The following is a 57671-nucleotide window of genomic DNA, read 5'->3' on the forward strand; positions in this document are numbered from 1 at the left end:
GACGTTTGACTGGGTAGCAGAAAACGACTATCAATATAGCTATCTCAGCTTTTACGGGCATGAATTTGCGAAAGATAAGTTTGATAAGTTCTGGGAGCGCCGGAAGCAATTAGGCCTCGATATGAACCCGTATAAAGTCGGTTTTGTTCAAATGATCTGTATTTCAGAAACCGATGAAAAAGCGAAGGAAGAATATGAAGAGCATATTAACTATTTCTTTGAAAAAAGCTTTCATGTATCGCCGGAATTCCTCGAGGCTCCGGGCTACCGGACAGAAAAAAGTGTCAGGGCGGGGATGCAAAGCCAGTATGGAACCGAAAGCGCCGGGGCGAAGCTGAGAGCAGGCTTGAACTGGGAACAGATGGTGGAAGGAGGCTATATTATTGCGGGCTCTCCTGAAAGCGTTATCAAGCAAATAAGAAAGGCGATTAAGAAGCTGCATGTCGGTCATTTTATCGCGCTCTTAAATCATGGATCGATGCCGCATGAGCTGGCATTGAAAAACATCCGCCTGATGGGAGAAGAAGTAATTCCGCATGTGCGCGACATTTGGGGCGATCAATATGAGGTGCAGAACTGGCCGGAAGTCACAGAAAAAGAAGCGGTAAAAAAAGGGTAGAGGGAGGAATCAATCATGGCTGTACCAGCAGTAGAAACGGTGAACGTAAGAGATAACATCAGCGCGAAGGTTTTAATTGCCGGCGAAGGGAAGCCTTTAGTTTATCTTCACGGCGCGGGCGGGCTGCAATGGGATGGTTATTTGGATAGGCTTGCCGAGCATTACAAAGTGTACGCGCCTTACCATATTGGAACAGGCGGCTCGCTCGGCAAAGATGAAATACGCGACTGGTGGGATTTAGTTCTGTATTATTATGAATTGTTTGATGCGCTCGGATTGGAACAAGTTGATATTATCGGTCATTCGTTCGGGGGGATGGTTGCGGCAGAGCTGGCTTCGACCAATCCGGAGCGCGTGACGAACCTTGTACTAGTGTGCGCGGCAGGATTATGGCTTGATGAAGCGCCGGTCAAGGATGTTTTTACGATGCTTAACACGCCGGATGTCTTGTTCCAGCATCTGTTTGCCAATCTCCATTCACCGGCAGCTCAGGCATTTGCCAATGCGGCGCCGGAGGATGAGCGAGAGCGGATTGACTTTATGGTCGCGCAAAATACAGCCGCCGCAGAAGCCGCAAAATTTATGTGGGGCATCCCGGACAAGGGGTTAAGCCGGCGGATTCACCGGGTGAAAGCGAACAGCTGCATCATTTGGGGCGCAAAGGATGCACTCGTCCCGGTTGATTATGCTTATGAATACCACAAAAAATTGCCGGGCTCACAAGTCGTGATTATGGAAAATTCCGGCCACTATCCTCAGGCTGAGGAGCTTGACGCAGTTGTCGACTCGACACTTCAATTTTTACAGGCGGCTCATGTGACAAAGTAGACGGCTGACTTGAGACTGGGAAAGTAGACAAAGTGAGCAGGAAACCTGTTTTCTGCTCACTTTTATCAGGACTGGCTGCTGCCTGCCAGTTCGATAAAACCGAAAACAGCAGGCCGTCTTTCCAGGCAGAGCAGAAGCGCGGAAACGCAATGACATATGTTCGTAATAATGAATGAAGGGAAGAGTGAAATGAAAAAAATTGTAGCTGGCATGCTTTTATTGATGCTTTTCCTACTGATGGCGTGCAGCGGCCAGTCTTCTGAATCGGTCTCAACGGAGGATAATGGGAATAGCCGTGCAAGCGATTCCTCCTCGCAGGAGGGGCAGCAGGCAGCGGAGGCAATCGAATTGACGATCGCCAGTGTTTGGCCGGGCCCGCACGGTCAGCATGTTCAGGTCGTTGAACCACTAATGGAGGAAATTGAAAAAGTGACAGAAGGACGGATTACGGCAACGCTCTATCCGGCAGGGGGACTGGGTGCACCAAGTGAAACATATGACATGACCGTTACCGGGATTGCGGATATCGGTTATGGACTGCACAATACGACGCCGGGGGTTTTTCACTTAGTCTCGGTTAACAGCCTTCCGTTCATTGGGGATAGCGCAATCAATGGAACCGAGATATCGAATGCCCTGCTGGAAACATTCTCAGAAGAATTTGAAGCAGAGCACGACGGAACGAAGATTGCTTATTTATGGATTGGCGATGGGGAGAACGTATTTACGGTTGATAAACCGATTCATAAGCCGGAGGATTTGCAAGGGCTGCGAATCAGTTTAACACCATCGCCGACTGGAAATGCATTTTTGGAAGCATTCGGAGCGATTCCGGTCACGCTGCCGATGGGCGAGGTATATGAAGCCATGCAGCGCGGAATTGTCGACGGGGCGCTTGCCAATGGATCGACGATTCCAAATTTTCAATTGGGTGACGTCGCCGGTCATATCACGAGGTTAAATCTCGTATTGCCGACATTCTTCTGCGTCATCAATGAAGATACGTGGAGTCAGATTTCCACGGACGATCAGGCGGCTCTTGAAGAATTATTTGCAGCATATGGCCTGAAGCATGCCGAAGCGTATGACTCGCTTGCTGAAGAAGGCTGGAGGATGGCAGAAGAAAAAGGCGTCGAAATTTTTGATATTCCAGAAGAAGAAAAGCATTTATGGGGAAATCCGCTTCAGCCTGTCGCAGATGAGTGGATTGAAAGCATTGAAGCAATGGGCCTGCCCGGGCGTGAGGTATATGAAGAAGTGCTCAGACTGAAGGAAACGCTTGATTAATCTGGAAAGCCGGGGTGAACGGAATGAGGAAATTTGTTACTTCCTTGGAAAAAGGAATGAGCAAAATCAATGAAATCGCCGGGTTCATAGCGGCAACTCTAATTGTTCTAATGATGATCCTGACATTCGCTAATGTCACAGGCCGGTATTTTATCAGGCCGATCGTAGGAACACACGAGTTAACCTATTTGTCGCTGGCGCTAATCGTCTTTCTGAGCCTCGGCTACGTTCAAAGCAAGAAGGAGCATATTGCGATTGGAATATTCGTTGATAAATGTTCGAAGCGGACTCAGGCGGTCCTCGATGCGATCAGCTATTTCGTCACCTTCTCATTGCTTTTTTTAATGGGCTGGCAAATGGTTGTCTTCGCCGGCCGGACGAGTACGACGTTAACGGGGGATTTGCATCTGCCGGTTTCCGCCTTCGTCTATCTTTGCGCGCTTGGTGCTTTCCTATATGCCATGACCGCCGTCGTTGATTTTTTGAAGTCATTGCTGAAGGTGGTGAATCCGGAACATGAGTCCTGAAATGCTGGGCGGGTTGAGTATCCTGTTGTTAATCACCCTAATTCTGCTTCGCGTTCAAGTCGCTGTAGCTTTACTATTAATCGGCTTTGTCGGCTACTCGTTACTCGTGAATGTCGACGCCGCTTTGGTTCAGCTTGGCAGTACCGCTTTTCAAACGGCGAGTAATTATAGTTTAAGTGTCATGCCTTTGTTTATTTTAATGGGGATGTTTTTATCCTACAGTGGTTTAGCGCGAGATCTGTTCCATTCAGTCGACCGCTGGATCGGCCATCTTCGCGGAGGAATGGGGATGGCGACGATTGGTGCCTGTGCGCTTTTTTCTTCAATTTCGGGCTCTGTCTCGGCGACTACGGCAACCATTGGCAAAGTCGCCTTACCAGAGATGGAACGCTATCATTATGATCAAAAAGTATCGACGGCCTGTGTCGCCGCCGGTGGGACGTTGGGGATTCTCATTCCACCAAGTGTGACGCTAATTTTATACGGTGTTTTGACAATGGAGCCGATTGGGCAATTGCTGATTGCCGGTATTGTCCCCGGCATTGCCATGGCGCTTTTATTTATGGTCACCGTCTATGTGCAGATTCGCAGAAATCCTGCCTTGGCTCCATTGAAAGCAGAGTCGACCCCTTTCCGTGAGAAAATTGGCTCTTTAAAAAAGGTCTGGCCGTTTTTACTCGTCTTTCTCGTCAGCATCGGTGGAATCTATTTTGGCTTTTTTACCCCTTCAGAGGCTGGTGGTGTCGGGGCAATTGGGGCGCTTCTGATCGCTCTTGCGACGAAAACGTTGAACTGGACGAATTTTTTACAGTCAATCATGGATACGGTGCGGATTACGGGGATGCTGTTTATGATTTTAATTGGCGCGGGTATGTTCGGGAAATTTTTGGCGATTTCAAAGCTGCCGATGCAATTATCAGCGTCAGTTGCCAATACTACCATTTCACCTTATTTAATTTTACTAATCATTTTGCTCGTTTATCTCATTCTTGGACTGTTTATGGAAGGCTTCGCGATCCTCGTCCTGACATTGCCAATTGTCTATCCGCTGATCATTGATTTAGGGTTTAATGGCGTCTGGTTTGGGATCATTATGATTTTGGTGCTGAATATGGGTCTTTTGACACCTCCTTTAGGGCTAAGTGTGTATGTCATCAGCGGAGTGGCGAAAAATATCCCGATTCAAACGATCTTTCGCGGCGTCGTTCCTATGCTTGTCACGATCATTATTTTCACGGCGATTTTGGTTGTTTTCCCGAGTATCGTTACATTTCTTCCCGACATGATGTACGAGTAACAAGCCTGAAAAGGGCGAAAGGAGGACTTACATGAAAGTCGTTGGCATCTCCGGCACGATCATTGGAACGAAAACGAGTGCCGTCGTCAGTCTCATCTTGGACGAAATCAAAAAAGTCGACTCCACTGTCGAGACAGAGCTGCTTGATTTGAAAAACTATCAGCTCCAATTTTGTGATGGGCGGGATCCGGCTGCCTATGAGGGGGATACGAAAAAAGTAATCGATATTATGAATGCTGCTGATGTCTTTTTATTCGGCACGCCGATTTTTAACGGATCCTTGTCCGGTCCGTTAAAAAATCTAATTGATGTAACGCCGGTAGCCGCGTTAAGGAACAAAGTGATCGGATTTATCGCAACAGGAGCAATTCCCCAGCATTATCTCGTTATCGAAAATCAACTGAAACCGATAGCCGGCTATTTTCGCGCCTTTGTAGCGCCAAGCTCTGTCTATGTGACACGCGACCATTTCAATGAACGGCAAGAACTGATCGATGAGGAAGTCCTCAGGCGAATGGAGCATTTGGCAAAAGAGCTGGTTCATATGGGCAAGGCGTTGAAGTTTTAAAGAAAGAGAGGCTGCAAGATAAAGCCTCTTTTTTAATGATATCTCTAAGCTGTTCAGCAAAACATTATGATAAACTGGCTATAGAGCTGGGAGGTAGAAACGGGTGAAATTGAACAGAAAAATAGGGATGGCGCTATGTGCGCTGGTTTTGCTTGCAGCCGTGTTTTTAGTCGGCACTCAATCCTATTTCAACAATAAGGAAATCAGTTTGGCAAGTGACCGCTGCTCTGAATTAGGCGGAGCTCCGAAGGTAGAAAGAAATCTTCTCTCCTTAAGCTATACTTTTTCGTGCGAGTAAACGAAAGGATGGCTTCTGAGGCTGGGACAAAAGGTTGTTTTTTTACCTTTTGCCCAGTCTCTAAGCAATGAGCGGAACCGACACGATCTTTTAAAGCCCGTTGTGAGTGGGTTTCTCACAACGGGCTTGTGGCGTGTGAAGCCATTGCCAGTAGGCCTAAAGATAGTTTTGTCTCAAGCTCAAATCGAGGGCTGGGCTAAAAGAAAAAACGTTTGGCCCAGCCCTTTTCTGCATTCTGCAAAAGTGGTCCCGTTCCATGCAGGTCTGGGAAAAGGGGAAAGACGTCCTTTTTTCCAGGCTCTTTTTTTATGCTTGGCGGTTCTTTCTCCGTCCGTTTGTAAGATTAAAGCGCTTTCCAGTAAGAAGTCAGTTAGAAATATATTTTATAGTTTTTCTATTCTACATGAATTGAATGGGGAGGCTGTCGCGATGGAATTTGAAACAAGAATTGGCAAGTCAACGAAAGAATCGATCGAAGTACATGGTTACGACCTGGCCGAGCAGTTAATCGGAAACATTACCCTTGCTGATATGGCGTTTTTAGGGGCGAAGCATCGAAAGCCGTCGGAGGAGGAATCACAAATGCTCAACGCATTGTTGATCGCGATTTGTGAGCACGGCTTTACCCCGAGTTCCATTTCGGCCCGACTTACGTATCTCGGCGCGCCCGAGGCTGTTCAGGCTGCCGTGGCGGCCGGCTTGCTTGGGGCCGGCACTGTTTATTTCGGGGCGATGGAATATGTCTCTGAAATGCTGCAAAACGCTTTCCGGCAGCATGGAGAGGAGAAGAGCATTGAAGAGCTTGCGGCGACGGTCATTAAGGAACGGAAGGAGCAGGGTTTGCAGCTGCCGGGGTTTGGTCACCACATCCATAAACCGGTCGATCCGCGTACACCGAAGCTGTTTGCGTTAGCGGAAGAGCTCGGCTTCCTCCGTAAGCATTCAAAGCTTTTGCTGGAGATGCACAAGCAGTTTTGTGAGGAGAAAGGGAAGCAAATTACGTTAAATGTCACCGGAGCGATCGGGGCGATCATGTCGGATATGGAGATTGATTACAGACTTGTGAAGTCATTTGCTGTCGCGGCGAGGGCTGTCGGGCTCGTCGGTCATATTGCCGAGGAGATTGAAAAAGGAAGGCAGGAATCCGTCGCTCAGCAGCTGTTTGAATATGTGGAGAACCATACCGATTACAGAAGTTGATAAGCAGGTTATTTTTGATGAACGGAGGGTGTGACAGATGATTAACAAAGTAATCGCTTCTGCTTCTGAGGCAGTTGCTGACGTAGATAACGCGAGCACGGTCTTGTTCGGCGGCTTCGGCGGCGCGGGGGTGCCGTATGAATTAATTTATGCGTTATACGACCAGGAGGCGAAAGACCTGACAGCCGTCAGCAACAATCCAGGCTATCACGAGGAAGGAATTGCGAAATTAATCGCTCATGACCGGATTGCGAAATTGCTCTGCTCTTTTCCGGTGCAAAAAGACAGCTATGTGTTTAAGGAAAAATATAAACAGGGAAAAATTGATTTGGAGCTGATTCCCCAAGGGACGATGGCCGAACGGATCCGGGCCGGGGGAGCGGGCATTGAAGCATTTTATACGCCCACAGGTGTCGGGACGGAAGTGGCAAAAGGCAAGGACAAAAAGGAATTCAACGGGATCACTTGTATTCTAGAAAAAGCAATCAAAGGGGATTTTGCTTTTATTCGCGCGAAAAAGGCGGATCGCTGGGGCAATCTCGTTTACAACAAATCAGGGCGTAACTTTAATCCGGTGATGGCGATGGCTGCCAAGGTCACGATTGCTGAAGTTGATGAAATAGTCGAAGTCGGTGAATTGGACCCGGAGGCAATCGTCACACCGGGGATTTTCGTCCAACGTGTCGTAAAAAGGAGCTGAGAAAAAATGGATCAACGACTGCTATCGAGAGAGCAAATTGCCAAACGGATCGCCCAGGAGCTGCGTAATGGCGATGTGATTAATTTAGGAATCGGCATTCCTGTCCTGGTCAGCAATTTCGTTTCCCCGGAAGCGGAATTTATCTATCACAGCGAACAAGGTGTACTGGGGATGGGATCGCTTGCTGACCCGGATGAAGCTGATCCCGATCTCGTCAATGCCGCAAAGGAGCCTGTCACACTTGTTCCGGGAGGGAGCTTCTCTCATTCGGCCGACTCTTTTGCGATGGTCAGAGGTCAGCACATTGATGTGGCGGTGCTCGGCGCGATGCAAGTGTCAGAACGAGGCGACCTTGCCAATTGGAAAGTAAAAGGCGTGCAATTAGGCGGGATAGGCGGAGCCATGGATATTGCGATCGGAGCGAAGGCACTTTATATCGCGATGACGCATACGAGCAAGGATGGTCAGGCGAAAATCGTCAAGGAACTTGATTATCCGGTGACCGCTTTACAATGTGTAAGCTGTATTTTTACAGATATGGCTGTGATTGAAGTGACGAAGGAAGGGCTGCTTTTAAAAGAAATCGCCCCGGGACTGACGGTCGAGGAAGTCCAGCAGGCCACCGGGCCGGCATTAATTGTCCCGAATGATATAAAGGAGATTCACGTGTGAGGCAGGCCGGGTTAAAGGGTTTTTTACCTTTTTCCCGGCCTTTTTGCTAATTTTTCTCCGTTCCTCTTTTTGTCAGAAAAAAAACGCTGTGAGTAAGAAAAAGAGCCTGCCTGTGTAAGTAACTGGTTAGAGCAGCGTTTTAAAGTGAAGACAGTGGTTCACCACATCAAATTAACAATGAACAAGGAGGAGAATTCTATGCTGCAAAATCTTATTAACGGGATTCACCATGTAACGGCCGGGGTGGCAGGCGCCCAGGAAGATGTCGACTTCTTTACGACGATTGTCGGGCAACGTTTGGCTAAGCAGACGGTCTTAATGGACGGTCCATTGCCTATTTATCATCTTTATTATACAAATGCTGATGCTGATATCGGCTCGGCGATGACGACTTTTCCGTATGGAAAGGCTGGAATTAAAGCAAGAAGAGGCTCAGGGCAGGTTAAGATCACATCGTATACCGTGCCTTCCAATTCACTCGAATTTTGGGTGGAGCATTTTCAAAAGCATCATGTCCGGCACGGTACCATTGAAGAACGCTTTGGCCAAAGACGCCTAACTTTTATGCATCCATGCGGGCTTGAGTTTGAATTTGTCGAGGATGATACGGATACAAGGAGAGGATATGTCACCGATGACGTATCGATTAACGAAGCGGTCAAAGGATTCCATAGTGTGACGATGTCGGTGCGGGAAGTAGAAGAACAGAACCGTTTTATTACTGAAGTGCTCGGCTTTCAATTTATCGGCCAGGAAAGGAATTATTATCAGTATGAATTAAAGGAGGGGGGAGCGAATAAAACGATTTATGTTGTGCACGAGCCGGATCTTCCTCAAGGAAGCTGGGGTCTCGGTGCCGGTACGATTCATCATGTTGCCTTTGCCGTTGATACGGACGATGAGCTAAATCAGGTGCGGGAAATTGTGACGGGCTTGGGCTTTACCGACATGTCCGAAATTAAAGACCGTTATTACTTCCATTCCGCATACGTCAGATCGCCTGGTGGCATTCTTTGTGAGTTCACGACAAGTGATATCGGCTTTACGATCGATGAACCGTTTGAAGAGCTTGGACAAAAGCTTCATCTTCCGCCGTGGAAGCTTAAGGATAGTGAAGAAATTATGAGCCAGCTTGAACCGATCACCAATCCGCAAAAGCCACTGGTGAAATAAGGCGCGTTAATGAATATTCATTTACAGCAGCCGGTCGTCAGGCGGGGGCCGGCGGTTTCTGAAGCACAAGCCGTTGTCTTCATGGTGCACGGGCGTGACCAAACGACTGAGTACGTCTTGAATCTAGTGGATCGCATCCAGCTTCCTGATGTTCATTATGTCGCCCCGCAAGCGGCTCAGAACAGCTGGTACCCGGTCGGCTTCATGAAAGAGATCGCTGAAAATGAGCCTTATTTAAGCTATGCTCTCGATTGCTATGAGCAGCGGATTTCAGAGCTGGTCGCCGAGGGCATACCGAAATCGAAGATCGTCCTGCTCGGGTTTTCGCAGGGAGCTTGTTTAACAGCTGAATTTGCGGTACGCCGTCCTGAACGGTATGGCGGGATTATCGTCTATACGGGTGGGGTGATCGGGCCTGATGGCACGAAATGGAATAGCCAAGGCTCCTTTCAGAATACTCCGGTTTTTCTGGGGTCAAGCGATGTCGATGAATGGGTACCGGAACAACGAATTCATGATACCGCGGCGATTTTTAACAAGCTCGGCGCTCAAACGAAAACGGTTATATATAAAGGGATGGGGCATGAGATCAATGACGACGAAATCGATTTTGCAAGAGAGCTGATTCGTAATGTGAAAGGATGAAGTGCGGGAGGTTCTGCCGAAAATCGTAATCAAAAAATAGAAAGCGCTTTCGGTTTTGCCGGAACTTCTCATTGCCCTTCCAGAAGAAACGCACATTGTGCCCATGCTTATTTTGGAAGGGTCTTTTGCATTCAATAGAAGGGGGGAGTCGGATGGCAGCTCGTGCGTATATTGTACGTGCACAGCGCACTGCGGTCGGCAAGCTAGGGGGTACCCTGAAAAGGATCGAACCCGATGACTTGCTTTTGCCTTTGCTTCAGGATATCAAAAAGCAGAAATCGCTACCCGAGAGCCTGATCGATGAGGTCATTGTCGGTCAGGCCAAACAAAGTCAGGATCAGGCAAACATAGCGAGAAAAGCGCTGTTAAAAGCTGATTTTCCAGAGTCGCTGCCGGGCTATACGGTTCATCGCCAATGTGGAAGCGGGATGCAGGCGATTCATAACGCCTTTTTTCAAATGAAAGCCGGCCTGGGGGAAGCCTTTATTGTAGCAGGGGTCGAAAGCATGAGTACAGCGCCTTATTATTTGCGCAATGCCCGGTTCGGGTTTTTCTCCGGAAATGCCGAGATTCTCGATCCGAATAAAGAGAGTCAGCCGGGGTCACAGCCGGAAGAAACCTATGGACGATTGACGATGGGGATAACCGCTGAGAATCTCGCGGAAGAATACTCGATCTCGAGAGCAGAGCAGGATGCCTTTGCCCATGCCAGTCAAACGAAAGCAAATGCGGCAATCATAAGCGGAAGGTTCAAAGACGAAATCGTCCCGATTTCGGTCCCGCAACGAAAAGGGGAGCCGCTGCTTTTCACCACGGATGAGCATCCTAGAAAAACCACGCTTGAAAAACTGGCTGCTCTGAAACCGGTGTTTAAACAAAATGGAACGGTGACAGCTGGAAATTCGTCAGGATTAAACGACGGTGCCTCGCTGCTGCTCGTCGTCTCTGAAAACATCATCAAGCACTATCAACTGAAGCCGCTCGTTGAGATCGTCGGTGTCGGGGTAGCGGGAGTGCAGCCTGAGCGGATGGGAATCGGTCCGGTACAGGCAACGGAAAAAGCATTACAAATGGCGAAGCTGAGACGTGAGGATCTTGGTTTAGTAGAGGTGAATGAAGCCTTTGCTGCACAAGCGCTTGCCGTCATGAAAGAACTTGATCTTCCTGAGGAAATTGTCAATGTCAATGGCGGGGCAATCGCGCTCGGACATCCGATTGGGAACAGCGGGGCGAGAATTTGTGTGACGCTGATTCATGAAATGATGAGGCGGGGAGTTGAATGGGGGCTAGCGACTTTATGTATTGCCGGTGGTCAGGGAATTGCCACGATTTTCAGACATGCCGCTCGATGAGCTCGCGTTGACCTTGATAAAGGAGAATCGGAATGGAAGCATTTTTATATGAAAGTCATGAATCCCGTGTCAAATTCGGTAGAGGGCTGATAAGAGAAGCTGGATTTGAGCTGGAGAAACTAGGCGGCAAAAGAGCACTGGTGATCACGACAGCGGGGCGTCGGGTACTCGCCAATAGCATGGCCGCATTACTTGGAGAACGGTGCGCCGCTATGTTTACGGAAGCGGTTCAGCATGTACCCGTAAAAACGGTAGATAATGCGATGAAAGTCGTGCGTCAATTTGATGTTGATAGCTTTGTGCCTGTTGGCGGAGGTTCCTCAATTGGCCTGGCGAAGGCGCTCGCTTTGAAAACTGGCTACCCGATCTTGGCGATCCCGACAACCTATGCCGGTTCAGAGATGACACCGATTTGGGGAATCACGGAAAACGGGCAGAAAAAAACGGGGAAAAGTTTGCTTGTCAGGCCGAAAACAGTCATTTATGACCCCGAAGTAACAGTGACCCTGCCGTCACGCCTGACAGCGACAAGTGGCATAAATGCTGTAGCCCATTGTGTAGAAGGACTATATGCTGAAAATGCCAATCCGGTCATTTCCCTGTTGGCGGAGGAAGGAATTCGCGTCCTTTGTTCAACGTTGCCGGCGCTTATCGAGAGCCCGAAAGATGTCACCCTGCGTACGGAAGCTCTGTACGGGACATGGCTCGGCAGCCTAGTGCTAGGTTCGGTAGGGATGGCGCTCCATCATAAGCTGTGCCATGTCCTTGGGGGGAGCTATAATCTTCAGCACGCGGAGACGCATGCTGTCATCCTGCCCTATGCGCTCTGGTACAACTCAGCTGCTATCCGGCCGGCGCTGGAAGCGATCGCCCGGGCGCTCAACTGCGAGCCTGATGATGTAGCCGCCTCTTTATACGATTTGACAAATGCCTTGGGTGTTCCTGTTTCATTAAAGGAAATCGGGATGAAGAAGGAGCAGCTTGACGAAGCTGCTGACATTGCTGTGAAACATCCCTACTACAATCCCCGTCCTCTTGAGGAAACCTCAATTCGTCATTTATTAGAGTACGCCTTTTATGGAGAAAGGCCGAAACCGAGCAAGCTGCTTTAACAAGCAATTTGGAAGGAGGGAAGCCGGGTGAGTGGACCTTTGAACGATCCATCTGGGCTTGTCCTGTTATATGATGATCTTACCAGTCAGCTTGGCTATTTGATGGGAGCGGCGACGGAAGTAAATAAGGAAAAGGTGAATTTTATGGCTCACCATGGAAAAGGGCTTGTCTATGTCTGCATTACAGAAAGTCATGCGAAGCGACTCGCCTTGCCCCTGATCGGCGGCGAGGATTCGTTACAGTCCGCTAAAGCCTTTGCTGTTTCTGTAGACTATACAACATCAACGACAGGGATTTCCGCGTTTGAACGAGCGGAGACGATTCGCGCATTTGCCAGGGCAGGGACGAAAGCAGAAGACTTCAAAAGACCGGGTCACATTTTTCCCTTAATCAGCAGCGATAAAGGCATCGTCACAGAGCGCAACATTTGCGAAGCGGCAGTCTCACTGGCGGATATGCTCACAAAGGAACCTGTTGCCTACCTTTGCGAAATTCTTGATGAAAAAGGAAAGATAGCCTCATTAGACCGGTTACGTGAAATGGCTGAACTCCATCACCTTCCTTTCGTCACGCTCAGTGAGGTGATTACATGGCAGCTTGAGAAAACAAATTGGCTCGATAGTGGGGAAAGAAAAGTGATGAAAGCGGCCAATCAGGAGATCGACGTTTATCAAATGACAAACCGCCTGAATGAAAGCAGCTTCACGGTCTATTTGCGGAAAACACGAGACAAACTGAAGCGGATTCATGTGTACGAACAATGCATATGGGGTGACTTGTTGAATGAAAACCAAAATTGCTCGTGTGAAAAACACTTTCCGTACTATTTTGATCAATTATTATATGGTACCTACAGCTGTCTCATTTATCAACGGGCAGATGAACGTCAACCGCTTAGCGCCGAAGAAAAGAGAGTGGTCATTAAGCAACTGCGTGAATGGATACAGCAAACAGACATGACGCAAAAGTCCGATCAGAAAATAAAAGAATTGACGTGACTACACTCGGGCAAACAAACTGGGGGAACGGGGAATGAAAGAAAACGACGATCTCATCATTCATTTACCTGACTTGTCCTTCGTACAGTGGTGTGAGAAAAGATATGGCCTCAATCGAGGCGTTTACAATACGATCGACGAATGGTTTTTTCTGAACGGAACAAAAGACATCCTGAAACGAAGGAAAAAGATTTTGCACTTTTTAGCCAATCACTCCAAAGAATGCCGGAATGGCAGGCGGATGAAGTTTGGTCATGGCCGGCTGACAGCATTGTTAACGGAATTCCTGGAAGTGAATCAGAGGAGTGGCAGACAAGAGGATATAAAGGAAAACGCGATTTCTTAGCCATCAAAAAATGGATGTGGAAACGATTATGAATTGGCAAACATAGAACAGCATGGGTGAAAGATGAAGATGGCTCCTCTTACTATATTTTAGAAACATTAAAGAAGGCTTTTGATCCAAACGGGATCATGAAGAAAGGGACGATTTTCCCGATTGAATAAAATGGTTAAAACAAGGATCGAGCTATGAAAATAGTAGCTCGATCCTTGTTTTAGATTCGCATATTTACCGAAGCTGCTGAAAAAGTACGATTTTCACTTTTTCAACAGCTTTTTCGTAATGAGCGTAGCCGTTGCCTGATTTTGAAAGCCTTGCTACGAGTGGGTTTCTCGTAGTAAGGCGCGCAACGCGCGGAGCCATTACTCTTCTTCGAGTTACGGAAAAAGAGGTTTTTCAGTGGCCTCTATTTACCTGCATTTCTTACTTCCGTCCGCAGCATTTTTTGTATTTTTTTCCGCTTCCGCATGGGCAGGGGGCATTTCTCCGTACTTTTCGGTAGCTTTGCATGTCGATGACATTGTGCTCTTCCGGGGTGGAGAGGCGGTTCACTTCATTCTGGGTGTAGCCTTTGAATTTCCACTGGCGGGTATTCATAAACACGTCCATCAGATGATTCGTAAACAGTTCGCCAATCGGGGCGGTAGGGAGTTCGAATTCCTCTTTGGCAGATGTAATTAATTCATCCCAACTTATATCGTTTTTGATTCTCGTGTCAAAATCAAGCGCTTCCTCATGAAGATCTTCGTTTGAGAGATGGTAGCCCTCTTGCAGAAATGCGAGAAGCTTTTTCATCGCTGGTGTATATTCGACAAATTGATCGTCGGCTGCCTGCAAAAATTGTTCCTTCGTAAATGGATAATAGTCGACCTCCGGATACATCGCCTGTTCCTCTTTTAGATGCTCAGAACCAAATACTCTACAGTGGAGCCAGCCATCGTCGGCCGGGATGAAGGGCATGTCCATTTCAGCGATATTGAAAAAGAGAATATCCATGTACTCTATCATATCGAAGGTCTCCCCATACATACCTGTCATCATGTCGTAAAGGGTATCATTGGGTAAATAACCGTAATAGTAAAGCATCCCGGCAGTTAAATTCAAATAGTCGGTATTCCTTTTCACTGTTGCTTGCAGATTGTTTTTCTCGGCTTGCTGAAACACATGTCGGACTTCCTCCGGCATCGTTATAACGAGCTCAGCTTTCGCTTTTCTGAAAGCTGGAAACGCGATACTAAAGTCGCTCAAAAATGCGAGCTTCTCCAGTGACAATTCAGCAGCGGCGATAAACTCATTCCTGCTTAACTTGCGTAACAGCTTGTAGTTCTCTTCATTTAACAGAAAGAATCGGTCGATTAGCTCTGAAGGGATTCGTTTGCTCAGTTCATCTGCAAGCTCTGCTTTTTTTAATTGACTCAAGCCTGAAATGTTGAATAGCCGCCGCATCAAGTCCAGCTGTGTTTTTGGTACAGCGCGCAGAGCTTCCTGAAGGGAACAGGGAGCGGAGATGTTTCTCGCTATTTTTAGTTGACGCCGTTTTTCAAGCTTAATCTGCTGTCTTTCTTCCTCTATCAACGCTTCCATAAATTCATCTAATACGTCTTTATCGGACTGATCAAAAAAATCACTGATAAAGCATACCTCCTGTCTGATCTTTTTACCCTATTCCTCTTTGAAACTAGTATAGAAAAAATAGAGGAATTTATCTAGGTTTAGACAGCATTCAATGTAATCAAAATGAGCGCAGGGCCAAAGAAAAAGTGGGGAAGGGAAAACAAAGATAGCGCAAGGGGCTGCCCTATCTTTGTAATGTGAGGGAATGGCGAGTGTTTACTTTTTCATATAAATACTGAACGCCATATAATACATACGCTTTGTAATGCAGGTAGATAAAGAATTGAGAGCGGTTTAGCTTGTGTAAGCGGACAATTTTTAATTTTTCAAGGATGTCGAAAAAGACAAAGGCAAAAAGGCCATTCGCGATTGCGTTGAGCAGGATAAATTTTTTGAAGTTCCCGTATGAAAGCTTGAGCATCCACATCGAAAGAGGCATATAGGGACCAATATCAAAAGGAAGTTCATCTCTGAGAAAGGAATTTGGTTTGTCGTAAAACTTCCACCATTTCCGTTTATTTCCGTACAAGTGATTTAAAATCTCGAAAATGACGATAACGATACCCGAAAAAGAGTATTGTTTAAAAGTACGCTTTCCAATGAACAGCATCGACAGCCACGGCACAATGAGTAGCGCCAGGTTAACAAACAGATGCTTCCTTGATATCACTTTCCATTCCTCCTTCACTTCCTTCGCTGTTTTTTATGTCTGTTTTAACGTAACCATTATTACAAAAAAAATCATCGATTGGACGATTGGCTGACTTCAATATGGACAAAGCTTGTAAAGAGGGAAGATCAATAAAGTTTACATAAGATTTTTATGGGAAATAAATTCTTTACCTAGGCATAAAGGGGTGTTTTGTTCTGGTTGATGGGCCGAACAGAGGGGGCGCTGGTTGCAGTGTATTTCATCGTGAATGTAACATGTCAATAGTATGGATCATTTGTGGCGGGACTGTCTAGGAATCGAACCAAATTATTCGCGCCGCACTATAACGCACTCATTCGAATCTGTTTCGTGAACTATTACGTCCGTGTTCGAAAAAAGAGGTCCCTCTTCCCTTGCCTAGGTGGAGCTCGCAGGATCATGGACAATGGCTAGAATAACGTGTAGACACAAAGGAAGGAGGTAGGGACGTCAGTGGCGGTAAAACGAAAATCAAACGAGAAGAAAAAACTAGCGAATATCAGTCTGCGCGAAGAAAACGGAGGAATCCATATTACTATCGGATGAGGCATCGCTCCCGATTACCAAACGCGAGCTGATTTTTCACTTTGATGTAAATTTATTCCATGTATTTTTAGTTCATATTGCCTATACATATAGTACGTGGTAAGATTATGAATAATTAGAAAACATGAGGAGGGATAATCCTTTGGCTGGAAAAAAGAACGTCACTAAACGTAAACTCGAAGACCTCGTCATTGAGAGTCTTCTCGCGGAGGGCAAATCACTTGAATATCGGACGGCCTATCAAGTAGAAATCGTAGGGGGCGGCTTAAGTCCCGCCACGAAATATCTCGTTATTGTCAACGACGGCTTCGAAATCTACGAAGCATCGAAAAAAGTTGACGGCGGCACAGAAGTTTTGAAAACGATTAAATTGCTGCATACGAAGAAATGGTCGGAGTTTACCCGTGTAGAGATCGATAAGTTTGCGGCCACCACGCAATATAAATTTGACGACGGCTTCACGATTAAACTATACTCCGATAAAGATTTCCGCGGAGAAGTTGAGAAGTCCGGACTTGATGTCGTTAAACTCGAACGTAAGTGGTACAACAAGATACTCGGGTTCCGTAGTAAAAAACGTTGGAAAATGGTCATTGCTTCCGCGGGATATTTCTTTATCTTTTTGATCTTCGTTGCAGCCTTAACCGGAGGAGGTGAGACGGAGGAAGTCGCTGGACAGGACGATGAAATCGAAGAAGTATCCGCGGATATAGAACCGAATGAGGAAACGGAGGATCCACCGCCGGTAGAAGAAGCGGAAGAACCGATCGAAGAGTCAGAACCGGAAGTGCCGAACGCATTTAACGATGAGCAGGACGTTATTACCGTAATTCATGCGACAGTAGGTGACGAAGCAGACGGGGAGCCTCGCGTGATTGACGTCAGTCTAAACGACCACATGGGCGTAGATATAGAGGACGCGAAATTGATTATCGCTAATATCAACGCGAAAAGTAATCTTACGAATAATATGGTGAGAACCGGGATATTAATGGAAGCGGCAGAATTGATGCAGGCGTTATTTGTGGACGATAATATCCACGATGTTACGGTCAATTGGCATCTACCGCTTACTGACGCGTACGGAAATACAGAGCCGGGAATGGTGTTTCGGGTAAGCCTCGAACGGGAGACGTATGAAAAAATAAATTGGGATGGATTCGATCACAATAATTTCGAAACGGTCGCGGATATGTATTTCGAACACCCGGGGTTTAGTAATTAATCACAATAAAAAGAGCCTAGCGTTAATGGCTCTTTCTATTGAGGATAATTTGCTTTAAACATGTAGAGATTACTTTTTGAATAGTTGCTTCAGCGGACTAAATTTATTATGCTGCTTAATACATTGTCGCTTACCATATTCACGTAACGCTTTACCATTGAAATATCAGAATGCCCGAGTATTTTTTGGAGCGAAAACGCGTCTCCTCCATTTAATATATAAAATAAAGCGCCGGTATGCCTGAACGTGTGCGGGCTCACTCGTTTATTTGTAATTCCCGCGGCATGTCCGTACTCTTTCAAGCGCCATCGGAACGTAGCCGTGTCCAGTTGTCTGCAGTCATAGGTTAGAAATAGATGTTCGTCATAGAAGTCGTCAATTTCAGATAAATATTCATTGAGATACCGTAATGTTCGCGTAGATAGAGGAACGGTCGCCCCTTTCTATTTTTCGTATCGTCATTGTAACTCGCTGGATGTAAAGGCTTCGACCTGTTCAAGCGGTTGCTTTAGTGGTTTGAACTTCTCGTGTATCGGTATGTCGATAAATTGCTCGGTGTAACACCACCGAAGAAATGCACGGAGGGGGCGAATCCGGATGTTTATTGTAGAATTCATTAATCCTTTGTTTATCATAAACTGGATATAGTCGATAAATGGCTCTACAATCATTTCATTGTGAAGCAAGTCCCGCACACCTTCTTCTTCCTCTAAAAAGTCGCAGAACCACTCATAATGCGTTACATAATCCGCTAATGTCTTCCTTGCGAGCCTTTCCGTTTTTTTAAATACCATGAACTGATCGAATTAAGTTGACATGTGTAATTCTTTTAATGAATTCGCGTTAAATTGCTTTCCGGAGTATTTCCGCGTTCCCACTTTCTTTTTTATCCTGCCCGGGCTTAATTTCCCTTTTAAAGACACAAAAAACACCTCCCACATAATTTGGAAGGTTTCGTCCCATACGGTCACATCGGATCGGACTCCGTAGTATTCCGTATTTTCAAGCCGAGTCCGCATTGGTTATTCGATAAAATCACCGATGAAATCATCGTCATAAATTTTCGTTGGAATCACATCAAACCCGCGTCGTTATACGCTTTTGTGGCGGGACTGTCTAGGAATCGAACCTAGCGGAGACGGCACGCGCCTCCCAGGCGGTTTTGAAGACCGTGGCGAACACCAGTGTCGCAGCCAGCCCCAAGGGACAGCTTCCATTATACAAGCAAAGGAAGGAGCTTGCAAACCAAAAATCGCTGTGCATTTTCTTTAAAGTCATTGTCTGTTTACAGACAAGCTCTTCGATACGAAGTATAATAAAGCTATTATGACAGATTTAGGAGCAGTGAATGATGGTTCGTACTCTTGAAGAAAGTATAAAAGATCTTGAAAAAAACGGTCAGTTGATGCGAGTGACAGAAGAGATTGATCCCTATCTTGAGATGGCGGCATTGCATTTGAAGGTATTTGAGGCCGGGGGTCCGGCGCTGCTATTTGAGAAAGTGAAGGGCTCGAAGTACAGGGCGGCGTCAAATATATTCGGCGATTTGACGCGAAGCAAGTTTCTTTTCCGTGAGACATTGGCGAAGACGCAGGAGGTCATCGCCCTGCGCAATGATCCGATGAGCGTGCTCAAGCAGCCGTTCAAGCATATGAAAACCGGGCTCGCCGCGAGCAAGGCGCTGCCGCAGAAAAAAAGCTTTGAGTCAGCCGGCTTTGAGGAGATCAACATTTCCGATTTGCCGATGATTCATCATTGGCCTAACGATGGCGGGGCATTTGTCACGCTGCCGCAAGTGTACAGTGAAGATCCGGAGAAGCCGGGAATCATGAATGCGAATCTCGGCATGTACCGGGTGCAATTAAGCGGCAATGACTATGAGCTTAACAAGGAAGTCGGACTTCATTATCAGATCCATCGCGGAATTGGTGTCCACCATGAGAAAGCGGCTCGTCTTGGCAAGCCGTTGAAGGTCAGTATTTTTGTCGGCGGCCCACCGGCGCATACGCTGGCGGCGGTGATGCCATTGCCGGAAGGGCTGAGCGAGCTGACCTTTGCTGGACTGCTGGCGGGGCGCCGCTTTCAATACAGCTATGTCGACGGCTATTGCATTAGCCACGACGCTGATTTTGTCATTACGGGAGAAGTTCATCCGGGCGAAACGAAGCCGGAGGGTCCTTTTGGCGATCATTTAGGCTATTACAGTCTGACTCACCCGTTTCCTGTCATGAGAGTGCATAAAGTGTTTGCCAAGCCGAAGGCGATTTGGCCGTTTACCGTCGTTGGCCGCCCGCCGCAGGAGGATACCGCTTTTGGCGAGTTGATTCATGAGCTGACGGGAAGCGCGATCAAGCAGGAAATCCCGGGAGTGAAGGAAGTTCACGCTGTCGATGCCGCGGGGGTGCACCCGTTGCTGTTTGCGATTGGCAGCGAGCGCTACACGCCTTATGCGCAGGTGAAGCAGCCGGCCGAGCTTTTAACGATCGCCAACCGGATTTTAGGAACAGGGCAGGTCAGTCTGGCAAAATATTTGTTCATTACAGCGGAGGATGACAAGCCGCTTGACACCCATCAGGAAATTGAATTTCTGACGTATATATTGGAACGGGTGGATTTGCGACGCGATTTGCATTTTCAAACGAATACGACGATTGATACGCTTGATTATACAGGGACCGGACTTAATCAAGGCAGCAAGGTGGTTATAGCGGCATATGGCGAGAAGAAGCGTGAGCTGTGTCAGGAGGTGCCGGCCGGGCTTGAAGGGCTTGCCGACTTTGGGCGGCCGCAGTTTGTGATGCCGGGAGTCGTCGCGCTTCAGGGGCCAGCTTTTGTCAGTTATGACGAGGCAGAAGAGGAAGTGAAGAAGCTCACTTCCGAGCTTGCCGAAAAAGCCGGCCTTGACTCCTGCCCATTGCTCATTCTATGTGATGACAGCGCGTTTGTCAGTGACACGCTGGCCAATTTCCTGTGGGTTACTTTTACGCGCAGCAATCCGTCGCATGATCTGTACGGGGTGAACAGCCGTTATGAATACAAGCACTGGGGCTGTGATCAGCTAATTATCGATGCGCGTATCAAGCCGCACCATGCCCCGCCGCTTATTTCCGATCCCGAGGTGGAAAAAAGTGTCGCTCCTCTCGTGTAACGGATCGTATGAATAAAGAAGGGCAGGCAGCAATGAAGACAGCAGAAAAAAACTATATGTACCTCTATGCCTATCATGACGATGACGAGGCGTTAGCGAAGCTGGAAATGCGCAGCCTCTTTGGGGCAGATACGGGTATGAAGGTGCTGCAAAGCAGGAAGAAGATTGATCCGAGCAGAAGTCCGTTTATACGTGGGCGAATCGAGATCATCGTTCAGGCTGAGTCGTTGGAAGAGCTGCTCGCGAAAGCGGATGGTCGGGTCATTGAAGCGGAGTCCTTTAAAGTGACGATGATCAAAAATGACAGTCTGGCAAAGGGAAAATCGCCAGCTTTTCACGAGCGTCGCCGGCTGGAACGAGAGATTGGCTCGTTGCTGCGGGGAACGGTGGATCTCAACAAGCCTGAACGGATCGTCGCTCTGCTTACATGGACGGAAGGCTGGCTCCTCGGCTATTACGAGGAAAGTCAGTCGATCTGGCTCGAGCATCAGCACAAGCCGGAGGCGTATTCAACAGCCTTAAGCACAAGGGTCGCGCGAGCGGTTGTCAATATCGCCGTGCCTGAGCCGCAAGGAGCGAAGGTGATTGATCCATGCTGCGGTGCAGGGACGGTTTTGATTGAGGCCTTGTCGATGGGCATTGAGATTGCCGGTGGTGAGGTCAATCCGCTCGTCGCCCAGAAGGCGCGCAAAAACGTCGCTCACTTCGGCTACGAGTGTCCGGTCAACCTTCGCGATATGCGGGAAGTCCGGGAGCGTTATGATGTCGCGATTATTGATATGCCCTACAATCTTTGTTCGGTGCTCAGTCCTGACGTGAAGCGGGAGATGCTTGAGGCGGCGCGGGCGTTTGCCGGTAAGCTTGTCGTCGTGACCGTGGAAGAACTCGATTCGTTTTTACAGGGGGCTGGCTTTCATGTCATCGACCGGGCGCTTGCGAAAAAAGGCCGCTTTGTCCGTGAAATCATCGTTTGCCGATGATTTTCGTTCAACCGCGCTGCAAGCTATGTTACACTTAAACAAAGAGAATATGGAGGGGAACAAATGGGGAAACGATTTTTGCTTTTTTTAGTGACGAATATTATGGTCATGACGACGATTGTCATTGTCTGGTCGCTGATTACCCGTTTTACAAATGTCAATGGCACGTTTGAAACAGGTGGTCCTGGTTTGGGCATTGATTATGCTTCGTTAATGATCTTTAGCTTGCTTGTCGGCTTCACCGGCTCGTTTATTTCCTTGGCGATGTCGCGCTGGGTCGCGAAGAAAATGATGAAGGTCAAGGTGCTTGATCCAAATGGTTCTTTATCGGCTCAGGAACGGGCTGTCGTGGAAAAGGTACATCGCTTTTCACGCGCGGCCGGGCTTACACATATGCCGGAGGTCGGGATTTACCCGTCTGCTGAGGTAAATGCTTTTGCGACAGGGCCGTCGAAGAAACGCTCGCTCGTCGCTGTTTCGGCCGGTCTGTTAAACACGATGGACGAGGATGCGGTGGAAGGTGTCATCGCCCATGAGGTGGCGCATGTCGCCAATGGCGATATGGTGACGATGACCTTGCTGCAGGGGATCGTCAATACATTTGTCGTCTTCTTCTCACGGATTGCGGCAATTATCGTCTCGCGCTTTGTCAGAGCAGAGCTGCAATGGATTGTCCAGTTTGCGGCGATCATTATTTTCCAAATTTTATTTTCGATTCTCGGGAGCATTGTCGTCAACGCGTATTCGCGCCATCGTGAGTTCCACGCTGACCGTGGCGGTGGCGATTTAGCCGGAAACGATAAAATGGCCCATGCGCTTCGTTCGTTGAAGGCGTATGTCGACCGGGCGAAGGTCAATGACCGGACGGACGATACGGCAATTCAGACGATGAAAATAAACGGAAAAGGCGGAGTGATGAGACTGTTTTCAAGTCACCCCGATTTAGATGAACGCATTGCCCGCTTGGAACAACGCTAATGAGAGAGCAGTGGCGGTGCTGATTAATCACGATGTACGCAAGGCTGAGTCAAAAACGGGAATTCCGTTTGACTCAGCCTTTTTTAGTGTTGATCATGGCCGGGCGCTGAGCCACTATTCTTTTGTTTTGCGACTGGCGTGTAGTATGATGTAGCGTGAGACAGTTGACGCTTTGGAAAGAGGGATTTTGACATTATGAAGCATTACACGGTTGGAATGGCGGGCCATATTGATCATGGCAAAACGACGCTGACGAAGGCATTGACCGAGGTTGATACGGATCGTCTTAAAGAAGAAAAAGAACGGAATATTTCGATTGAGCTCGGCTATGCGCCGCTTACATTGACGGCTCAAATGGAAGTGTCTTTAATTGACGTCCCGGGGCATGAACGGTTTATTCGGCAGATGATCGCCGGGGTGGCCGGTATTGATCTTGTCATCCTTGTTGTCGCCGCGGATGAAGGGGTGATGCCGCAAACGCGGGAACATCTCGATATTCTCCGCCTTCTTGGTATTGAAAAAGGAATCATTGTCATGACGAAAATCGATCGCGTCGATGAAGAGGGGCGTGAACTGGCAGAGCTTGATATTCGCGACGCTGTCGAAGGGACGTTTCTCGAAAAAGCCGAGCTGTTTTATGTCGACAGTGTAACGGCGTCCGGAATCGCTGAATTGAAGGAAGGGCTGATCAGACAGCTGCAAGAGACAGAAAGCCGTGAGTCCGGCGGCGCTTTTCGTTTGCCGATTGATCAGGTTTTTACTGTGCATGGACAGGGAACAATTGTACGAGGGACGGTATATGAAGGTGCTGTTTCGGAAGGAGATATGCTCGAACTATTGCCGCAAAACAAGCTCGTGCGCGCCCGCCAGCTCCAAGTCCATCATCAGGCGCGCAAGCAAGGGCAAGCGGGTCAGCGTGTCGCCATTAACCTTGGCGGAATTAGCAAAGAGGAGATCAGGCGCGGCGATGTTCTGGCGAGCAGCGGGCAGTTTGAAACGACGACAACGATTGATATTGCGTTAACGACGGTTGCGTCGCTTAAGCTGCCAGTCAAGCAACGGAGCGCGGTGAAGCTTCATCTCGGCACGGCTGAAGTTTTCGGAAAGATTGTCTTTTTTGACCGTAATGAGCTGACGGAAGGGAACAGCGAGCTTGTTTGCCAGCTGCGACTTGACCGTCCACTCGTGACGAAAAGAGGGGACCGTTTTATTTTACGGCGGCCGACACCGATGGAAACGATCGGTGGCGGTGTCGTGATCGATCCCGAAGCGGGCAGCTATCGATTCGGACAGGAAACGGTGAACATGCTCGAACAAAAAAAGACAGCGACACCGGAGGAGCGGCTTGATCAGCTTCTATTAGACAAGAAGCTCGTCGACGTTTCTGAAGCTGGTGCCGTTTTGCAGCTGACGGAGCCGGCTTTTTACGAATGGGCAGACGAGCATCAAGCGATTGTTGTAGTAGCCGGAGCGGTGACGAGCAAAAGCGTACTTGCTGCGCTGCGGCAGGAGCTGCTTGCTGAGCTGACGGAGTATCACCGCGCGCATCCGTTGCGGACCGGCGTAAAAAAAGCCGAGCTGCTGCAAAGCTATCAAAGGCGTTATCCGGCCCGTTTACTGGAGTGGCTGCTTGAACATTCGCGAGAAGAAGCATTTGAACGGCGAGGTCCATATGTCGCCCTCATGATCCATACCGCTCATCCGCCGGCGCAGTGGCAAAAGCGGGTCGAGCAGGCGCTTGCGGCGGTCAAAGAGGAAGGGATGAACGTCACGCCATTAACGGATCATTTTGAGCGCCAGCAGCTGCCAGCTTCCTTGATCGACGAGCTGACCCACTATGTGCATGAGACAGCGCGATTGTATCAGCTTGATGACAAGCATTCGGTTGATGTAGAAGTCTTCAATGACTATGTGAATCGCTTGAAAGCAGGGACGGGTGCCGAGTTCACCTTGCAGGAGGCGAAGGAAATCAGCGGTCTGTCGCGCAAATATCTCGTTCCATTTTTAGAAAAAATGGATCAGATAGGACTGACGTCGCGGCAGGAGCAGCTGCGCAGATGGCGTGATAAAGGAGAGTCAAAAGAAAATGAAGCTTAAGCATCTCTTCTTTTTTACACCTTATTACGAACAAAATCGCGGGAACTCGACGACAGCGAAGCGAATTGTCGCCGGGCTCGTGGCAAGAGGCATCAAGGTTACGGTCTTTCCCTATGAAGAAGCAAGCTGGGACGAGGAGTGGGACGAGCGCTTTGCCGAGGCTGATCTGTATCATATTCTTCATTTAAGACGTTTTGCCGAATGGCGTAAGCAAAGGGACGGGCTTGAATTTTTAAAGCCTTATGTCCTGACATCAGGAGGCACTGACGTCAATGAAGATTTGAAAAACAGAGAGGCGGCGAAGCTGATTCAGTCCGTCACGACCCAATCGTGCGCGATTACCGTTTTTAGTGAGGATGGGCGAAGCAAGCTGCTTCATGCCTATCCTGAATTAACTGAACGAATTTATGTCATTCCGCAGAGCGCGTGGCTACCGGACCCGGATTATGAAATGCAGATACCGATACATCCGGGTTGGCCGAAGCTGCTACTGCCGGCCGGCTTGCGTCCCGTAAAGGATGTCTTTTACATATGGGACGAATTAAAGCGCATGCGGGAAAAATGGCCGGAGCTGACGTTTACGATCATCGGCGCGGCGTTGGATGAAAAGCTGTTCGCAGAGGTGGAGCGGCGCCGGCAAAAATATGACTGGTTTCACTATATTCAGGAAGTGCCGCTTGCCTGTATGCGCTCTGTGTACGAGCAGTTCGATCTTGTATTGAATTTGTCAAAGTCTGAAGGGCAGCCGATGGCGTTGCTGGAAGCGATGGCGTTCGGTAAACCGGTTGTGGCCCGGCGGAACCCGGGAAACGAAAGCATTATTGTAGATGGTGAGACAGGGGTGCTGTTTGATCAGCCGGGACAGTTTCCCGCCCTCATCGAACAAGTGCTGGAGCGTGATGAGTGGCGCCGGCAGCTGACCGAACGGGCCCGGCTGTTTGTTGAAGCGAAGCATTCCGTCGAGCAGGAAATCGCGGCGTTGCTTGCTGTGTATGATCACTGCCTGCAGCAGGTAAGCAGAAAGTGAAAGACAAGGATAAATACTTTACAAACGTTTGTCATGGTGGTATTTTTTACAAGGCAACACGTGAGAATGATAAGAAGGTGGAGAACAAATGAAAAAATGGTTAGTAGCAGTAGGAGTTGTGCTTGCATTGGCAGGCTGTGGCGGAGGAGAAACGGAGCAGCCGACGGAAGGAACGGAGCAACCGGAATCAGAGGGGACTTCAGAGCCGTTTGAAGTCGCTGTGATTCCGTCGCAAACGGTTGGTGAGATGCAGACTGGACTGGATTTGCTTGAAGAAAGGCTCGCTGATGGACTTGGCAGAGAGGTGAAAGTGGAGTCGTATCCGAATTATAATGCTGTCGTCGAAGCGCTCAATTTTAATCATATTGATTTAGCGTTTCTCGGCCCTCTAACGTACGTCATCGCTCATGAACAGAGCGGGGCAAAAGCGATTGTTACACAGGAAGTGGAGGGCAGTCCATATTATTATTCCTATATTATTACGCATGCCGATGCGCAGTGGGAATCACTCGATGAGCTGTTAGAGGATGCGGCTGAAGTTGATTTAGCTTTTGCCAGCATTTCCTCGACGTCAGGTCATTTAATGCCGGGGCTTGAGCTGCGTCAGCGCGGTTACTATGAGAGCGAGGATCAGCATCAATTTAATCAGGTTCAATTTGCCGGTTCACATGATATTGTCGCTTCGCTCGTTCAGGAGCAAACGGTCGATGCCGGCGCGATTGACAGCGCGATTTTGGAAGCGTTGATGAAGGAAGCGGATGCCAACGGCGGTTCCTTGCGCGATGATGTGAAGGTCATTTGGCAATCGGAGCAGCTTTATCAATATCCATGGGTCGTTCCGTCTGAAATGGATGACGAGACGATTGCCGCTATTCAAGAGACGTTTTATCAAATTGATGATCCGGAAATCCTGCAAATTTTCGGTGGAGCCTCTGCTTTTGTCGAAGCCGATCACAGCAAGTATGCTGACGTGCTAGAAGCCGCCCGGGAATTTGATATGCTGACATTGGAATAGATCGCCATGGTATGGTTTCGGAAACGGTATATCGTTTATGTGATTCTGCTCATTGTCGCCTGCTGGTGGAGCATGCGGATAACGGGATTTGACTTTCGCCAGCTTACCGAGCTCGGCAACATGTTTGAGATGCTGGCGACCCGCTTTTTTCCAATCGAATGGTCACTTTTGCCGAGAATGGCCTATCATAGCATTGTCACATTGGCCGTCGCTTTTTTAGGCTCGCTGTTCGCTCTTATGATTGCGCTGCCTGTCAGCTTTCTCGCCGCGCAAAATACGAGCGGTTCAATTGGAGTGTACGGAACGAGCCGCTTTCTGTTAAGCGGCTTGCGTTCGATTCCTGAAATTGTCTTCGGGCTGCTTTTTGTTACGGTTTTAGGCCTTGGCCCATTTGCAGCGGTGCTGGCAATCATTCTTCATAATATCGGCGTGCTCGGCAAGCTGATCGCCGAGCTGATCGAATCAGCCGACCCCGGTCCGCAGGAAGCGATGAAGTCCATTGGCGCGACGAAATGGGTCGCCAACTTATTTTCGATTTTGCCGCAAATATGGCCCAATGTTCTTTCGCATTATTTCTACCGGTTTGAAGTGGCGATCAGAACGTCGTTGATTCTCGGTTTTATTGGCGGCGGAGGAATCGGCCAGCAATTATTTAATCATTTTCAGAGCTTTTATTACACGGCGGTTGCCCTTGATATTATTTGTATCATGGCGCTTGTGCTTCTCGTTGATTTTATTGGCGGGCGGATCCGAGCGCGGGTCATTTAGCCGTAGACGATCAGGAAGGAGAGGGTGTCGATGTTGAAGCTGACCGATGTCGTAGTCCGCTATCCGAAGGTGGCGGAGCCGGCGCTCGACCGGCTCTCGTTATCATTTGAACGGGGAGAGTTTGTTTGTGTGCTCGGAAAAAGCGGAGCTGGAAAATCAACCTTCGTCCGGACGATTAACCGTCTTCAGCCCGTCTCCTCCGGTTCGATTCACTTTGAAGGACAGGAGCTGACGACGTTGTCTGAAGCGCAGATGAGAGCGGTCAGACAGGAAATGGTGATGATTTTTCAGCATTTTCACTTAATCCCGCGAATGACGGCTTTTCAAAATACGCTGACCGGCTTATTTGGCCGGCGGCCGGCGTTGAAAAATCTGCTCGGTTTGTTTTCAAAAGAAGAAAAACAGCGCGGGCGGCTGGCGCTGGAGCAGGTCGGCCTCGAACGCCACGGTGACAGGCGGGTTGAAGCGCTCAGCGGCGGACAGAAGCAACGGGTTGGCATCGCGCGCGCCCTGCTTCAGGAGCCGAAGCTGCTGCTTGGAGATGAGCCGGTGGCGAGCCTTGATCCAGTGACGTCGCGTCATATTTTCACGCTTTTACGTGATATTCATCAGAAAAAAGAGCTGCTATCGATTGTCAATGTTCATGATGTCAGCCTGGCGAAGGAATTTGCGACGCGGATCATCGCCTTAAAAGACGGGCAGCTGCTTTTTGACGGCAAGCCTGAAGAGCTTGATGAGGCGACGTTTTCCGCGATTTATCAGTAAGAAAAAAATGAAGCAGGGCGTCATCCAATCTTTTCAATAAAAAGATGAATTTTACTCATGTTTTCCTTTTTGTCGGGCACACTTGTATTGTACAAAAAGGAGGGATTTGAGTGAAAAAGAAGGACGAAGAGCATCACACGGAACCGCTTGGCACCGGGGAGTCGGGCGAATCGCTAACGAATCGGCAGGGACATCCGGTAACTGACAATCAAAACGTAAGAACGGTCGGCAACAGAGGTCCGACGACGCTGGAAAACTACGATTTTCTCGAAAAAATTTCGCATTTTGACCGAGAGCGGATTCCGGAGCGTGTCGTCCATGCCCGCGGAGCCGGGGCGCATGGCTATTTTGAAGCGTACGGGAAAGTCGGTGACGAGTCGCCCGCGCTTTATACACGGGCGAAGCTGTTTCAGGAAAAAGGGAAAAGAACGCCGGTATTTGTCCGCTTTTCAACGGTCGTCGGTGCACGTGAATCAACAGAAACAGCACGGGATCCTCGTGGGTTCGCCGTGAAATTTTACACGGAAGACGGCAACTGGGATCTTGTCGGTAACAATTTAAAGATTTTCTTTATTCGTGATCCGCTTAAGTTTCCTGATATGATTCATGCTTTTAAGCCCGATCCGGTGACGAATATTCAGGATCCTGAGCGGATGTTTGATTTCGTATCGCAGTCTCCGGAAGCGACACACATGATCACCTTCGTATTCTCGCCGTGGGGCATACCGGCCAATTACCGGCAAATGCAAGGCTCTGGCGTCAACACCTACAAATGGGTGAATGAAAAGGGTGAAGCGGTGCTGATCAAGTATCATTGGGAGCCGTTAAAGCAAGGTATTAAAAACTTAACGCAAAAGGAAGCGGAGCACATTCAGGCGACGAACACGAACCATGCGACACAGGATTTGTTCGAAGCGATTGAGAATGGCGACTATCCTGAATGGGAGCTCTGTGTGCAAATGATGAGCGACGAGGAGCACCCGGAGCTTGATTTTGATCCGCTCGATCCGACAAAGCTCTGGCCGGCGGAGCAGTTTCCTTTCCTTCCTGTCGGCAAGATGGTGCTAAATAAAAACCCTGAAAATTACTTCAATGAAGTTGAGCAGGCGGCGTTTGGCACCGGGGTGCTCGTCGACGGGCTTGATTTTTCAGATGATAAGCTTCTTCAAGGTCGCACTTTTTCCTATTCCGATACCCAGCGTTACCGTGTCGGCTCAAATTATTTACAGCTGCCGATTAACTCGCCGGAAAAACGCGTGGCGACAAACCAGCAGGGCGGTCAAATGGAATACCATGTTGATACCGCTCCAGGTCAAAATCCGCATACGAATTACGAGCCGTCGTCATTAGGCGGGCTGAAGGAAGCGGAGCAGATCGGCGACGTCCATAAACCGCACTACGACGATAAGCTCGTCCGCGAGCCGATTGACCGGCAGAATAACTTCGGGCAGGCCGGCGATACGTACCGCAGCTTTGAGCCGTGGGAGCAGGAGGAGCTAATTTCGAACCTCGTTGAGGCGCTTTCTGTCTGTCAACCGCATATTCAGGAGAAAATGATTGAGCATTTTACAAAAGCTGACGAGGATTACGGCCGTCGCGTCGCCGAAGGACTGAAGGCGGCAGGAACAATGAGTAAGGAACATACCAGTTCCAAGCAGGCCGACGAAGCCGTCGACGAGGCGCAGAAGCTCGGCCACAAAGCTGACCGCTACTAGCTCACAAGGCGATCTTCTTTGTGAGCGAAGCAGAGGAGGAGCGATCGCCAGCAGTTAAAAGGAGAAGGGAAGCGGTTTTATTCCCTGCTCCGGGCGAGGAGCGAAGCCTCTGCAAAAAAAGAACAAGGCGATCTTCCTTGTGAGCGATGAAGACGTCCGGACCGCTTCGGGGATGAAACAAAAGGTAGCATGGAGGAGGCTGGGACAAAAGGTTGTTTTTTTACCTTTTTCCCAGCCTCTCTAAGCTATGAGCGGAACCGCCACGCTCTTTTAAAGCCCGTTGTGAGTGGGTTTCTCACAACGGGCTTGTGGCGTGTGAAGCCATTGCCAGTAGGTCCAAAGCTAGTTTTGTCTCAAGCCCTTTTTTTCATTCGAAATGATAAGATAAGCTGTAATTTGAAAAAAAGTGTAGGGGTTAGGTCAACCGCTGTCGTCTATTATATGTGCGACGTAAAAAGGGGGGAGAGAGATTAGCGATCGGATTTTACTAGAGAAAATGAGAAGCGGCGATGATCATGCCTTCAGGCTCATTGTGGAGAAATATCGCACAGAGCTTTTCCGCGTCATCTACGCGATTTTGCGTGATCAGAAGGATGCTGAAGATGCGACGCAAGAAGTGTTTATTAAAATCTATCATTCTCTCTCCACCTTTGAGAATCAAGGGTTGAAAACATGGATGACGCGCATCGCCGTCAATCATGCGATTGATAGTAGAAGGAAACGGGAGCGCAGGCGTGAGGAGATGACCGAGCAGCTGGCGTTTCAAGCGGCGGTTTCAGCCAAGGATCACGTTGAAGCTGAAGTGATGCTGACAGAAAAGCAGCGCCTCGTGCGGGAAAAGCTCGATCAATTGCCGGGCAGCTACCGGGAAGTCGTCTATGATTTTTATATTGCGGAGAAAAGCTACCAGCAAATGGCTGATGAACAGCAGGTCCAGGTAAAAACGATTGAAACAAAGCTTTACCGGGCGCGTCAGTGGATGAAAAAGCATTGGAAGGAGGAGGAGTTTTGATGAATCATATCAGTGAAGAACAATGGAAAAAGTATGTGCAGGACGAGGTCGATCTTTCCACCCGTCGGCAGTACGAGGAGCATTTGTATCGCTGTGATCAGTGCCTTGAGCTTTATCTGCACGCTGTGGCTGCTTATGAGGAGAAGCTACCGGATGTGACCGATCCAGCTGCTTTTACCGGTCAGATTCTTGAAAAGGTGGCGGAACAGCCGAAAGAGATGCAGGCTGAAGCGGCACGTCCATTTTATCAAAGGACGATCGTTCATTATACGGTCGCCGCAGCGATAACCGTCATGTTCATGACCTCCGGTGTTTTTCATTCCATTACCACTGTCCAAAGTCCGGCGCTCGCGGAAAGCTCGCCTTCGGTAACGGAGCAGCTTGTTAATAAAACCGTTGCCTGGCTCAATGTCATTGAACAAAAAAATAGGGAGGAGACCGATCAATGAAAAACCCGATATTAGCTTTTTTGCTGGCATTCTTCCCTGGCGGGGGCTTGCTTTATTTACGAAAGCCGCTTCGCGGGCTCGCGTATATGTTTGGAGAGTTCGGCTTGATTGTGATTTTTACGTTTCTGTACGCCCATTGGGAATACGGGCTGGCGTTCTTTGTCGTGATAGCAGGCGTTATTCTTTACGTCGTCAACCTTGTTGACACGGCGATTACCGCTTCAAAAACGGCTTATCCGACGGCTGCCAATCAAGCGGAGGCAATGAAAAACCCGACCGAAGAGCAGGAACGTTTTTTTACGATTTTGCTATCATTTATACCGGGTCTGGGCCATTTTCAGCTAGGTTTGATGAATCGCGGTTTGACGCTGTTTATGGCGTTTGTCGGCACGATTATGATGGTTTTCTTCGTGACTGTCCTCACATCAAGAGAAGAGTTTTTGCTGTTTCTCGCCATTTTACCGGTGATCTGGGTGTATGGTTTTTTTGATGCGATCCATCAGCTGAATAAAAAGCACAAAGGGGAGGAGCTTATTGATCGCTCGATTCTCGAAGACATCGAATTAAATCGGGTGAATGGGAAAAAGAGCAAATCAATCGCCGTCGCTCTGTCGTTTTTTCCCGGCGCGGGGCACCTCTATCTTGGACTCCAGCGCCGTGGAATTCAATTAATGGCCGCCTTTTTATTTTCGATCTATATTTTAGACGTACTTAGACTCGGCATATTTTTGTTCCTTATTCCGATTATTTGGTTTTACAGCTTTTTTGACGGGCTGCAAAAAGCTTCCGCTTACGGGAAAGAGGAACTGGATGATACACCGATTATTTCTTACTTTCTTAATCAGCAGAAATGGGTCGGCATCGGGCTCATTTTACTCGGGCTTTATTATTTAACAAGTCATATGGCACTGCCGGCGGTAGCACCGCTGCTCGATGATTGGCTCAACGTCGATTTCAAGTACTGGTTTGATCATTATTTTCAAACGACGATCGTCTGCCTGTTGCTCATTGGTGGAGGGATCAAACTGCTGGTCGGCAGCAAGCGAAAGAATAAGGAGGACGTATCATGAGAGTTTGGCGTGTCGGTACGATTTCAATGGGAGCGTCTCTGCTCCTGTTAGGAATCATTCTTTTCATTGCTCAATTTAGCGAGATTAGCGTCTCGCAAATTATGCTGGCGTGGTGGCCGGTCATTATGATTATTTTAGGGCTGGAAATGCTCGTCTATCTTTTTTTATCAAAGCAGGAAAAACCGCTGCTGCATTATGATTTTTTAAGTATATTCTTCGTCGCGCTGATCGGCACGGCCGGAATTGCCTTTGCGCTTGCCAGCTCCACCGGGTTGCTTGATTTGGTGGAAAATGAGCTTGCGCGGGAAGAGCGGACGCTTGATCTGCCGCCGGTCTCTCATCCGATTGAGCCCGAAGTTAATCGTGTCGTTGTCCAGACCGGTCCATATCCGCTTACGGTTGAAGCGACAACCGGCGCTGAATTGTCGCTCTTTGGAACATACCGGGCTTCCTTAGGGAAGGAGGACACGCTAGTCTCCAGGCCGGAAGAATACGCCTCAATATACCAGCGCGGCGATACGCTTTATCTTATCATTAAGCAGCTGCCGCGGGAAATAGCAGGGTTTTCACAAATGACGCCTCAAGTAGAAGCGACCGTCTTTGTCCCGGGTGATGTTGAAGTGGAAGTCGTCGGGCAGCAGTACCCGGTTAGCCTCAAGCCCCGCGATGCCGAAAGCAGCTGGATAGTCGAAAGCGCCTCGACTGTGTCGCTCTATTTGCAAAATGAAAATGATGTCGAAGTATCGGCAACCAGAGTTGAAGAAACGGTGGGAGCCGATGAAAGCATCAATCGCCTCCTTGCAGAAGAAGGCAGCGTTACGTTCGGAGAAGGGACGCATCAAATTACGATTATTGAAGCGTTTCAGCTTACATTAATGATGGGATAGGAGCCGAAACCCCGGCTTATTCGAGGTCGTAGTAGCTGCGAGCTGATGAATGGGTTTAGCACATAGCGGCAATGGCTTCGCACGCTGCTCGTCAACTAGAAGAAAGTCACTCCTAGTTGACTTAAAATCTTGCAGCGGCTTCGCGCATTGCTTCAACAACAAGTCCCAAAAGCATTTGCTTTTGGGACTTGTTGTTTTAGTCAATTACCCGTTGCATAAAGACGGCGAATTGCCCTCTTGTTACTTCCATCGTCGGGCGATAGGCAGTCGCGGTAATACCGGCGACAATTTCGTTGGCGTACAGGGTCTGGACAGCTTGCTCATACCAGATGCCGGCGGGAACGTCGGTAAATGGATGGGACGTGCCGCCTGATTCAAACGAATACAGTCTCGTAAGCAGGACGGCCATTTGCGCCCGGGTTAATGGCGCGCTTGGCTGAAAGCTCGTCGCTGTTATGCCGGAGAAGATTCCTTCATCAACGGCAGCGGCGATCGCCGCGTAATAAGGATGGTCGCGCGGTACGTCCCGGAAATTCGGATTCGGGCGATTGTCAAAGGAAATTCCTTCAGCCCGCGCTAAAAGCGTCGCCGCCTGTGCCCGCGTGATCGAGTCATTCAATCCGAAAGCTCCGTTTGGATAGCCCTGAATGACACCGCGTTCACTCAGCTGATAGATGGCTGTTGCCGCCCAGTGTCCGGCCGGTACATCCGAGAATTCACTTGGCGCAGCCGGTGGCTCTGGCAGTGCTGGTGGCGGCTCCGCCGGATCAGGACGCTCTGATCCTTGTGCGGTTAAATAGCTCGAAGCGACAAACCCTTTCGTGCCGTCACTTCTTTGAACAGGGTACCAGACAAAATGGTTAGTCCGCACCGGGTTTGATTCATCGTAAACAAACGAGCCGGTGATCGTCAACGCTTCCCCCTCGGCAATCGTTCCAAGGCTGCTGCTTTCCCGAGTCGGTCTCTCGCGGAACTGGAGACCTCCTGTCGTGGAATAAACCGTATCGCCATTCAGGAAATGATAGGTTGTTTCTGTTAAAGGAAGCTCTGTTTCATAGTGAGTCGTTACAAATTCAATCGGCGCCCGCACCTCTGGATCGTAGCGAAAGTCGCCCGGTTCAAACGGAATTCTTGCCAGCGGAAGGAGGTGGTACTCCTCGATAATATCCCAAACCTTCTCCTGATAGGCGTCGTCGTTTCGCTCTCCCGTTGCCTGGACGACCGGACTGTTGACCGGCATCGTTCCATTATAAGCAAGCACGGCAAAATACCAGTGTTCAATCACATCGCGATCGCCATCGTTAATCGTCGGTAAATCACCGCGGGCAAACATTTGATCAAGAATTTCAGCACCAGCCTGAATATTGTAAATAAGATCTGATTTCAATCTTTCGACATCATATTGCTGGTAGTTCGTAATTTGCATCAGGCCGATTCCACCATCTGCGGTTTCAATCGCTTCGCCGTTTGCCTGGAAGTGAGCCCAATCGCCATTTTCCTTGTGGGCGACCGCTTTAACTATTTCCGGCGGAATATCATAAGCGAGCGCCGTCTCCGTCAGCAGACAGTTGGTCACTTGATAATGCGGATTTTCTCCCGAGATTGGTTCATAGTCGCAAGCATCAGCGACATCCTCTGCTGCAAAAGCAGGAGGAGACAGGAAGAGCATCATAGCAAGCAAGCTCCCAGTCAGGCCGTCTGCTCCTTTTCTTTTTTTACGCGTAGTCAAAAAGCATTGCCTCCTTTATCATTCATTCACTCTTATTTATTTTGCTAGTTTAGAAGAGGATTTGCAAGAAAAGAAAGCAACAAAAATTGGAATAACGAAAAATAGATCAATAGACTTAGTGAAAGTATGATATGATGTTGTGCAGTTCGAGGTAAAGGAGTAAGCAAATGAACCAACAGCTGAAGAAAATCGATCATCAATCCCCTAAGCGCGAGCAGAAGCGGTCCAGCTGGGGGAAAAGAATTGGCGGCCTGATCCTTGCTGCTGTTCTTCTCTATTTGGTTGTTCAATATGAGGTGCTTTTCCGCCTGTTCGTCGTTCTTTTTCTAGCTGGGCTTGCTTATGTCGTCCTGCGGAGAGGAAAAGAACAAAAAACGGAATTTCAGGATGAACCGATAAAATCGACTCCAGAGCCTGTAATTGAGAATCAGGAGACGATTATTTTTGAAAAAGAAGTGCAGAAAAAAGAAGAAGAGCTGACGCTCGTTGATTTTGATCGCACCCAACTGCTCGAGGAGCTTTTTGCCAAAGCGCAGCTCGAGGAAGCGGAAAAGCAGACGTATCGGGAGAAAATCAGACAAAAGGATGCGGAGCGTTCGAGTTTACTTGAAGAGCTGTTGAAGGTAAAAGGCCGATTCAGCACAGCGGTTATCGAGACAAAGAAATATTTTGTTAAAGCAGATCCGCTTAAAGAGGTGGCTGCGGCAATTGAACAAGATAAAATAGCGGAAGGCTCCATCACGAATTTAAATGAAATCAGTAAGGAACTGAGCAGTTCTTTGCCGCCGGAAACAATCGAAGCGTTAAAAAAGCAAGGCTATGTAGATGAAGAGGTAAAGCTGACAAGAACAGGCTATAAAGCGTTGCGAAAAACGATGGAGAAAGAGCGGAAAGAGGGATAGGCGCTTTTTAGATCGTAGGAAAAACGAGGGCGGGTCAAACGTATTTTCTATATGACTATCCGAACAAATGAAAAGAAGGAATCCGTCGCTCCTGAAATAGACCTCGCTTTCCGCGGGAAGCTGGTGAGCCTCCTCGGGGTGGGAGGGCCGACTCCTGCAGAAAGCGTGCCCGAAACTCTGGATCGTGACAAATCCTTCTACCAAAAAAGCCTGTCGACCGTCTCGCTTTTGCGAGACTTTGTCGACAGGCTGAAAAACGCCTTAGGCGTTTTTTTATTTTACGATGAGCGGCTTGTCCTGTTTAGCTGTAACTGTACCGATGACGTAAGCCTGTGCATTGTCGCGCTCCATCCGTTCAAGATAGAGGCGGGCATCGTCGGGTGGAAGGCTGATCAGCAGTCCGCCTGATGTCACCGCGTCGCATAAAATGCTTTTCTCAACGGCGGTAATATGATCAGCATAGATGACCTGCTCTTCAAGCCAGCGCTCGTTCGCTTTTGAACCGCCAGGGATAATGCCTTGTTCTGCAAGCTCGCGTGTTCCGGCAAGCAGAGGGACGTTGGCAAACTCCAGCTCGAAGCTGACGTCGCTTCCTTTCGCCATTTCAAAGCTGTGGCCAAGCAGGCCGAAGCCTGTCACGTCGGTGACTGCGTTTGGATGAAGCCCTTCAAGCTGCTCGGCGGCGCGTTTATTCAGCGCGGCCATCGTTTCCGTGACGGCGAGCTCCTGCTCCGGCGTTACCGCGCCACGCTTGATGCCCGTCGTCAAAATGCCGACACCGATCGGCTTCGTAAGAATCAGCCAGTCCCCCGGCCGCGCGCCGACATTGGTAAAGATCCGGTCAGGATGAGCGAGCCCTGTTACGGCCATCCCGAATTTCGGTTCCTGGTCATCAATGGAATGCCCGCCGACAATGGTCGCCCCGGCTTCCCTCGTTTTATCAGCAGCCCCTTTAAGAATCTCTGCCAAAATGTCAGGCGCCAACGTCTTGATTGGAAAGCCGACGATGTTTAAGACCGTCGTCGGTTTTCCGCCCATCGCGTAAACATCGCTTAAGGCATTGGCGGCGGCAATTTGGCCGAACATATAAGGATCATCAACGACAGGAGTAAAATAATCAACCGTCTGGATCATCGCCAGGTCGTCCGTTAAGCGGTAAGCCCCGGCATCATCGGATGTATCCAATCCAACGAGCACATTTTCATCATGATCTTGCTTCGGCAAATGACGCAAAACTTGCGCCAGGTCCTCTGGACCAATTTTGCAGCCTCAACCAGCTTTTGTTGAAAAAGCAGTCAGGCGGATTTTGTGCTTCTCGTCCAAGTGAGCCACCTCCTATCATTTATATGAATAGTTTTTGCATCCTTCAATGTCTTATCCTACAATAGAAAAGAAAACAAAGTAAAGCAAAACGAAAGGAGCGACAGGTGATCGGCTTGACCATTGATATGAGACAGAAAGAGGGGGAAGGGTCGTGAAGCATTTAGCAAGGCAGCTGCCTGCGATCCATGAGCTGCAAAAGCATCAACGCTTCGAGGAGATAATGGGCGCCTATCATCTAACGTCGCAGCAGCTGACAGCGATGCTGAAGCACGTCGTCGCCTCCGTGCGGGAACAGCTTCTTGCCGGTGATGATGAAATAAGCCTCGCTCCTGGGAACATAGATGGAGAGCTGTTTCATCAGCTTGAGGCTTACGCCCGCAAAGAAGCGAGCGTAAAGTTGCAGCATGTCATAAATGGAACGGGTACTGTACTACATACGAATTTAGGACGGGCACGCCTAAGCGGGCAGGCGCAAAAGAAGGTGATCGAAGCGGCTTCCTCGTACACGAACCTCGAATATCAGCTGCATAGCGGTAAGCGCGGTTCCCGTCATGATTTGATTGAGGCGGCGTTGAGAGAGGTGACCGGGGCGGAGGCGGCGATCGTCGTCAACAACAACGCGGCAGCTGTTTATTTCGTCCTCTCAGCATTGGCGAGAGGGAAAGAGGTGATCGTCTCGCGCGGAGAGCTGGTGGAAATCGGCGGTTCCTTCCGCGTTTCATCGATTATGGAGGAAAGCGGGGCGGTGCTGAAAGAAGTCGGAACGACAAACAAAACGCATCTTTATGATTATGAGCAGGCGATTACAGCCGAGACAGCACTGCTGATGAAGGTTCATACGAGCAATTTTAAAATGATCGGCTTCACGGAAGCCGTGCCGGCAAAAGAACTAAAGCCGCTCGCCGACGCCAATAATCTGCCATTGTTTGAGGATCTTGGAAGCGGAGTGCTCTATGATTTCAAGCAAAAAGGAATCGGTTCCGAGCCGACCGTGCGCGAGGCAATTGCCCAGGGAGCTGATCTCGTTTCCTTTAGCGGCGATAAGCTTTTAGGCGGACCGCAGGCCGGCATTATCGCCGGGAAAAAGAAATGGATTGACCGCTTAAAAAAACATCAGCTCGCCCGCGTGCTGCGCGTCGATAAAATGACATTGGCCGCGCTGGAAGCGACGCTTGCCCATTACCGTGATGAGGAAGAAGCGTTAACGGAAATCCCGACGATTCGCGCTGTCCTGTTGACGCAGGAGGAGGTTTTCGAGCGGATCGAACGGTTTCAGATAGCGCTCGATCCGGCATGGAAGACGGATGTCACCGAGTCTTTTTCCCAGGTTGGGGGCGGGACGATGCCCGAAGTCCAGCTGCCGACGTATGTGCTGTTGCTGACGCATCCAATCTGGAGCGCCAATGAGCTTCAGCGGGAGCTGCGCAACGGCTCGCCGGCTGTCATCAGCCGGATTGTGAACGAACAAGTTGCTTTAGATTTTCGCACGATTGAAGAAAACGAGCAATCAGCTTTGCATCAACGCTTGCAGGAGTGCATAAAGGAGAGATCTGTAAAATGAAGGAAAAGAAAGCATCAGAATCACGCACGGTGTTAACCGACATCGTCCTACCACCTGATACGAACTATTACGGCACGATTTTTGGTGGAAATGTGATGGCCTATATTGACAAGGTGGCGAGCATCGCCGCGATGCGCCACGCAAGAAGCATGGTCGTCACCGCTTCAAGCGACAGCCTTGATTTTATTTCACCGATTCAGACCGGGGAAGCGATCTGTCTGGAAGGCTATGTCAGTTATACGAGCCATACGTCGATGGAAGTCTATGTGAAGGTGGAAGCGGAAAATTTATTGACCGGGGAGCGCCGGCTGACGGCGACATCCTATTTAACCTTCGTCGCCCTTGATGAAAACCGCAAGCCGACGCCGGTGCCTCCTGTCGTGCCTGAAACGGAGGAAGAGAAATACCAATATGCAGGAGCACAGGAGCGGCACGAGCAGCGGCAAAAGCGGAGGCAGGAGCGCAAAGAGCGGCAAAAGCTCGAAGCACTTATGAAGGATCAATAGAGACTCGCGTGAAGTAGTCGATTGGGGGAGAAGATGGAAAAAGTCGTGCTTGCCGGAGGAACCGGCTTTGTCGGACGTTATTTTGAGAAACGATTTGAACAGCTTGGCTATAAGGTGGAAATCATCTCAAGGCAAAGCGTGCATATCAGCTGGGATGATCGCGCCAGAATTACCGAGGCGTTGGAAGGCGCGGCGCTGTTAATCAATCTTGCTGGAAAATCAGTAAATTGCCGCTATCATGAGCGGAATAAGCGCGAGATTTTGCATTCTAGGCTTGAGACAACGAACATTCTTGGGGAAGCAGTTGACCTCTGCCAAACACCACCTGAGCTGTGGATCAATGCCAGTACGGCGACGATTTACCGCCATGCTGAAGATAAGCCGATGACCGAGGAAGCAGGTGAGGTTGGCGCTGGATTTTCGGTTGATGTCGCCAAAGCGTGGGAGAAGGCCTTCTTTTCTTTTTCGCCAGCGGCAACGCGTCAGGTCGCGCTGCGGATTGCGATTGTGTTAGGGAAAGAAGGAGGCGTGATGACTCCATATCGGAATTTAGTGCGCTTTGGTCTCGGAGGGGTACAGGGAACAGGTAAGCAAATGTTTAGCTGGATTCATATTGAAGATCTGTTTCAAATCATCCTCTTTTTGAAAGAAAGACAGGAGCTGAGTGGCGTGTTTAACTGCGCCGCGCCGGCTCCTATCACGAATCGTGAGTTTATGCGCAAGCTGCGGAAAAGCCATCATGCGCCGTTTGGCCTCCCGGCGCCAAAATGGCTGCTTGAGCTGGGAGCACGGATCATCAGAACGGAAACGGAGCTCGTCTTAAAAAGCCGCTGGGTCATTCCGGAGCGGCTTGAGCAGGAAGGCTTCTCGTTCAAGTTCAGGACAATGGATGAGGCGCTAACGGAACTGTAGGATGCTCCAAGAGGCGGGACAAAACGAGTTGGTCCAGCCTCTGCTTCCTATAAATTTTTCAGCTCGCCATTTAATGTTTTGGCGACATGACGAAAGTAAAGGTAGAAGGCGCTCCAAATCACGGCGTAGAAGACGAGAAACAGGGCGATAAAAAAGAGAATGCTGTTTAGCTGAACGGGAATCCAGCCGATGCCGAAGGCGAGCACGAAGTAAAGGAGCGCGACTGTGCAAAAATGAAGCAGCGTCTGCTGGGAGAGCTTTAACGATTTGACTTCAAAATAGAGCGGACTAACGGTGAAAAACCAGCCGCAAAACAAGGTGCCAAGCGCGTTTTTAACAAATACCTCACCATGGAGCACAGGCTGTTGGCCAAGATAGACAAAGCAGATCGCCGCCAGGACGGTCAGAAACGCCCCGAAAAAGATCCCCATTATACTTCTGAATAAAAAGGTTTTTACCATCATGATTTCCTCCTGTTCAATTTCAATGCTTCTTTAATGCCGTTGACGTAATGTCTGGAAACGTATTCGGTTTCGCCTGAATGAAAGTAGACGCGCAGCGTTCCGTGAAACGATGCTTCAAAATGGCTCAGTTCGTAAAGGTTGGCAATTACCGATTTTGACAAACGGACAAATTTGCCGGATGGCAGCTGTTCCTCCAGTTCATAGAGTTTTTCTTTTACTTTGAACGCCCCTTCGGCGGTAATCGCGTGGACGCTCTCATGTTGAACGCGGAACAGGTGAATGCTTTCCGGTTTTAACAAATGCTGCATCTCGCCCTGCTGGCCGACAATAAATGGCGCTTCTCTGCGTTTGATATCGTGCAAGAGATCCAAAATCATTTGATCCGCTTCCTTGCATTGAATCGTGATTACCGTTTCCTGATAGCTGTCATTAATATCCAAATGGACTTTCAACTCCTCACCCGCTTTCTGAAAAAAGAAAATCAATATGTTCTTTGTTTTGTTACTACCAGTGTAGTCATAAAAGGCTGTGCTGTCTCCCTTTATCAAGTAAGTCGCAAATCGTGGCAGGTAAGTGGCGGCCCTGAGGAGGTGAGTTGCAAAACAGCAGCAGGGCACGCGAAAAAGGCGGAGCCAAAGGTTGTTTTTATACCTTTTGCTCTGCCTCGTCCTTACTTTATGTTCGTTCAATGATTCACGGGGGTCAGCCTTCGCCGTTTGTTTGATTGACGTGATTGGCCTGTTTTACCTTCTTTGAGCCACTTAACGGTTCAGGCTGGCCGGAGTCCGCTCCTCTTGGCGCGTTGCGGCGCTGATCCTTATATGTGTTTTTCTCCGTCATTGTCATCCCTCCTTCTTCCTAGTAGTATGTCAACCGCTTGTTTCCTATCCGCATATCACCCGGCTTTTTGTACATCCTAGAGGGGACAGCAAAACAAAGGAGGAGTAAACAATGCCTTATCAAAAGGATAAGCAGCAAGCATTTCAAGCAGCACAGCAGGCTGTGGAACAGGCTAAGGAAGCCTTTTCGGCGATTGAACGCCACCAGCCCGATGAAGGAACACGGATGAAGCAGGCCCGGCAGGAAATTGAGGAAGCCGAGCTTCAAATCGAAAAAGCGCTAACCGTTTCGACAGAGCATCAGCACGAGCAGCTCGCGCACTTCCAGCAAACAATCGATGAACTGAAGCAACAGATTTGAAAAGGAACTGGAGAGACTGGGACAGAAGGCGAAGTGGAGAAGAAATAACATGGAAGTAGCTCCGTTCTGGGCAAATCCCCTACCAAGCATGTTTCTTCGGTAGGGGATTTTAAAAGCAGCCTGGTCAACGCCCTCTATCAGTTGTTCGGACATTCATCCGGTCAGAGCCCTTTCGTCCCAATCGCTCATCTACTGTCTTTTTTTCGTTTTCTTATTGTTTTGACGCTGCATTTCCGTTAATGGCTCGTTGGCCGCTTCGGTTTCAAACGCGCCGTTGTAGCCGGTGTCCTTCCCTTGAGCCGGGGCATCATTCATCCCGGTCATCTGGTGGTTTGCTTTTTTCTTCGCCATTTCCTTCACCTCCATGTATTACCTTCTGTTTTGCAGATCGATCTTATTCATTAAACCGATATTTTGCTGAGAGGAAGACGAAAACATACGAAATTTAGAAAAACTCATTTATTCTTTAGACAAGTTTTGCTATGCTAAAGAAGGACTGTTTGGGAAGCGAAAAATTACCTCTAGACTATGGTAGGCGGGGGGACTAGAGACATGATTTTAGACAATCCCGGCAGTTTACGTTATGATAGTCATGTGAAGGAGGGGTATACATATGTCAAAAAGTAATGATGTATTCAACGCGCGATCATCCTTTTCTTTGGATGGAAAAACAATCAACTATTACTCGTTAAAAGCCCTGGAGGATGCGGGTTTAGGAAACGTTTCGAATCTACCATACTCAGTAAAAGTGTTATTGGAATCAGTATTGCGTCAATATGACGGCTATGTTATCAAAAAAGAACATGTGGAAAATTTAGCCAAATGGGGCACGAGTGAATTGAAGGATATTGACGTTCCTTTCAAACCATCTCGTGTTATTTTGCAGGACTTCACCGGGGTGCCGGCTGTTGTTGACTTGGCTTCATTGCGTAAGGCGATGGCCGATATGGGCGGGAATCCTGATCAAATTAACCCTGAAATCCCTGTTGATCTTGTTATCGATCACTCCGTACAGGTTGATAAAGCAGGGACAAATGACTCCCTTGTGTACAATATGAATTTGGAGTTTCAACGGAACGAGGAGCGTTACCAATTTTTAAGCTGGGCGAAGAAAGCGTTTGACAACTATCGCGCAGTGCCGCCGGCAACAGGTATCGTTCACCAGGTAAACCTCGAATACATTGCCAATGTCGTTCATGCTGTTGAACAGGATGGCGAAACAGTCGCATTCCCTGATACGTTAGTAGGTACGGACTCCCATACGACGATGATCAACGGAATCGGCGTTCTTGGCTGGGGTGTCGGTGGTATTGAAGCCGAAGCGGGTATGCTTGGCCAGCCTTCTTACTTCCCTGTGCCAGAAGTGATCGGGGTTAAGCTTATTGGTGAGCTTCCAAGCGGTACGACTGCGACGGATATCGCCTTAAAAGTAACGCAAGTGTTAAGAGAGAAGAAGGTTGTCGGCAAGTTCGTTGAATTCTTCGGTCCGGGCCTTGCTGAAATGCCATTGGCCGACCGCGCGACAATCTCGAATATGGCCCCTGAATACGGTGCAACTTGTGGTTTCTTCCCGGTGGATGTAGAAGCTCTTAATTACATGCGCTTAACGGGTCGTTCAGAAGAGCAGATCAAGCTTGTTGAAGCATACTGCCGGGCAAACGGACTGTTCTATGTTGCCGGTGAAACAGCGGATCCAACGTACACAGATGTCGTGGAAGTGGATCTTAGCAAAATCGAAGCAAACCTTTCAGGTCCTAAGCGTCCGCAGGATCTTGTTCCGCTTACTGATATGCAAAAATCGTTCCGCAGTGCGGTTGTCGCTCCTCAGGGAACGCAGGGACTCGGACTTACAGAAGATGAGTTCAACAAGACAGTTACGGTTAACTTTAAAGATGGCCGTCACACAACTATGAAGACCGGTTCGATTGCGATCGCCGCGATCACGAGCTGTACGAATACGTCTAACCCGTATGTTTTAGTTGGTGCGGGGCTAGTTGCGAAAAAAGCGGTAGAGCTTGGACTGAAAGTACCTGAATTTGTCAAAACGTCGCTTGCTCCTGGTTCAAAGGTGGTAACAGGTTATTTAACAGATTCCGGCTTGCTTCCGTATATGGAGAAGCTCGGCTTTAACATTGTCGGTTACGGCTGTACGACATGTATCGGTAACTCGGGACCTTTAGAGGAAGAAATTGAAAAAGCAATTGCCGAAAGCGATTTAACGGTAACGTCTGTGTTATCAGGGAACCGTAACTTTGAAGGACGGATTCATCCGCTTGTCAAGGCGAACTATCTTGCTTCTCCACCGCTTGTTGTCGCATACGCACTTGCGGGAACTGTCGATATCGATTTGAGAAACGATTCGCTCGGCAAGGATAAGGATGGCAACGATGTTTATTTCGCTGATATTTGGCCTACTGCTGACGAAGTGAAAGAAGTCGTTAATAAGACGGTTACGCCGGAATTGTTCCGTCGTGAATACGAGGAAGTCTTCAGCAGCAATCCGCGCTGGAATCAGATTGAAACAACTGATGATGCGCTGTATAAGTGGGATGAGGATTCAACGTACATCGCGAATCCGCCATTCTTTGAAGGGCTCTCTCCAGATCCGGAAGACATTAAGCCGCTTGGCGGACTGCGTGTAATCGGGAAGTTTGGCGATTCTGTTACGACAGACCATATTTCACCGGCCGGGGCGATCGGTAAGGATACTCCAGCAGGGAAGTATCTCATCTCTAAAGGAGTCGAGCCGAAAGACTTTAACTCCTACGGATCTCGTCGTGGTAATCATGAAGTGATGATGCGAGGAACATTTGCGAACATCCGGATTCGTAACCAGGTAGCTCCTGGTACAGAGGGCGGTTATACAACATACTGGCCAACCGGAGAAGTAATGTCTATCTATGATGCAGCGATGAAATATAAAGAAGACAATACAGGTCTGGCGATTCTTGCCGGTAAAGATTACGGTATGGGAAGCTCACGTGACTGGGCAGCGAAAGGAACAAACCTACTCGGGATTAAAACCGTTATCGCTGAAAGTTATGAGCGGATCCACCGCAGTAACCTTGTATTGATGGGTGTTCTTCCGCTTCAATTCAAGGAGGGGGACAGCGCTGAAACGCTTGGTTTAACAGGCGAGGAAACATTCGATGTTCAAATTACAAATGATGTCAAGCCGCGCGACATTGTGAAAGTCGTCGCGACAGCAGCAGATGGCACAAAAACAGAATTTGACGTCGTTGTCCGCTTCGACAGTGAAGTTGAAATGGATTACTACCGTCACGGTGGTATTCTACAAATGGTACTCCGCAATAAAATTGCAAACGTCTAATTGAAATGGGGCTGGGAAAAAGGTGGAAATAACCTTTTTCCCAGCCCTTAAGTAATGAGGGAAGCCATTGCCTGATTAGATAATAATTTCACGTACCGTAATGGATAAAGATGGCTGAGTGAAGAAAGCCACACTAGGATAACCTAAAACGTGATTGAACAAAAAATTCCTGTAAGAAGGAGGCCAAAAGCATATGGGTAGACAGAAAAAAGGAAATGCCAATGCACAGCGCAATAACAATGCGAAAAAGCAGGGGAAGCGCAACGAAGCAGACACTGAATTTGCTTCTTACGCAGAAGTGGAAGCAGAGAAAATGAGTCGGGATCAAAAGTAAATCGTTCATTAGGAGGTTTTGACGGAAAAAACGCCACAGACGTCTCATCCGTTGGAAACCAGGTCCCCGGAGGTAAGCAGATGTTCGACTTTTGGATGGGTTCTGAGACATTACCGATATATGGCTTTATGATTCGGGCCGGGATCGTCTATGTATATATTTTTCTAATAGTAAAAGTTCTCGGACAGCGGTCGATGGGTTCGATTGATGCACTCGATTTTATTTTTGGCGTCGTCATCGGCGATATTCTCGGAGAGCCGTTAACGGACGGAGAGCTTCCTTTAAGCGGTCCGGTTGCCGCAGCGGCATTGACTGCCGGTTTGCATTTAACATTATCGATTGTGGCTCTCCATACCCCGCGCTTTCGCCGGATTATTGAAGACGAACCGATTATTTTAATGAAGCATGGAGAAATTTTGCACGATGAGTTGCGCAAAGCGAAAATTACGCTTGAATCGTTTTTAATGGACTTACGATTGCGCAGCGCGAGTGACTTATCGGAGATCGATTATGCGATTTTGGAAATGAACGGAACGATCAGTGTCATCAAAAAATCAAAATATGACGCGGCGACCCCGAATGACTTGCAGCAGAGTCCGCGGTCGAAAGGATATTCGAGCGTGCTGATCGAAGATGGTCATATTATTGAAGCAAATGTGAGAAAGGTTGGAACGCTCGACTGGCTGAGGGGAACCATTCAGCAGTACGGCTATTCAAATGCTGAAGATATCTTTTTATTGACGTTGGATGAAGCCGGAAATGTCTTTATTAGCCCAAAAAAGAAATAACAGGTATAAAAACACTCCTTTTTTTCCACAATAGATGTAAAAGAAAAAGGAGTGTTTATGTTGAGAAGAGTCAGAAAAGTAACATTTGAGGAATTAGTGCAAGAAAACAAAGAACAGTTGATGAATGATCAGGATGCACTGGACCGCTTAGAGGAAAAATGGGAATTGAAGCGGGCCATTCCGGCTGAGCGGATAGAACTGTAGCAGCTGTCTGTATAATTGTCTTCTCGCGAGGAAAGATAGTAAAAAGGGAGGGGATTAATATGAAAAGTGCCAAATCAACTTCAGCTCAATTTCGGCCCGATCACCTTGGGACACAGCCGGTAGAAAGCCGTTCTAATAAAGGGAAACAAATGAATACGAAAAGCAATGAACAGCCGGATTATATCCCGCCAAAAGGATAGGGAGAAAAAGGAGCATCTCAATGACCGCACGTGCGGCGTTGAGATGCTTTTTCAATTGGGGAATTTCACAGTTTGTGCCAGCCTCGACCTTTTTGGACATTCCTCTTCGCCTTTGTCGAGCAAAATGACTTGTCAAACCTCTTGATCGACGAAATAATAGAAGAGGATGAAGTAGCAGCAGGAGGCTAAGATGATGAAGCAGCAAACGCTGATTTTACGAACATTGCTTTTCCTATATATCGTTGTTGTCCTTTATATTACGCTGTTGGCCTGGAATTACGGGGCTTCCCTTGGACCGGCCGGGCCAGGCGGACGAAATTACAATCTCATTCCTTTCCGGAGCATTTACCGCATCGGCGTTTTTAGCCCGACGATTCTTGATCCTCTGCGAATTTTAGTCGGTAATATTCTTCTCTTTGTTCCATTTGGCTTTTTATTGCCGGCAGTTTGGAGACATCTTCGCCACGCGCTTGTCGTCGTCCTGATCGGCATGGGCTTTTCCCTCATGATAGAAACGAGTCAATTTCTGTTTACGCACCGCGTCGCAAATGTTGATGATGTAATTCTGAATTCCTTAGGAGTGTGGATCGGTTACGGCTTCTTTTATGTGACGCTCTGGCTGAAACGCCGTATTGTTCTCTTTCATGCCTAAAGCTGTTACAGCGGTTTGCGGCCAAAAGATGGCGCCTGCCGATTGAAAAAGCGGTAAAGCAAATAAACGATGAGTAAGAACCCCGCATACACGAAGCAAATAAAAACAAGATTTCCCGGACTGGTCACGAGGGAATTTCCGACAATGGCGAACAAAAACATCGACGGGATTTTCCCGAGAGACGAAGCGCAAGCATAGGGCCAGAACGGGACCCGGCTTAAAGCAGAATAGATATTAATAACGATTGAAGGAATAATCGGAATCAACCGTGAGAGAAAGATGGTCATAAAGGCGTTTCGTTCAAATAAATGAGTGAGCTTTGCGGCGTGCTTATAACGGTAAAGCAAGGAGCTGCCCCAATCTTGAAAGCCGTAACGTACGGCAGCAAACATCACGATCGACGCCAGTGATGACCCGAGCCACGTCAGACCGCTCCCGAGCCAGGGACCATAGGCCGCACCGAGAATCCCGCCAATGACCGGATAAGGAATCACCGGAAAAAGGGAAAACAATGTCGCCGCCACGGATGTTAAAATGAGCGAGCGGGTTCCGCCCGTTTGCAGCCAGTGAAGCAGTTGTTCACCATATAAAGAAAGCAGAACAGCGACGATTACATAGCTCAAAACAATAAAACTCTTCTTAATAATGTTCATTCCTTTCACGCTGAATTTCTGGTTAGCAGCCTCGTTATCAACAGTTTCTCACACCGCTCCCGGTTTGTCTCCATCCGGTTCCTGACATGTTCGTGAATTTTTGTGATAGGACAATCCTTTCGCGCGTACAATGAAGCAAATGTATTGGGGAGAGGGGAACGTGCTGTGCAAATTCATGTCGTGAGGCCAGGGCAAACGCTGACCGGGATTGCCAATGCCTATGATTCAACAACTGAAGCGATTATTCAGGCAAATGCTCTGCCAAACCCGAACAACCTCGTCATTGGTCAAACGTTGATTATTCCGATAAGCGGGCGCCTCTATTACGTTCAGCCCGGCGACAGCTTATATGAAATTAGCCGCCGCTTTCAAGTGTCGATTGATGAGATCGTTTCGTTAAATCAGTTAAACCCAAGTCAGCCGCTGGCGATTGATCAAAGGCTTGCTCTACCACCCCGCAGCCGGATTGCGATTGATGTCAACGGCTATATTGAGCCCCGCCCGCCATTGGAGACCGAGCCTCAAGTCATTCAGGAAGTCGGCAACGAATTGACATACTTATCGATTTTCAGCTACCATGTGACGCCCGAAGGAGGGCTCATCCCAGTCGAAGACACCCCGTCGATTCAAGCCGCTTACCCATTTCACATTGTCCCTGTGCTTGTCATTACCAATATGGTCGAAAATCAATTCGATGCTGATTTGGGAGAAGCCATTTTGAATGATATCAACCTGCAAAATCAAGTGCTCGATCAAGCCTTTGCGATTATGGCGGAAAAAGGCTACCTCGGCTTAAATATCGACTTTGAGCATTTACGTCCAGAAGATCGCGAGCCGTATAATCAATTTTTGCGACTCACGGTACAACGTGCGCGAGAACATGGGTATACAGTGTCGACTGCATTGGCGCCAAAAGTCAGCGGCGAACAGGCTGGAGCATGGTACGAAGCGCATGATTATCCGGCCCATGGTGAAATAGTCGATTATACCGTACTGATGACATACGAATGGGGCTGGAGCGGTGGCCCGCCAATGGCCGTTGCCCCGCTTGATCAGGTAAGAAGAGTGGTGGAATATGCAGCATCTGTTATGCCAGTCGAAAAAATCATGATGGGCATTCCGCTTTACGGCTACGACTGGACACTGCCATTTGAGCCGGGAGGAGAGTTTGCAAGAGCGATCAGCCCGCAGCAGGCGATTGAACTGGCCGCACAGTATGGCGCGACAATTCAATATGATGAACAAGCGCAGTCGCCGTTTTTCCTCTACCAGGAAGAAGACGGCACGGAGCATGAAGTCTGGTTTGAAGATGCGCGCAGCATTCAGGCGAAGTTTGATCTGGTCAAGGAGCTAGGGCTGCGCGGGGTCAGCTATTGGGTTTTAAGAATCGAATTTCCGCAAAACTGGCTGTTAATTCAAGATAACTTTGACGTGAATAAACGGGTGTAGCTAACCGAAACGAAGCAGGAAAGCGGCGTTCCTTTCCTGCTTTGTTGTTATGATGGGAAGACTCGCCCTCTCTTCTATGTTCTCTTCGCCAATCTTCTGTTAAAATTAAAGCAAAGTGATTTTGTAGGAAATGTACGAATGACATCACCCCGCCGAAAGCTTGGAGGCTCACATTTAATATGGAAATTATCGGTAATCTCTTACTCTATGCCAGCTTCATTTTATTAATAGGCTATTTCACCTTGTCTTTTTTTATGCTTAAGGAACAGGGTACAGTCACGCTGCCGCTTTGGTTATTGAAAGCAGCTGTCGTTGCGATCCCGCTGTCGCTTTTGCTGACGGTGATCCGCCTTGTCTATATGCTGTACAGCCAGTTTCAGGTGGAATTTTTTGAAGCGGTATTTACGGTGCTGTTGCAATATGCTGCTGGACAGGCTTTCCTGTTTGCGAGCGTGTTCGCCTGGATGCTGCTGAGCATGATACCATTGTCACGCTCAAGAAAAACGTCGGCTTTTGCCCTTTTGCTGCTGCTTGTTTTAATCATTACAGTAAGCTGGGCCGGCCATGGGGCTGCCGTAGCCGGTATAACAGGATTGATCGGCAACAGTCTTCATCTCGCCGGAGTGGCAGTCTGGATTGGGCCGCTCACTATACTAGCCTGGGCGGCAAAAGATGGACTGCCGGGAGAGTTCTTTCGCTGGTTTTCCCCGCTTGCCGTTTTCGCAGTCGTGATTGTCACCTTGTCCGGTTTTTTGCTGATGAATGACATTGTTCCGCAATACGTTCAAGCCTGGCAAATCACCTATGGACAGCTTCTCCTGCTTAAGCATTTGATTTATGCGCCGCTGCTTCTGTTCGGTCTTCACCATTTTTGGCTTGGCAGGCGGAAGCCGGAACAGCTTGACGGAAGCGGCGTGATAGGAAGCTTTCGCCTTGAATCTTTGCTCGCTTATTTCATATTGGCGATTTCGGCGTTTATGACGGAGCAGACGCCTCCTCATGAAGTTGCCCAGACGTTGCAGACAGAATCAATTGTCTCGGTGATGTTCCTCTATCTTTCTGAACAGCAGCTTCAAACCGGCATGATCGGCTTTGCCCCTTCTGTTACGGTGATCCTGATTTTAGCTGGAGCGACAGCCATTGCTGCGACTGCTTTTCTTCTTTTGCGCCGGAACAAATTTCAGCTTGCGTTTTCGCTGTTCCTGCTTAGTATTCTCGTCGGATATCATGGCGTCATGTCGAGCTTGACTGTGCAGGAGGAGCTGCTCATGGATCAGACGGTTTATCCGACGATTGAAAGCGCGGTTTCGCAAACGTATGAAAACGATGATGTGATTGAAGTCGCAGTGGCACAGCAAGTAGAGGATGAATGGCATGTCGTCTACACGGTCAATGGCGAGCAGCTCGTTGCTGAAAAGCTACAGCAAGCAGAAGGCGGCTTTAAACGGCTTCCTGCGGCGATGCTGACAGTCGGAGGGACAGCTGTCGTGGAGGAAGAGCAAAAAATCCGCACCTTCCGCGTCGAGAGCGGCAATTGGCATGATGAGGAGTACGCGGCGACATATGTCACCTTCGGCATGATTCAACAGCCGGAGAACGTCGCCAGAGTGCAAATTCACTATGAGGGAGGCTCCTTTATCGCTCCGCTTGAAAATCAAGTGTTTCTCCATGTGACCTCAAGCAATGAGACCTGGCAGGAGGAACATCCGATTGACTTTCTCGCGGACGACGGCACGGTGATGGAAACCTATGCCCGCAATGTGATGGAAAGAGGGATCTACTGCCATTAACTTTGTGAACATGGTAAAATGGGGCAGACGAGTCAAGAGGACGTGATAAAGATGTTGCAGCGTAAATGGTCACTGGCGGATATAAAGCAGTGGCTTGAAAATAGAAGCGAAGAAGAACAGCCTTTGCAGGAAGCAACAGCATGGGAAATTCTCGAAGCGCTTGAAGGCAGGGAGGAAGAGCTGGCGCCGGTTTACCGGGCCCAATTGTATGCCCTGCTGGCGTCAGCCCGGCTTGAGCGAACGGGACAGCTTGACCCGGTGATTGAACGGTGGCAAGAAAGAGCGGCGACACTGTCTCCGGAAAGCGGGTTCGTCCAGAGAATCACCTGCCAAATCATGCTGAAAAAAATCGGAAATCAACTGCGGCTACCTGAATTTCCTGTTATTCGCGAGACCGATCATAGCTCGGCCAAGAAGAAAGCAGCGAACGATTATCGCCGGATCGCCCAACGGTTTTTCTCTTTTGAGAAGGAATTGACGGCAGAGTGGGAACGGGGTCGGGATTTGCTTCTCCAGCAGAAAGAGGGGGAAAGACTCGAGCGTTTGTATCAGCTGATGACAGAGCTGAAGCAGCCTTTTTCCCGCATTCTCGAGGCGACGGGGGAGTACGCCGACTCAGTCCAGGGCATTTATTATTCGGCAGCTCAGTTTAAGCAAATAAAACAGGCGGAAGCAGACATAAAGCTGCTGTTTTCGCGTCTGGATGAGCTGCTGCCGCAGTCGGCGGAGGAGCAAGAGCCTGAGGCTCTTGTCGAATTGCAATCGCTCATCGGTCTGAACGAGGTAAAAGAACGGATCGCCAAGCTTCATCGTTTTCTCCATTATCAAAAAGAAAGACAGGAGCAGGGCTTTCAAATAAAAGACGGCATGGCGATGCATATGATTTTAACCGGGAATCCCGGAACGGGGAAAACTCATCTTGCCCGTGTGATCGCGAAAATTTATTATGAGCTTGGCCTTTTGACACGAGATGAAGTGTACGAGGTTGACCGTGCGGCTCTCGTCGGCGCGTATGTCGGTCAGACAGAAGAGCAAACCCAAAAGGCGATTGAACGGGCGCTTGGAGGCGTTCTGTTTATCGATGAAGCATACAGCCTGCGCCGGGCGGATGCTTCGGGAAATGATTATGGACAAGCGGTGATTGATACGCTTGTTTCGGCGATGACAAGCGGAAAATACGCCGGACAATTTGCCGTTATTTTAGCTGGTTATCCCGCGGAAATGCGCACGTTTCTCCGCTCCAATCCCGGTTTGCGCAGCCGCTTTCCCGAGCAGAACCATATTCATTTACCGGATTATACGATTGACGAGCTGCTGCAGATCGGGGCGAAGATGGCGCTGGAAAACGATTATATGCTAACGCAGGGAGCGAAAAGAGAGCTTCAGCGTAGAATTGAACGGGCGGCTGTCGATGAATCGTTCGGCAATGCCCGTACGGTAAAAAATCTTATCCTGGAAGCGATTTTTGAAAAGGGAGCCGAGCTGACGCTGACGGAAGCAAAAGCCGATGACTTCGTGTTTCTTGATGCCGAGCATTTTCAGGCAAACGAAGAAACAGAGCAGGCTGCGATACAGTCGCTTGAAGCGCTAGTCGGCTTAAAAGCGGTTAAGCGGGAAATCAAGCAGCTCACGTCATTTGCAGATGTTCAGCAAAAACGGCGGGAGCAGGGGTTGCAGGCGCTTCCACTGCAACTTCACGCCGTCTTTACCGGCAATCCGGGGACAGGAAAGACGACCGTTGCCGAGCTGTTTGCAAAAGCATTGCACGAAATCGGCCTGTTAAAGAGAGGGCATCTGGTCGTTGCCGGCCGCGCCGATCTTGTCGCCGGCTATGTCGGGCAGACTGCACAAAAAACGAAGGAGCTCATCCGCGACGCGTTAGGCGGGGTGTTGTTTATTGATGAGGCATACGCCTTGCTTTCAGCGGGAAAAGGCGACTTTGGCATGGAGGCAATCCATACGCTCGTTCAGGAAATGACGGTTCATCAGGAAAATCTCGTCGTCATTCTCGCCGGCTACGAGCAGGAGATGGAAAGACTGCTTGCGAGCAATCCCGGCTTGCGCTCGCGCTTTAAAAAACAGCTCTCTTTTGATGATTACACGAAGGAAGAGCTTGTCGAGATCGTGCTTGAACGCGCTGAGCAGGCTGACTACCGCTTTAGCGGCCGGGCGAAGAGCATTTTGGAAACAGAGGTGATGCTTAAGAAGCATCCGGCTAACGCCCGTTATGCGGTAGATGTGTTTGAACGGCTTGTGCAGCTTCAGGCTCTGCGCCTGCAGGAGCAGCAGGCGCATGACGCTGAGCAGTTAATGACAATTACAGAAGAAGATCTGCGTTTGCTCGTTACAGAAGGGGGACATAAGTGATGCATGTGACAGAAACACCAGTCGTCGTACGCTATGCTGAAACGGATCAAATGGGAGTGGTTCATCATTCCAATTATCTTGTCTGGTTTGAGTTAGGCCGGACGGAGCTGGTGAAAGAGCTCGGTTTTCATTATGCCGAAATGGAAAAGGAAGGGATCCTCTCCCCGGTGACGGATATCCAAGTCTCATACAAAAACCCGACGACATACGGCGATATCGTCACGGTAAAGACGTGGGTCGCAGGCTATGACGGACTGCGGGTGACCTATCATTATGAAGTTGTCAATGAAGCCGGGATGATCTGCGTCGTCGGAAGCAGTACCCACGTCTGCGTCAAAAAAGATACGTTCCGTCCTGTCTCAATCCGCAAGCATTTGCCTGAGTGGGATGAGGCGTATAAACGAATCGTGCATGTATAAATACCCGGCAGCTCTCCATACTAATAAACGCAACACCTAATTATTTTTTGGGGGGATTATGATGGCAAAGCCGGATAATCGTGCTGATAATGCAGAAAAGCTGAAGAAAATGAAGGAAAACACGAAGCATAATATGGAAGCTGCGAAAGAGGCAGTCGCCCATACGGACATGTCACGCGAACAGAAGAAAGCGGTAAAAGCCAAAAATAAAAGACGGAAAGAAAGCATGAAGGCGTTCGACGAGGAAATCGCCGATGAAATCGACGCTCGTGAGCAAGGCTATAACAAACAAAAATAGAAGCGGCGCCGGTAAGATAAATGCCACCGGCTGCTTCGGGGGTGTGCCAGAGGGAATTCTTCCTTTTGGCACACTTTTTTCGGCTTATCTCCAGCTTTTGATATGCGGCGAGCTGATAATCAATCAGCTCCTAACAGCTTTCCGCAAGGCGGCAAACAAAAGAACAGTAAATCGTCATTTCCTATGCTATAATGACAAGCATATTTAGATGGAGGGGTCAAGATGGCATTTGGAATCAAGAGGGCTGAATTACTTGCCTGGAAGAGGCAGGCCGAAGCGGGCGAGATTGCTTTTCTCACCCATTACTGGCTGGACGAGCGTTTTCCGGGTTGCACAACTGTTACAAAAGTCGCTTGTGCTGACCGGAAGAAGCTTGTAAAGTGGGGAAGGCAATATGGTTTAAAGGAAGAGTGGCTTCATCAGCGAGAGCCTTTTCCTCATTTTGACTTGCTCGGCGAGAAACAACGTTTTATCCTGAATAAAGAGGGAAAAGAAGAACAGTTAGTGAAGTTGGGGATACCTACCATTCAGCATGAAACTTGATATAATAGGAGACAAGAAAAGATAGGAGGATGAATGATGGTAGTCACACAGAAATCGATTATTGCTGATTTGCAATCCCAAAGGGAAATCGATCCAAAGATCGAAATCCGCAACCGCATTAACTTTTTAAAGGAATATCTTGTCCAGAGCGGGGCAAACGGCTTTGTGCTCGGAATCTCAGGAGGACAGGACTCAACGCTGGCTGGTAAATTGGCGCAGCTGGCAGTGGATGAATTAAATCAGGAAGCGACGACCAAATCGGTTAGTTTCTACGCGATTCGTCTGCCGTATGGCGAGCAGTTTGATGAAGAGGATGCGAAGGCGGCGGTGGAATTTATCGCACCGACAAAGACGCTGACGATTAATATTAAAGAAGCGGTCGATGCGTCGGTTCGCGCGTTTGAGGCGGCGACGGGTGAAACGCTATCGCATTTCGCAAAAGGGAACACGAAGGCGCGTGAACGGATGAAAGCTCAATATGATGTCGCCGCTCATTACGGCTGTCTTGTCATCGGCACTGATCACTCCGCTGAAGCAATCACCGGCTTTTTTACAAAGCATGGCGATGGCGCCTGCGATATTGTGCCGTTATTCGGTTTATCGAAGCGGCAAGGGAAAGCTTTGCTGAAAGAGCTTGGGGCTCCTGGGCACTTATATACAAAAGCTCCGACGGCCGATCTGGAAGACGACAAGCCGGGGTTGCCGGATGAAGTGGCGCTCGGGATGACCTATGAGCAGCTTGACGATTATTTGGAAGGCAGAAGCGTTCAAGCGGAAGTAAAAGAAAAAATTGAAGCCCGTTATATACAGACGGAACATAAACGCCAGCTTCCTGTTACCATTTTCGATACATGGTGGAGGTAAAAGTTCTGGTATAACCTCTCTCCATAAATCATAACGTACAAGGAAGACAAGGTGAAGGAGAGACAGAAATGATGAAGGGGAAAGTATTACTGTTTTTAAGCTTATGTTTAGGATTGATTGTATTGATTGGCTACAGCGGCCTGAACCAGTCAGAGGGACGGACAACCTCTGCCGTGGCCGATGATGGGCAGGGCCGCGAGGTGAACGGTCTGGAAATCACATTGAATTCCGTCAGAACGGAGCCGTCAGAAGAGGCTGGCTCGCATTATGTGATTGCTGATCTGACGTTGGAAAACGTTCGTGACACCGTTTATGAATTTTCGATGTATAAAATGACACTGGTCGACGAGGAGGGGTATGCGTATAATCATGTCTCTTCGATCGAAACAAAAGGCATTCTCGGCGGACAGCTTCATCCTGGTCGCACGAACCGCGGTGAGATCGCGTTTCTTGTGCCAGAAGGAAGCCGGTATGAGCTTGTGTATACCGACCATTTGCGAACCGGCCAGCTTGTTTGGGATATTTCCCTGAGTGAGGAATAACATAATGAGAAAAACTGCGAAAAACGCTGATTTGCATTTGCATTCAACGGCCTCAGACGGAGGGTACTCTCCGTCTGAACTAATGAAAAAATGCAGCCGGGCGGGGCTTGACATCGTCGCTTTGACGGATCATGATACCGTCGGCGGGATCGATGAAGCGCGTCAGGCAGGACAGGAGCTTGGCATTACGGTCATCCCCGGTATTGAATTTTCAACTACATATCAAGGAAAAAGCATTCATATTCTCGGCTATGCCTTCGATTGGAAGGATGAGGCGCTGCAGCTGATGCTCGCTGAGCAAAAGGAACTGCGGCAAGAACGGCTGCACACGATGCTGTCGAAGCTTGCTGCTCTCGGCCTTTCTCTTACACCGGAGCAGGTGTTGCGCTATGTCGATGGCGGAAGCGTCGGACGGCCTCATCTCGCTAAGGCGTTAATTGATGCCGGCTATGTAGGCACGGTGGCCGAAGCATTTGACCGTTATTTAGCCGAAGGAAAGCCGGCCTATGTCGAGAAATCAAAGGAATTGTCGGTGAAAGAGGCGATCGACCGAATCCATCAGACGGACGGGATCGCTGTTGTCGCCCATCCGCTTTACTATGATAAAGACGAGGACATTAAGATGTGGGTGTCGGAGTGGGGGCTTGATGGAATCGAAGTATACCACCGCGATCATGACGAAGAGGCGGTCACCCGCTACCTTGCGCTTGTGAACGAGATTGAACGGGAGCAAAAGAAGACGCTCTACGTGACCGGGGGCTCGGACTTTCATCACGAAGAATATGGCCGTGTACTTGAGCCGCTCGGGGTTACCCGGCTCGATACCGGACTTGCCGAAAAAGTGGCCGCTCTTCAGCGATAAAACGGGGGCGTGGCAAAGCCGGGATCGCGCTGAAAAATATTGCAGGGGCTGGGACAAAAGGCTGTTTTTTACCTTTTTCCCAGCCCCTAAGCAATGGGCGGAACGACGCCGGCAAGTGTGGCGACTTCACTGGTTTAGGGCTTGAAGTTATGCCTTTGGCGGCCGGCTGCT

General features: G+C 48.8%; 60 protein-coding genes, 1 tRNA gene and 1 pseudogene (2 of these 62 cut by a window edge). 50 read left to right on the top strand and 12 right to left on the bottom strand.

Going from position 1 to position 57671, the window contains the following annotated elements; translation table 11 throughout:
• From M3202_RS04605 to M3202_RS04680, 16 genes are all read left to right on the top strand, one after another.
• Positions 1-619 carry the end of an LLM class flavin-dependent oxidoreductase gene (locus tag M3202_RS04605; RefSeq protein WP_251222161.1) on the top strand. 620 nt of this gene lie to the left of the window's left edge, so the window shows 619 of its 1239 coding nt (coding positions 621-1239); the start codon falls outside the window, past its left edge; it ends in the stop codon at positions 617-619.
• Between the two features lie 15 nt (positions 620-634).
• Positions 635-1447 (top strand): alpha/beta fold hydrolase, encoded by an 813-nt coding sequence (locus M3202_RS04610; protein ID WP_251222162.1) that lies wholly within the window; start codon positions 635-637, stop codon positions 1445-1447.
• A 189-nt stretch (positions 1448-1636) separates the two neighbouring features.
• A complete protein-coding gene (locus M3202_RS04615; RefSeq protein ID WP_251222163.1) occupies positions 1637-2734 on the top strand; it encodes a TRAP transporter substrate-binding protein in 1098 nt (365 codons plus the stop codon).
• A gap of 23 nt (positions 2735-2757) precedes the next feature.
• A complete protein-coding gene (locus M3202_RS04620; RefSeq protein WP_251222164.1) occupies positions 2758-3261 on the top strand; it encodes a TRAP transporter small permease subunit in 504 nt (167 codons plus the stop codon).
• Positions 3251-4558: a TRAP transporter large permease gene (locus M3202_RS04625; protein ID WP_251222165.1), complete on the top strand. Its 1308-nt coding sequence runs from the start codon at positions 3251-3253 to the stop codon at positions 4556-4558. The genes M3202_RS04620 and M3202_RS04625 overlap by 11 nt, the downstream gene beginning before the upstream one ends.
• A 31-nt stretch (positions 4559-4589) precedes the next feature.
• Positions 4590-5126 carry an NADPH-dependent FMN reductase gene (locus tag M3202_RS04630; protein WP_251222166.1) on the top strand — a complete coding sequence of 179 codons (537 nt, stop codon included), beginning with the start codon at positions 4590-4592 and terminating at the stop codon, positions 5124-5126.
• A gap of 103 nt (positions 5127-5229) precedes the next feature.
• Positions 5230-5424, top strand: a complete 195-nt coding sequence (locus M3202_RS04635; RefSeq protein WP_251222167.1) for a hypothetical protein — start codon at positions 5230-5232, stop codon at positions 5422-5424.
• 429 nt (positions 5425-5853) lie between these two features.
• Entirely contained in the window at positions 5854-6624 is a 771-nt protein-coding gene (locus tag M3202_RS04640) for a citryl-CoA lyase (RefSeq protein WP_251222168.1), read from the top strand.
• A gap of 37 nt (positions 6625-6661) precedes the next feature.
• A complete protein-coding gene (locus M3202_RS04645) occupies positions 6662-7324 on the top strand; it encodes a 3-oxoacid CoA-transferase subunit A (RefSeq protein WP_251222169.1) in 663 nt (220 codons plus the stop codon).
• 6 nt (positions 7325-7330) lie between these two features.
• The gene (locus tag M3202_RS04650) at positions 7331-7996 is read left to right on the top strand and encodes a 3-oxoacid CoA-transferase subunit B (RefSeq protein WP_251222170.1); all 666 of its coding nucleotides are present in this window, start codon (positions 7331-7333) and stop codon (positions 7994-7996) included.
• 198 nt (positions 7997-8194) lie between these two features.
• Positions 8195-9169, top strand: a complete 975-nt coding sequence (locus M3202_RS04655; RefSeq protein ID WP_251222171.1) for a ring-cleaving dioxygenase — start codon at positions 8195-8197, stop codon at positions 9167-9169.
• A 9-nt stretch (positions 9170-9178) separates the two neighbouring features.
• The gene (locus M3202_RS04660; protein ID WP_251222172.1) at positions 9179-9814 is read left to right on the top strand and encodes an alpha/beta hydrolase; all 636 of its coding nucleotides are present in this window, start codon (positions 9179-9181) and stop codon (positions 9812-9814) included.
• 152 nt (positions 9815-9966) lie between these two features.
• The gene (locus M3202_RS04665; protein ID WP_251222173.1) at positions 9967-11166 is read left to right on the top strand and encodes a thiolase family protein; all 1200 of its coding nucleotides are present in this window, start codon (positions 9967-9969) and stop codon (positions 11164-11166) included.
• 32 nt (positions 11167-11198) lie between these two features.
• Positions 11199-12278, top strand: coding sequence for a maleylacetate reductase (locus tag M3202_RS04670; protein WP_251222174.1), 1080 nt, complete (start codon positions 11199-11201; stop codon positions 12276-12278).
• A gap of 27 nt (positions 12279-12305) precedes the next feature.
• Positions 12306-13277 (top strand): 3,4-dihydroxy-2-butanone-4-phosphate synthase, encoded by a 972-nt coding sequence (locus M3202_RS04675; protein WP_251222175.1) that lies wholly within the window; start codon positions 12306-12308, stop codon positions 13275-13277.
• A 34-nt stretch (positions 13278-13311) separates the two neighbouring features.
• Positions 13312-13623 (top strand): hypothetical protein, encoded by a 312-nt coding sequence (locus M3202_RS04680; RefSeq protein ID WP_251222176.1) that lies wholly within the window; start codon positions 13312-13314, stop codon positions 13621-13623.
• A gap of 420 nt (positions 13624-14043) precedes the next feature.
• On the opposite strand, the gene M3202_RS04685 is transcribed toward M3202_RS04680, so the two are convergent.
• Positions 14044-15204 (bottom strand): YecA family protein, encoded by a 1161-nt coding sequence (locus tag M3202_RS04685; RefSeq protein WP_251222177.1) that lies wholly within the window; start codon positions 15202-15204, stop codon positions 14044-14046.
• 214 nt (positions 15205-15418) lie between these two features.
• Positions 15419-15904: a hypothetical protein gene (locus M3202_RS04690; RefSeq protein WP_251222178.1), complete on the bottom strand. Its 486-nt coding sequence runs from the start codon at positions 15902-15904 to the stop codon at positions 15419-15421.
• Positions 15905-16613: 709 nt separating this feature from the next.
• Here M3202_RS04690 and M3202_RS04695 point away from each other — a divergent pair.
• Positions 16614-17696 carry a hypothetical protein gene (locus tag M3202_RS04695; protein WP_251222179.1) on the top strand — a complete coding sequence of 361 codons (1083 nt, stop codon included), beginning with the start codon at positions 16614-16616 and terminating at the stop codon, positions 17694-17696.
• 89 nt (positions 17697-17785) lie between these two features.
• On the opposite strand, the pseudogene M3202_RS22685 reads toward M3202_RS04695, so the two are convergent.
• Positions 17786-18121: pseudogene (locus M3202_RS22685) on the bottom strand (tyrosine-type recombinase/integrase); the annotation flags it as partial.
• Between the two features lie 679 nt (positions 18122-18800).
• Positions 18801-18897 (bottom strand) — tRNA-Sec (locus tag M3202_RS04700).
• 150 nt (positions 18898-19047) lie between these two features.
• On the opposite strand from M3202_RS04700, the gene M3202_RS04705 reads away from it, so the two are divergent.
• The 13 genes from M3202_RS04705 to M3202_RS04765 all read left to right on the top strand — a co-directional run bounded on the left by M3202_RS04705 (position 19048) and on the right by M3202_RS04765 (position 33607).
• Positions 19048-20844, top strand: a complete 1797-nt coding sequence (locus M3202_RS04705; protein ID WP_251222180.1) for a UbiD family decarboxylase — start codon at positions 19048-19050, stop codon at positions 20842-20844.
• Positions 20845-20876: 32 nt separating this feature from the next.
• Positions 20877-21824 (top strand): TRM11 family SAM-dependent methyltransferase, encoded by a 948-nt coding sequence (locus M3202_RS04710; protein WP_251222181.1) that lies wholly within the window; start codon positions 20877-20879, stop codon positions 21822-21824.
• A gap of 63 nt (positions 21825-21887) precedes the next feature.
• Positions 21888-22802 (top strand): protease HtpX, encoded by a 915-nt coding sequence (gene htpX / locus M3202_RS04715; protein WP_251194165.1) that lies wholly within the window; start codon positions 21888-21890, stop codon positions 22800-22802.
• Positions 22803-22997: 195 nt separating this feature from the next.
• On the top strand, positions 22998-24899 hold the full coding sequence (gene selB, locus M3202_RS04720; RefSeq protein WP_251222182.1) for a selenocysteine-specific translation elongation factor: 1902 nt from the start codon (positions 22998-23000) through the stop codon (positions 24897-24899).
• Positions 24889-25926, top strand: coding sequence for a glycosyltransferase (locus M3202_RS04725; protein WP_251222183.1), 1038 nt, complete (start codon positions 24889-24891; stop codon positions 25924-25926). The genes selB and M3202_RS04725 overlap by 11 nt, the downstream gene beginning before the upstream one ends.
• 88 nt (positions 25927-26014) lie before the next feature.
• Positions 26015-26941, top strand: a complete 927-nt coding sequence (gene phnD / locus M3202_RS04730; protein ID WP_251222184.1) for a phosphate/phosphite/phosphonate ABC transporter substrate-binding protein — start codon at positions 26015-26017, stop codon at positions 26939-26941.
• 6 nt (positions 26942-26947) lie between these two features.
• Positions 26948-27709, top strand: coding sequence for a phosphonate ABC transporter, permease protein PhnE (gene phnE / locus M3202_RS04735; protein WP_251222185.1), 762 nt, complete (start codon positions 26948-26950; stop codon positions 27707-27709).
• Positions 27710-27739: 30 nt separating this feature from the next.
• Positions 27740-28474 carry a phosphonate ABC transporter ATP-binding protein gene (phnC, locus tag M3202_RS04740; protein WP_251222186.1) on the top strand — a complete coding sequence of 245 codons (735 nt, stop codon included), beginning with the start codon at positions 27740-27742 and terminating at the stop codon, positions 28472-28474.
• A gap of 110 nt (positions 28475-28584) precedes the next feature.
• Entirely contained in the window at positions 28585-30189 is a 1605-nt protein-coding gene (locus tag M3202_RS04745) for a catalase (RefSeq protein WP_251222187.1), read from the top strand.
• 496 nt (positions 30190-30685) lie between these two features.
• Positions 30686-31201: a sigma-70 family RNA polymerase sigma factor gene (locus tag M3202_RS04750; protein ID WP_251222188.1), complete on the top strand. Its 516-nt coding sequence runs from the start codon at positions 30686-30688 to the stop codon at positions 31199-31201.
• Positions 31201-31650: an anti-sigma factor gene (locus M3202_RS04755; protein ID WP_251222189.1), complete on the top strand. Its 450-nt coding sequence runs from the start codon at positions 31201-31203 to the stop codon at positions 31648-31650. The genes M3202_RS04750 and M3202_RS04755 overlap by 1 nt, the downstream gene beginning before the upstream one ends.
• Positions 31647-32720, top strand: coding sequence for a hypothetical protein (locus tag M3202_RS04760; RefSeq protein WP_251222190.1), 1074 nt, complete (start codon positions 31647-31649; stop codon positions 32718-32720). The genes M3202_RS04755 and M3202_RS04760 overlap by 4 nt, the downstream gene beginning before the upstream one ends.
• Positions 32717-33607 (top strand): hypothetical protein, encoded by an 891-nt coding sequence (locus M3202_RS04765; RefSeq protein ID WP_251222191.1) that lies wholly within the window; start codon positions 32717-32719, stop codon positions 33605-33607. Before M3202_RS04760 ends, M3202_RS04765 begins: the two co-directional genes overlap by 4 nt.
• Positions 33608-33803: 196 nt before the next feature.
• On the opposite strand, the gene M3202_RS04770 is transcribed toward M3202_RS04765, so the two are convergent.
• Positions 33804-35336, bottom strand: coding sequence for an S-layer homology domain-containing protein (locus M3202_RS04770; protein ID WP_251222192.1), 1533 nt, complete (start codon positions 35334-35336; stop codon positions 33804-33806).
• Positions 35337-35503: 167 nt separating this feature from the next.
• On the opposite strand from M3202_RS04770, the gene M3202_RS04775 reads away from it, so the two are divergent.
• Positions 35504-36238: a hypothetical protein gene (locus M3202_RS04775; protein WP_251222193.1), complete on the top strand. Its 735-nt coding sequence runs from the start codon at positions 35504-35506 to the stop codon at positions 36236-36238.
• 273 nt (positions 36239-36511) lie between these two features.
• Here M3202_RS04775 and selD read toward each other — a convergent pair whose 3' ends face one another.
• Positions 36512-37561: a selenide, water dikinase SelD gene (gene selD / locus M3202_RS04780; protein ID WP_285890168.1), complete on the bottom strand. Its 1050-nt coding sequence runs from the start codon at positions 37559-37561 to the stop codon at positions 36512-36514.
• Between the two features lie 151 nt (positions 37562-37712).
• On the opposite strand from selD, the gene selA reads away from it, so the two are divergent.
• The 3 genes from selA to M3202_RS04795 are packed head-to-tail and all read left to right on the top strand — an operon-like array spanning position 37713 to position 40540.
• Positions 37713-39122 carry an L-seryl-tRNA(Sec) selenium transferase gene (selA, locus tag M3202_RS04785; protein ID WP_251222195.1) on the top strand — a complete coding sequence of 470 codons (1410 nt, stop codon included), beginning with the start codon at positions 37713-37715 and terminating at the stop codon, positions 39120-39122.
• Positions 39119-39628: an acyl-CoA thioesterase gene (locus tag M3202_RS04790; RefSeq protein WP_251222196.1), complete on the top strand. Its 510-nt coding sequence runs from the start codon at positions 39119-39121 to the stop codon at positions 39626-39628. Before selA ends, M3202_RS04790 begins: the two co-directional genes overlap by 4 nt.
• Before the next feature lie 33 nt (positions 39629-39661).
• Positions 39662-40540: a TIGR01777 family oxidoreductase gene (locus M3202_RS04795; RefSeq protein ID WP_251222197.1), complete on the top strand. Its 879-nt coding sequence runs from the start codon at positions 39662-39664 to the stop codon at positions 40538-40540.
• Positions 40541-40587: 47 nt separating this feature from the next.
• Here the strand turns inward: M3202_RS04795 and M3202_RS04800 are convergent, their stop codons facing one another.
• The 3 genes from M3202_RS04800 to M3202_RS04810 form a co-directional block, all read right to left on the bottom strand.
• On the bottom strand, positions 40588-41004 hold the full coding sequence (locus M3202_RS04800) for a DUF3021 domain-containing protein (RefSeq protein WP_251222198.1): 417 nt from the start codon (positions 41002-41004) through the stop codon (positions 40588-40590).
• Positions 41001-41456 carry a LytTR family DNA-binding domain-containing protein gene (locus M3202_RS04805; RefSeq protein WP_251222199.1) on the bottom strand — a complete coding sequence of 152 codons (456 nt, stop codon included), beginning with the start codon at positions 41454-41456 and terminating at the stop codon, positions 41001-41003. The genes M3202_RS04800 and M3202_RS04805 overlap by 4 nt, the downstream gene beginning before the upstream one ends.
• A 250-nt stretch (positions 41457-41706) precedes the next feature.
• Positions 41707-41844 (bottom strand): small acid-soluble spore protein P, encoded by a 138-nt coding sequence (locus tag M3202_RS04810; protein WP_251222200.1) that lies wholly within the window; start codon positions 41842-41844, stop codon positions 41707-41709.
• Positions 41845-41955: 111 nt separating this feature from the next.
• Between M3202_RS04810 and M3202_RS04815 the strand changes: the two genes are divergently transcribed.
• On the top strand, positions 41956-42204 hold the full coding sequence (locus M3202_RS04815; protein WP_251222201.1) for a DUF2524 family protein: 249 nt from the start codon (positions 41956-41958) through the stop codon (positions 42202-42204).
• Between the two features lie 189 nt (positions 42205-42393).
• On the opposite strand, the gene sspO is transcribed toward M3202_RS04815, so the two are convergent.
• On the bottom strand, positions 42394-42555 hold the full coding sequence (gene sspO / locus M3202_RS04820) for a small acid-soluble spore protein SspO (RefSeq protein ID WP_251222202.1): 162 nt from the start codon (positions 42553-42555) through the stop codon (positions 42394-42396).
• Positions 42556-42817: 262 nt separating this feature from the next.
• Between sspO and acnA the strand changes: the two genes are divergently transcribed.
• From acnA to M3202_RS04850, 6 genes are all read left to right on the top strand, one after another.
• On the top strand, positions 42818-45535 hold the full coding sequence (acnA, locus tag M3202_RS04825; RefSeq protein WP_251222203.1) for an aconitate hydratase AcnA: 2718 nt from the start codon (positions 42818-42820) through the stop codon (positions 45533-45535).
• 193 nt (positions 45536-45728) lie between these two features.
• A complete protein-coding gene (locus M3202_RS04830; RefSeq protein WP_251222204.1) occupies positions 45729-45869 on the top strand; it encodes a hypothetical protein in 141 nt (46 codons plus the stop codon).
• An 80-nt stretch (positions 45870-45949) separates the two neighbouring features.
• Complete coding sequence (locus M3202_RS04835; protein ID WP_251222205.1) at positions 45950-46657, top strand: DUF421 domain-containing protein; 708 nt, start codon at positions 45950-45952, stop codon at positions 46655-46657.
• Positions 46658-46717: 60 nt separating this feature from the next.
• On the top strand, positions 46718-46861 hold the full coding sequence (locus M3202_RS04840; RefSeq protein ID WP_251222206.1) for an FbpB family small basic protein: 144 nt from the start codon (positions 46718-46720) through the stop codon (positions 46859-46861).
• Positions 46862-46920: 59 nt separating this feature from the next.
• Complete coding sequence (locus tag M3202_RS04845) at positions 46921-47061, top strand: acid-soluble spore protein N (RefSeq protein ID WP_251222207.1); 141 nt, start codon at positions 46921-46923, stop codon at positions 47059-47061.
• 193 nt (positions 47062-47254) lie between these two features.
• Positions 47255-47713: a VanZ family protein gene (locus M3202_RS04850; RefSeq protein ID WP_251222208.1), complete on the top strand. Its 459-nt coding sequence runs from the start codon at positions 47255-47257 to the stop codon at positions 47711-47713.
• Positions 47714-47718: 5 nt separating this feature from the next.
• Here M3202_RS04850 and M3202_RS04855 read toward each other — a convergent pair whose 3' ends face one another.
• Positions 47719-48336, bottom strand: coding sequence for a TVP38/TMEM64 family protein (locus M3202_RS04855; protein WP_285890169.1), 618 nt, complete (start codon positions 48334-48336; stop codon positions 47719-47721).
• Positions 48337-48531: 195 nt separating this feature from the next.
• Here M3202_RS04855 and M3202_RS04860 point away from each other — a divergent pair, with 195 nt between their 5' ends.
• From M3202_RS04860 to M3202_RS04900, 9 genes are all read left to right on the top strand, one after another.
• Entirely contained in the window at positions 48532-49815 is a 1284-nt protein-coding gene (locus tag M3202_RS04860) for a glycoside hydrolase family 18 protein (protein WP_251222209.1), read from the top strand.
• 179 nt (positions 49816-49994) lie between these two features.
• Positions 49995-51605, top strand: coding sequence for a copper resistance D family protein (locus M3202_RS04865; protein ID WP_251222210.1), 1611 nt, complete (start codon positions 49995-49997; stop codon positions 51603-51605).
• Between the two features lie 51 nt (positions 51606-51656).
• On the top strand, positions 51657-53972 hold the full coding sequence (locus M3202_RS04870; protein ID WP_251222211.1) for an AAA family ATPase: 2316 nt from the start codon (positions 51657-51659) through the stop codon (positions 53970-53972).
• On the top strand, positions 53972-54391 hold the full coding sequence (locus tag M3202_RS04875) for an acyl-CoA thioesterase (protein WP_251222243.1): 420 nt from the start codon (positions 53972-53974) through the stop codon (positions 54389-54391). The genes M3202_RS04870 and M3202_RS04875 overlap by 1 nt, the downstream gene beginning before the upstream one ends.
• 61 nt (positions 54392-54452) lie before the next feature.
• Positions 54453-54689: a small acid-soluble spore protein Tlp gene (gene tlp, locus M3202_RS04880; protein WP_251222212.1), complete on the top strand. Its 237-nt coding sequence runs from the start codon at positions 54453-54455 to the stop codon at positions 54687-54689.
• 222 nt (positions 54690-54911) lie between these two features.
• A complete protein-coding gene (locus M3202_RS04885; protein ID WP_251222213.1) occupies positions 54912-55232 on the top strand; it encodes a hypothetical protein in 321 nt (106 codons plus the stop codon).
• Between the two features lie 36 nt (positions 55233-55268).
• Positions 55269-56096 (top strand): NAD(+) synthase, encoded by an 828-nt coding sequence (gene nadE, locus M3202_RS04890; protein ID WP_251222214.1) that lies wholly within the window; start codon positions 55269-55271, stop codon positions 56094-56096.
• A gap of 68 nt (positions 56097-56164) precedes the next feature.
• Positions 56165-56638, top strand: a complete 474-nt coding sequence (locus M3202_RS04895) for a DUF4352 domain-containing protein (RefSeq protein ID WP_251222215.1) — start codon at positions 56165-56167, stop codon at positions 56636-56638.
• 4 nt (positions 56639-56642) lie between these two features.
• Positions 56643-57500 (top strand): PHP domain-containing protein, encoded by an 858-nt coding sequence (locus tag M3202_RS04900; RefSeq protein ID WP_251222216.1) that lies wholly within the window; start codon positions 56643-56645, stop codon positions 57498-57500.
• Positions 57501-57647: 147 nt separating this feature from the next.
• Here the strand turns inward: M3202_RS04900 and M3202_RS04905 are convergent, their stop codons facing one another.
• Positions 57648-57671 carry the 3' end of a reverse transcriptase-like protein gene (locus M3202_RS04905; RefSeq protein WP_251222217.1) on the bottom strand. The gene runs 654 nt beyond the window's last position, so the window shows 24 of its 678 coding nt (coding positions 655-678); the start codon falls outside the window, past its right edge; its stop codon occupies positions 57648-57650.

The organism is Halalkalibacter oceani (assembly GCF_023715605.1).
In the GTDB taxonomy this organism is placed as follows: Bacteria; Bacillota; Bacilli; order Bacillales; family Bacillaceae_D; genus Halalkalibacter; species Halalkalibacter oceani.

Bases quoted from the DNA above. Each gene is read 5' to 3' on its own strand.
- M3202_RS04610 (WP_251222162.1), top strand. From the start codon at position 635: ATGGCTGTACCAGCAGTAGAAACGGTGAACGTAAGAGATAACATCAGC.
- M3202_RS04615 (WP_251222163.1), top strand. From the start codon at position 1,637: ATGAAAAAAATTGTAGCTGGCATGCTTTTATTGATGCTTTTCCTACTG.
- M3202_RS04620 (WP_251222164.1), top strand. From the start codon at position 2,758: ATGAGGAAATTTGTTACTTCCTTGGAAAAAGGAATGAGCAAAATCAAT.
- M3202_RS04625 (WP_251222165.1), top strand. From the start codon at position 3,251: ATGAGTCCTGAAATGCTGGGCGGGTTGAGTATCCTGTTGTTAATCACC.
- M3202_RS04630 (WP_251222166.1), top strand. From the start codon at position 4,590: ATGAAAGTCGTTGGCATCTCCGGCACGATCATTGGAACGAAAACGAGT.
- M3202_RS04640 (WP_251222168.1), top strand. From the start codon at position 5,854: ATGGAATTTGAAACAAGAATTGGCAAGTCAACGAAAGAATCGATCGAA.
- M3202_RS04645 (WP_251222169.1), top strand. From the start codon at position 6,662: ATGATTAACAAAGTAATCGCTTCTGCTTCTGAGGCAGTTGCTGACGTA.
- M3202_RS04650 (WP_251222170.1), top strand. From the start codon at position 7,331: ATGGATCAACGACTGCTATCGAGAGAGCAAATTGCCAAACGGATCGCC.
- M3202_RS04655 (WP_251222171.1), top strand. From the start codon at position 8,195: ATGCTGCAAAATCTTATTAACGGGATTCACCATGTAACGGCCGGGGTG.
- M3202_RS04660 (WP_251222172.1), top strand. From the start codon at position 9,179: ATGAATATTCATTTACAGCAGCCGGTCGTCAGGCGGGGGCCGGCGGTT.
- M3202_RS04665 (WP_251222173.1), top strand. From the start codon at position 9,967: ATGGCAGCTCGTGCGTATATTGTACGTGCACAGCGCACTGCGGTCGGC.
- M3202_RS04670 (WP_251222174.1), top strand. From the start codon at position 11,199: ATGGAAGCATTTTTATATGAAAGTCATGAATCCCGTGTCAAATTCGGT.
- M3202_RS04680 (WP_251222176.1), top strand. From the start codon at position 13,312: ATGAAAGAAAACGACGATCTCATCATTCATTTACCTGACTTGTCCTTC.
- M3202_RS04685 (WP_251222177.1), bottom strand. From the start codon at position 15,204: ATGGAAGCGTTGATAGAGGAAGAAAGACAGCAGATTAAGCTTGAAAAA.
- M3202_RS04705 (WP_251222180.1), top strand. From the start codon at position 19,048: ATGGTTCGTACTCTTGAAGAAAGTATAAAAGATCTTGAAAAAAACGGT.
- M3202_RS04710 (WP_251222181.1), top strand. From the start codon at position 20,877: ATGAAGACAGCAGAAAAAAACTATATGTACCTCTATGCCTATCATGAC.
- htpX (WP_251194165.1), top strand. From the start codon at position 21,888: ATGGGGAAACGATTTTTGCTTTTTTTAGTGACGAATATTATGGTCATG.
- selB (WP_251222182.1), top strand. From the start codon at position 22,998: ATGAAGCATTACACGGTTGGAATGGCGGGCCATATTGATCATGGCAAA.
- M3202_RS04725 (WP_251222183.1), top strand. From the start codon at position 24,889: ATGAAGCTTAAGCATCTCTTCTTTTTTACACCTTATTACGAACAAAAT.
- phnD (WP_251222184.1), top strand. From the start codon at position 26,015: ATGAAAAAATGGTTAGTAGCAGTAGGAGTTGTGCTTGCATTGGCAGGC.
- phnE (WP_251222185.1), top strand. From the start codon at position 26,948: ATGGTATGGTTTCGGAAACGGTATATCGTTTATGTGATTCTGCTCATT.
- phnC (WP_251222186.1), top strand. From the start codon at position 27,740: ATGTTGAAGCTGACCGATGTCGTAGTCCGCTATCCGAAGGTGGCGGAG.
- M3202_RS04750 (WP_251222188.1), top strand. From the start codon at position 30,686: ATGAGAAGCGGCGATGATCATGCCTTCAGGCTCATTGTGGAGAAATAT.
- M3202_RS04755 (WP_251222189.1), top strand. From the start codon at position 31,201: ATGAATCATATCAGTGAAGAACAATGGAAAAAGTATGTGCAGGACGAG.
- M3202_RS04760 (WP_251222190.1), top strand. From the start codon at position 31,647: ATGAAAAACCCGATATTAGCTTTTTTGCTGGCATTCTTCCCTGGCGGG.
- M3202_RS04765 (WP_251222191.1), top strand. From the start codon at position 32,717: ATGAGAGTTTGGCGTGTCGGTACGATTTCAATGGGAGCGTCTCTGCTC.
- M3202_RS04775 (WP_251222193.1), top strand. From the start codon at position 35,504: ATGAACCAACAGCTGAAGAAAATCGATCATCAATCCCCTAAGCGCGAG.
- M3202_RS04790 (WP_251222196.1), top strand. From the start codon at position 39,119: ATGAAGGAAAAGAAAGCATCAGAATCACGCACGGTGTTAACCGACATC.
- M3202_RS04795 (WP_251222197.1), top strand. From the start codon at position 39,662: ATGGAAAAAGTCGTGCTTGCCGGAGGAACCGGCTTTGTCGGACGTTAT.
- M3202_RS04800 (WP_251222198.1), bottom strand. From the start codon at position 41,004: ATGATGGTAAAAACCTTTTTATTCAGAAGTATAATGGGGATCTTTTTC.
- M3202_RS04810 (WP_251222200.1), bottom strand. From the start codon at position 41,844: ATGACGGAGAAAAACACATATAAGGATCAGCGCCGCAACGCGCCAAGA.
- M3202_RS04815 (WP_251222201.1), top strand. From the start codon at position 41,956: ATGCCTTATCAAAAGGATAAGCAGCAAGCATTTCAAGCAGCACAGCAG.
- sspO (WP_251222202.1), bottom strand. From the start codon at position 42,555: ATGGCGAAGAAAAAAGCAAACCACCAGATGACCGGGATGAATGATGCC.
- acnA (WP_251222203.1), top strand. From the start codon at position 42,818: ATGTCAAAAAGTAATGATGTATTCAACGCGCGATCATCCTTTTCTTTG.
- M3202_RS04830 (WP_251222204.1), top strand. From the start codon at position 45,729: ATGGGTAGACAGAAAAAAGGAAATGCCAATGCACAGCGCAATAACAAT.
- M3202_RS04835 (WP_251222205.1), top strand. From the start codon at position 45,950: ATGTTCGACTTTTGGATGGGTTCTGAGACATTACCGATATATGGCTTT.
- M3202_RS04845 (WP_251222207.1), top strand. From the start codon at position 46,921: ATGAAAAGTGCCAAATCAACTTCAGCTCAATTTCGGCCCGATCACCTT.
- M3202_RS04850 (WP_251222208.1), top strand. From the start codon at position 47,255: ATGAAGCAGCAAACGCTGATTTTACGAACATTGCTTTTCCTATATATC.
- M3202_RS04865 (WP_251222210.1), top strand. From the start codon at position 49,995: ATGGAAATTATCGGTAATCTCTTACTCTATGCCAGCTTCATTTTATTA.
- M3202_RS04870 (WP_251222211.1), top strand. From the start codon at position 51,657: ATGTTGCAGCGTAAATGGTCACTGGCGGATATAAAGCAGTGGCTTGAA.
- M3202_RS04875 (WP_251222243.1), top strand. From the start codon at position 53,972: ATGCATGTGACAGAAACACCAGTCGTCGTACGCTATGCTGAAACGGAT.
- tlp (WP_251222212.1), top strand. From the start codon at position 54,453: ATGGCAAAGCCGGATAATCGTGCTGATAATGCAGAAAAGCTGAAGAAA.
- M3202_RS04885 (WP_251222213.1), top strand. From the start codon at position 54,912: ATGGCATTTGGAATCAAGAGGGCTGAATTACTTGCCTGGAAGAGGCAG.
- nadE (WP_251222214.1), top strand. From the start codon at position 55,269: ATGGTAGTCACACAGAAATCGATTATTGCTGATTTGCAATCCCAAAGG.
- M3202_RS04895 (WP_251222215.1), top strand. From the start codon at position 56,165: ATGATGAAGGGGAAAGTATTACTGTTTTTAAGCTTATGTTTAGGATTG.
- M3202_RS04900 (WP_251222216.1), top strand. From the start codon at position 56,643: ATGAGAAAAACTGCGAAAAACGCTGATTTGCATTTGCATTCAACGGCC.